General features: G+C 71.4%; 47 protein-coding genes and 2 tRNA genes (2 of these 49 only partly in view). 36 read left to right on the top strand and 13 right to left on the bottom strand.

Going from position 1 to position 57,671, the window contains the following annotated elements:
- A protein-coding gene (pepN, locus tag AB0D94_RS04440) for an aminopeptidase N (RefSeq protein WP_362045288.1) crosses the window boundary here: on the bottom strand, positions 1–1,667 show its 5' portion. 892 nt of this gene lie to the left of the window's left edge; 1,667 of the gene's 2,559 nt are visible here — the first part of the coding sequence; it begins with the start codon at positions 1,665–1,667; its stop codon lies off the left edge, out of view.
- A gap of 138 nt (positions 1,668–1,805) precedes the next feature.
- Here pepN and AB0D94_RS04435 point away from each other — a divergent pair, with 138 nt between their 5' ends.
- Entirely contained in the window at positions 1,806–2,453 is a 648-nt protein-coding gene (locus tag AB0D94_RS04435) for a DsbA family protein (RefSeq protein ID WP_362045284.1), read from the top strand.
- Positions 2,454–2,585: 132 nt separating this feature from the next.
- On the opposite strand, the gene AB0D94_RS04430 is transcribed toward AB0D94_RS04435, so the two are convergent.
- From AB0D94_RS04430 to AB0D94_RS04420, 3 genes are all read right to left on the bottom strand, one after another.
- Positions 2,586–3,242, bottom strand: a complete 657-nt coding sequence (locus tag AB0D94_RS04430; RefSeq protein ID WP_362045280.1) for a superoxide dismutase — start codon at positions 3,240–3,242, stop codon at positions 2,586–2,588.
- A 184-nt stretch (positions 3,243–3,426) separates the two neighbouring features.
- Positions 3,427–4,842, bottom strand: a complete 1,416-nt coding sequence (locus AB0D94_RS04425) for an amino acid permease (RefSeq protein WP_362045277.1) — start codon at positions 4,840–4,842, stop codon at positions 3,427–3,429.
- Positions 4,843–5,004: 162 nt separating this feature from the next.
- Positions 5,005–6,420 carry an amino acid permease gene (locus AB0D94_RS04420; RefSeq protein ID WP_362045274.1) on the bottom strand — a complete coding sequence of 472 codons (1,416 nt, stop codon included), beginning with the start codon at positions 6,418–6,420 and terminating at the stop codon, positions 5,005–5,007.
- 285 nt (positions 6,421–6,705) lie between these two features.
- Here AB0D94_RS04420 and AB0D94_RS04415 point away from each other — a divergent pair, with 285 nt between their 5' ends.
- Positions 6,706–7,290 (top strand): biotin transporter BioY, encoded by a 585-nt coding sequence (locus AB0D94_RS04415; protein WP_362045271.1) that lies wholly within the window; start codon positions 6,706–6,708, stop codon positions 7,288–7,290.
- A gap of 78 nt (positions 7,291–7,368) precedes the next feature.
- On the opposite strand, the gene AB0D94_RS04410 is transcribed toward AB0D94_RS04415, so the two are convergent.
- Entirely contained in the window at positions 7,369–8,805 is a 1,437-nt protein-coding gene (locus tag AB0D94_RS04410; protein ID WP_362045268.1) for an amino acid permease, read from the bottom strand.
- Between the two features lie 218 nt (positions 8,806–9,023).
- Here AB0D94_RS04410 and AB0D94_RS04405 point away from each other — a divergent pair, with 218 nt between their 5' ends.
- Together AB0D94_RS04405 and AB0D94_RS04400 are read left to right on the top strand one after the other, a co-directional pair.
- Positions 9,024–9,509: a ribose-5-phosphate isomerase gene (locus AB0D94_RS04405; RefSeq protein ID WP_362045265.1), complete on the top strand. Its 486-nt coding sequence runs from the start codon at positions 9,024–9,026 to the stop codon at positions 9,507–9,509.
- A gap of 70 nt (positions 9,510–9,579) precedes the next feature.
- Positions 9,580–10,386 carry a DNA-formamidopyrimidine glycosylase family protein gene (locus tag AB0D94_RS04400; protein ID WP_362045262.1) on the top strand — a complete coding sequence of 269 codons (807 nt, stop codon included), beginning with the start codon at positions 9,580–9,582 and terminating at the stop codon, positions 10,384–10,386.
- Between the two features lie 81 nt (positions 10,387–10,467).
- Here AB0D94_RS04400 and AB0D94_RS04395 read toward each other — a convergent pair whose 3' ends face one another.
- On the bottom strand, positions 10,468–11,718 hold the full coding sequence (locus AB0D94_RS04395) for a GNAT family N-acetyltransferase (RefSeq protein WP_362045259.1): 1,251 nt from the start codon (positions 11,716–11,718) through the stop codon (positions 10,468–10,470).
- Positions 11,719–11,835: 117 nt separating this feature from the next.
- On the opposite strand from AB0D94_RS04395, the gene AB0D94_RS04390 reads away from it, so the two are divergent.
- From AB0D94_RS04390 to AB0D94_RS04380, 3 genes are all read left to right on the top strand, one after another.
- The gene (locus tag AB0D94_RS04390) at positions 11,836–12,978 is read left to right on the top strand and encodes a PP2C family protein-serine/threonine phosphatase (protein ID WP_362045256.1); all 1,143 of its coding nucleotides are present in this window, start codon (positions 11,836–11,838) and stop codon (positions 12,976–12,978) included.
- Between the two features lie 185 nt (positions 12,979–13,163).
- Positions 13,164–14,009 carry an ABC transporter ATP-binding protein gene (locus AB0D94_RS04385; protein ID WP_362045253.1) on the top strand — a complete coding sequence of 282 codons (846 nt, stop codon included), beginning with the start codon at positions 13,164–13,166 and terminating at the stop codon, positions 14,007–14,009.
- Positions 14,009–16,711, top strand: a complete 2,703-nt coding sequence (locus AB0D94_RS04380; protein ID WP_362045250.1) for an ABC transporter permease — start codon at positions 14,009–14,011, stop codon at positions 16,709–16,711. Before AB0D94_RS04385 ends, AB0D94_RS04380 begins: the two co-directional genes overlap by 1 nt.
- Positions 16,712–16,870: 159 nt before the next feature.
- On the opposite strand, the gene AB0D94_RS04375 is transcribed toward AB0D94_RS04380, so the two are convergent.
- Positions 16,871–17,455, bottom strand: a complete 585-nt coding sequence (locus tag AB0D94_RS04375; protein WP_362045247.1) for a DUF4232 domain-containing protein — start codon at positions 17,453–17,455, stop codon at positions 16,871–16,873.
- A gap of 151 nt (positions 17,456–17,606) precedes the next feature.
- Here AB0D94_RS04375 and AB0D94_RS04370 point away from each other — a divergent pair, with 151 nt between their 5' ends.
- The 4 genes from AB0D94_RS04370 (at position 17,607) to AB0D94_RS04355 (ending at position 20,503) form a co-directional block, all read left to right on the top strand.
- The gene (locus tag AB0D94_RS04370; protein WP_362045244.1) at positions 17,607–19,010 is read left to right on the top strand and encodes a pyridoxal-dependent decarboxylase; all 1,404 of its coding nucleotides are present in this window, start codon (positions 17,607–17,609) and stop codon (positions 19,008–19,010) included.
- Positions 19,007–19,462 (top strand): HD domain-containing protein, encoded by a 456-nt coding sequence (locus AB0D94_RS04365; RefSeq protein ID WP_362045241.1) that lies wholly within the window; start codon positions 19,007–19,009, stop codon positions 19,460–19,462. Before AB0D94_RS04370 ends, AB0D94_RS04365 begins: the two co-directional genes overlap by 4 nt.
- Before the next feature lie 176 nt (positions 19,463–19,638).
- Positions 19,639–19,833: a hypothetical protein gene (locus tag AB0D94_RS04360; protein ID WP_031145493.1), complete on the top strand. Its 195-nt coding sequence runs from the start codon at positions 19,639–19,641 to the stop codon at positions 19,831–19,833.
- A 61-nt stretch (positions 19,834–19,894) separates the two neighbouring features.
- Entirely contained in the window at positions 19,895–20,503 is a 609-nt protein-coding gene (locus tag AB0D94_RS04355; RefSeq protein WP_362045237.1) for a hypothetical protein, read from the top strand.
- Between the two features lie 58 nt (positions 20,504–20,561).
- Here the strand turns inward: AB0D94_RS04355 and AB0D94_RS04350 are convergent, their stop codons facing one another.
- Positions 20,562–20,753, bottom strand: a complete 192-nt coding sequence (locus tag AB0D94_RS04350) for a DUF1059 domain-containing protein (RefSeq protein WP_362045234.1) — start codon at positions 20,751–20,753, stop codon at positions 20,562–20,564.
- 168 nt (positions 20,754–20,921) lie between these two features.
- Positions 20,922–20,992, bottom strand: a tRNA-Gly gene (locus AB0D94_RS04345).
- A 190-nt stretch (positions 20,993–21,182) separates the two neighbouring features.
- Between AB0D94_RS04345 and AB0D94_RS04340 the strand changes: the two genes are divergently transcribed.
- The 5 genes from AB0D94_RS04340 to clpX all read left to right on the top strand — a co-directional run bounded on the left by AB0D94_RS04340 (position 21,183) and on the right by clpX (position 25,905).
- A tRNA-Pro gene (locus AB0D94_RS04340) sits at positions 21,183–21,259 on the top strand.
- A 188-nt stretch (positions 21,260–21,447) separates the two neighbouring features.
- A complete protein-coding gene (gene tig, locus AB0D94_RS04335; RefSeq protein ID WP_362045230.1) occupies positions 21,448–22,845 on the top strand; it encodes a trigger factor in 1,398 nt (465 codons plus the stop codon).
- 276 nt (positions 22,846–23,121) lie between these two features.
- Entirely contained in the window at positions 23,122–23,739 is a 618-nt protein-coding gene (locus AB0D94_RS04330; protein WP_030026957.1) for an ATP-dependent Clp protease proteolytic subunit, read from the top strand.
- A gap of 54 nt (positions 23,740–23,793) precedes the next feature.
- Entirely contained in the window at positions 23,794–24,465 is a 672-nt protein-coding gene (locus AB0D94_RS04325) for an ATP-dependent Clp protease proteolytic subunit (protein WP_362045227.1), read from the top strand.
- Between the two features lie 153 nt (positions 24,466–24,618).
- Positions 24,619–25,905 (top strand): ATP-dependent Clp protease ATP-binding subunit ClpX, encoded by a 1,287-nt coding sequence (gene clpX / locus AB0D94_RS04320; protein ID WP_031145485.1) that lies wholly within the window; start codon positions 24,619–24,621, stop codon positions 25,903–25,905.
- 85 nt (positions 25,906–25,990) lie between these two features.
- On the opposite strand, the gene AB0D94_RS04315 is transcribed toward clpX, so the two are convergent.
- Positions 25,991–26,923, bottom strand: a complete 933-nt coding sequence (locus tag AB0D94_RS04315; protein ID WP_362045223.1) for a hypothetical protein — start codon at positions 26,921–26,923, stop codon at positions 25,991–25,993.
- Positions 26,924–27,051: 128 nt separating this feature from the next.
- Between AB0D94_RS04315 and AB0D94_RS04310 the strand changes: the two genes are divergently transcribed.
- Complete coding sequence (locus tag AB0D94_RS04310; protein ID WP_362045220.1) at positions 27,052–29,700, top strand: valine--tRNA ligase; 2,649 nt, start codon at positions 27,052–27,054, stop codon at positions 29,698–29,700.
- Here AB0D94_RS04310 and AB0D94_RS04305 read toward each other — a convergent pair.
- A complete protein-coding gene (locus AB0D94_RS04305) occupies positions 29,697–30,218 on the bottom strand; it encodes a vitamin K epoxide reductase family protein (RefSeq protein WP_362045217.1) in 522 nt (173 codons plus the stop codon). The two genes, AB0D94_RS04310 and AB0D94_RS04305, sit on opposite strands and share 4 nt — an antisense overlap.
- A gap of 174 nt (positions 30,219–30,392) precedes the next feature.
- Here AB0D94_RS04305 and AB0D94_RS04300 point away from each other — a divergent pair, with 174 nt between their 5' ends.
- Entirely contained in the window at positions 30,393–31,541 is a 1,149-nt protein-coding gene (locus AB0D94_RS04300; RefSeq protein ID WP_362045214.1) for an ATP-binding protein, read from the top strand.
- 31 nt (positions 31,542–31,572) lie between these two features.
- On the opposite strand, the gene AB0D94_RS04295 is transcribed toward AB0D94_RS04300, so the two are convergent.
- On the bottom strand, positions 31,573–32,622 hold the full coding sequence (locus AB0D94_RS04295; protein WP_362045211.1) for a rod shape-determining protein: 1,050 nt from the start codon (positions 32,620–32,622) through the stop codon (positions 31,573–31,575).
- Between the two features lie 117 nt (positions 32,623–32,739).
- Between AB0D94_RS04295 and AB0D94_RS04290 the strand changes: the two genes are divergently transcribed.
- The 18 genes from AB0D94_RS04290 to galE all read left to right on the top strand — a co-directional run bounded on the left by AB0D94_RS04290 (position 32,740) and on the right by galE (position 57,246).
- Positions 32,740–34,263, top strand: a complete 1,524-nt coding sequence (locus AB0D94_RS04290; protein ID WP_362045208.1) for a folylpolyglutamate synthase/dihydrofolate synthase family protein — start codon at positions 32,740–32,742, stop codon at positions 34,261–34,263.
- 2 nt (positions 34,264–34,265) lie between these two features.
- Positions 34,266–34,622: a DUF4233 domain-containing protein gene (locus tag AB0D94_RS04285; protein ID WP_362045205.1), complete on the top strand. Its 357-nt coding sequence runs from the start codon at positions 34,266–34,268 to the stop codon at positions 34,620–34,622.
- Positions 34,623–34,727: 105 nt separating this feature from the next.
- Positions 34,728–35,138 (top strand): nucleoside-diphosphate kinase, encoded by a 411-nt coding sequence (ndk, locus tag AB0D94_RS04280; protein ID WP_031145468.1) that lies wholly within the window; start codon positions 34,728–34,730, stop codon positions 35,136–35,138.
- A gap of 296 nt (positions 35,139–35,434) precedes the next feature.
- On the top strand, positions 35,435–36,454 hold the full coding sequence (locus tag AB0D94_RS04275) for a rod shape-determining protein (RefSeq protein ID WP_008738981.1): 1,020 nt from the start codon (positions 35,435–35,437) through the stop codon (positions 36,452–36,454).
- A 177-nt stretch (positions 36,455–36,631) separates the two neighbouring features.
- Positions 36,632–37,579: a rod shape-determining protein MreC gene (mreC, locus tag AB0D94_RS04270; RefSeq protein WP_362045202.1), complete on the top strand. Its 948-nt coding sequence runs from the start codon at positions 36,632–36,634 to the stop codon at positions 37,577–37,579.
- 12 nt (positions 37,580–37,591) lie between these two features.
- Positions 37,592–38,308, top strand: coding sequence for a rod shape-determining protein MreD (gene mreD, locus AB0D94_RS04265; RefSeq protein WP_362045199.1), 717 nt, complete (start codon positions 37,592–37,594; stop codon positions 38,306–38,308).
- A gap of 13 nt (positions 38,309–38,321) precedes the next feature.
- Positions 38,322–40,493, top strand: coding sequence for a penicillin-binding protein 2 (gene mrdA / locus AB0D94_RS04260; protein WP_362045196.1), 2,172 nt, complete (start codon positions 38,322–38,324; stop codon positions 40,491–40,493).
- A gap of 15 nt (positions 40,494–40,508) precedes the next feature.
- Entirely contained in the window at positions 40,509–41,708 is a 1,200-nt protein-coding gene (gene rodA / locus AB0D94_RS04255; RefSeq protein ID WP_362045193.1) for a rod shape-determining protein RodA, read from the top strand.
- Positions 41,709–41,756: 48 nt separating this feature from the next.
- A complete protein-coding gene (locus AB0D94_RS04250) occupies positions 41,757–43,313 on the top strand; it encodes a CYTH and CHAD domain-containing protein (RefSeq protein WP_362045190.1) in 1,557 nt (518 codons plus the stop codon).
- 73 nt (positions 43,314–43,386) lie between these two features.
- Positions 43,387–45,312 carry a TIGR03960 family B12-binding radical SAM protein gene (locus tag AB0D94_RS04245; protein ID WP_362045187.1) on the top strand — a complete coding sequence of 642 codons (1,926 nt, stop codon included), beginning with the start codon at positions 43,387–43,389 and terminating at the stop codon, positions 45,310–45,312.
- 122 nt (positions 45,313–45,434) lie between these two features.
- Positions 45,435–46,814, top strand: coding sequence for a hypothetical protein (locus AB0D94_RS04240; RefSeq protein WP_362045184.1), 1,380 nt, complete (start codon positions 45,435–45,437; stop codon positions 46,812–46,814).
- Positions 46,815–46,940: 126 nt separating this feature from the next.
- Positions 46,941–47,720 carry a TIGR03936 family radical SAM-associated protein gene (locus AB0D94_RS04235; protein WP_362045181.1) on the top strand — a complete coding sequence of 260 codons (780 nt, stop codon included), beginning with the start codon at positions 46,941–46,943 and terminating at the stop codon, positions 47,718–47,720.
- A 237-nt stretch (positions 47,721–47,957) separates the two neighbouring features.
- On the top strand, positions 47,958–51,986 hold the full coding sequence (locus AB0D94_RS04230; RefSeq protein ID WP_362045178.1) for an Rne/Rng family ribonuclease: 4,029 nt from the start codon (positions 47,958–47,960) through the stop codon (positions 51,984–51,986).
- A gap of 300 nt (positions 51,987–52,286) precedes the next feature.
- Entirely contained in the window at positions 52,287–52,607 is a 321-nt protein-coding gene (gene rplU, locus AB0D94_RS04225) for a 50S ribosomal protein L21 (protein WP_030384677.1), read from the top strand.
- 13 nt (positions 52,608–52,620) lie between these two features.
- Positions 52,621–52,875: a 50S ribosomal protein L27 gene (rpmA, locus tag AB0D94_RS04220; protein WP_069920265.1), complete on the top strand. Its 255-nt coding sequence runs from the start codon at positions 52,621–52,623 to the stop codon at positions 52,873–52,875.
- 177 nt (positions 52,876–53,052) lie between these two features.
- Positions 53,053–54,498, top strand: a complete 1,446-nt coding sequence (obgE, locus tag AB0D94_RS04215; protein ID WP_362045174.1) for a GTPase ObgE — start codon at positions 53,053–53,055, stop codon at positions 54,496–54,498.
- 51 nt (positions 54,499–54,549) lie between these two features.
- Positions 54,550–56,163, top strand: a complete 1,614-nt coding sequence (locus AB0D94_RS04210; protein WP_362045171.1) for a glycosyltransferase family 2 protein — start codon at positions 54,550–54,552, stop codon at positions 56,161–56,163.
- 69 nt (positions 56,164–56,232) lie between these two features.
- The gene (gene galE, locus AB0D94_RS04205) at positions 56,233–57,246 is read left to right on the top strand and encodes a UDP-glucose 4-epimerase GalE (protein WP_362045168.1); all 1,014 of its coding nucleotides are present in this window, start codon (positions 56,233–56,235) and stop codon (positions 57,244–57,246) included.
- A gap of 98 nt (positions 57,247–57,344) precedes the next feature.
- Here galE and AB0D94_RS04200 read toward each other — a convergent pair whose 3' ends face one another.
- Positions 57,345–57,671, bottom strand: partial view of a glycosyltransferase gene (locus AB0D94_RS04200; protein ID WP_362045165.1) — the 3' end only. Its footprint extends 846 nt past the window's final position; only the last 327 of its 1,173 coding nucleotides appear in the window; its start codon lies off the right edge, out of view; it ends in the stop codon at positions 57,345–57,347.

Here is a 57,671-nt window from a genome sequence, read left to right as displayed (position 1 = left end):
CCCAGGTGGGCCCGCAGCGTGGTGAGCGAGCCCTCGTCGAAGCGGACCTTGCAGTAGGTGAGGTCCTCGTCGTTGACCAGGATCAGGTCGGGCCGCTCCAGGCCCGCCAGCTCCTCGACCACGGTCCGCGCGCCCGCCACGTCCGCCCCGGCCCGCGCGTAGCGGACCAGGGTGCCGTCGGACTCCAGCCGGTACAGGCCGACCGCGACCCGGTGGGGACGGAGCTCGTCGCCCTCCTGGAGCACGGCCAGCTCGGTCACCCGCCCGCCCGCGTCACAGGTGACCACCGGCGTCAGCACGTTCACGCCGGCCGTCTGGAGCCAGGCCCGCGACCACTCGGCCATGTCCCGCCCGGACACCTCGCCGAGCACCGACAGCAGGTCCTCCAGGCGCGTGTTCCCGTAGGCGTGGGCCTTGAAGTACCGCCGCGCGCCGTCCAGGAACGCATCCCGCCCCACGTAGGCGACCAGCTGCTTCAGGACGGAGGCGCCCTTGGCGTAGGTGATCCCGTCGAAGTTCAGCTTCGCGTCCTCCAGGTCACGGATGTCGGCCGTGATCGGGTGCGTGGACGGCAGCTGGTCGGCCCGGTAGGCCCAGGCCTTGCGGTTGTTGGCGAAGGTGACCCACGCCTGGTCGAAGCGGGTGGCCTCGACGAGTCCGAAGGACCCCATGAAGTCGGCGAAGGACTCCTTCAGCCACAGGTCGTCCCACCACTTCATGGTGACCAGGTCGCCGAACCACATGTGCGCCATCTCGTGCAGGATGACGTTCGCGCGCCGCTCGTACGAGGCCTGCGTGACCTTCCCGCGGAAGATGTACTCCTCGCGGAAGGTCACCATCCCCGGGTTCTCCATCGCGCCCAGGTTGTACTCCGGGACGAAGGCCTGGTCGTACTTCCCGAAGGGGTACGGGTAGTCGAAGATCTCGTGGAAGAGGTCGAAGCCCTGCTTGGTGACGAGGAAGACGTCTTCCGCGTCGAAGTGCTTCGCCAGTCCCTTGCGGCACATCGCGCCCAGCGGGATCGTCAGGTCCCCGCGGGTGTAGGAGTCGGTCACGTAGTGGTAGGGGCCGGCCACCACGCACGTGATGTACGTGGAGATCGGCTTCGTCTCGGCGAACCGCCAGACGCCGCCCTCCCGCGACTCCTCCGCGCCGTTGCTCCACACCTGCCAGCCCTCCGGCGCGCTCACCTCGAAGCGGTAGGGCGCCTTCAGGTCGGGCTGCTCGAAGTTCGCGTACACCCGCCGGGCATCCGCCGGTTCGTACTGGGTGTAGAGGTAGACCTCGCCGTCCTCCGGGTCCACGAAGCGGTGCATGCCCTCGCCGGTGCGGCTGTACGCGCAGTTCGCGTCCACCACCAGGACGTTCTCGCCGGCCAGGCCGTCCAGCGCGATGCGGGCGCCGTCGAAGACCTCGGCGGGGTCGAGCGGGCGTCCGTTCAGGGTGACGGCGTTCACCGACGGGGCGATCAGGTCCGCGAAGGTGGCGGAGCCCGGGGTGGTGGCCCGGAAGCGGATGGTCGTCACCGAGCGGAAGGTCCGGGGGCCGTCGGCCGGTTCGGCCTCGTCCACCGCGGACCTCAGGTCGAGGACCACCTCGTACCCGTCGACGGACAGCAGCTCGGCCCGTTCGCGGGCCTCGTCACGGGACAGATTCTCTCCGGGCACGTGCACTCCTTCGTGCGTGATCGTGTTCTACCTGACGAATCCTCGCACGCAGGGAATGCGGGCGCCGGGGGCCTGGTTGGCGACGGGGACGGGACGGCAGGGACGTCCCTTTTCCCGACATGAGGCTTGAGGAGAGACATGACCGACACCCAGGTGCGCGAGAAGACCCCCGTCGACTTCTGGTTCGACCCGCTCTGCCCCTGGGCCTGGATGACGTCCCGCTGGATGGTGGAGGTCGAGAAGGTCCGCGACGTCGAGGTCCGCTGGCACGTGATGAGCCTGGCCGTGCTCAACGAGAACAAGCTGGACGAGCTGCCCGAGCGCTACCGGGAGCTGCTCGGCCCCAAGGGCTGGGCCCCCGTGCGCGTGGTCATAGCGGCCCAGCAGAAGCACGGTGAGGAGATCACCGGCAAGCTCTACACCGCCCTCGGCACCCGCATCCACAACGAGGACAAGGGCCCGACCCGCGAGGTGATCGCCGAGGCGCTGGCCGAGGTCGGCCTGCCGGCCGAGCTGCTCGCGTACGCGGACTCCGAGGAGTACGACGAGGTGCTGCGCGCCTCGCACAACGACGGCATCGAGCGCGTAGGCCAGGAGGTGGGCACCCCGGTGATCTCCGTGCCCGGCGCCGAGGGCGACGAGGTGGCCTTCTTCGGCCCCGTGGTCACCCCGACCCCGCGCGGCGAGGCCGCCGCCCGGCTGTGGGACGGCACCCTGCTGGTCGCCTCGACCCCGGGCTTCTACGAGATCAAGCGCACTCGCACCCAGGGCCCGTCCTTCGAGTAACCCGGAGGTACGCAGCCCGGAGGTACGCAGAAGGCCCCCGCGAGTCACGTCCTCGCGGGGGCCTTCTGGTGGACACGCCCGCCGGTGAAGGTTGAGAAGACGATCACGAGGCGGACGGGTTCGGGGTGCCGATCAGCCCTTGGCCGGGATCAGCAGCGGGGTGTTCGCCTTGGCGTCGGCGTAGCGCTTGGCCACGTCCTGCCAGTTGACGACATTCCACATGGCCTCGATGAAGTCCACCTTCTGGTTCTTGTACTGAAGGTAGAAGGCGTGCTCCCAGGCGTCGAAGACCAGGATCGGCACGGAGGCCTGGCCCACGTTGCCCTGGTGGTCGTAGATCTGCTCGACGATCAGACGGCCGCTGATGGGCTCGTACGCGAGCACGCCCCAGCCGGAGCCCTGCGTCGCGGAGGACGCGAAGGTCAGCTGCTTCTTGAAGGCGGCGAAGGAACCGAAGGACTCGGTGATCGCGGCCGGGAGCTCGCCCAGGCCGTCCTTCTCGTCCGGGACGCCGCCGCCGTCGCCGGTCTTCGGGCTGGCCATGTTGTGCCAGTAGATGCTGTGCAGGATGTGGCCGGAGAGGTGGAACGCGAGGTTCTTCTCCAGGCCGTTCAGCGCGCCCCAGTTCTCCTTGTCGCGCGCCTCCTCCAGCTGTTCCAGCGTGGTGTTGGCGCCAGCGACGTAGGCCGCGTGGTGCTTGTCGTGGTGCAGTTCGATGATCTGCGGGTTGATCACCGGCTCCAGCGCCGCGTAGTCGTAAGGAAGCTCAGGAAGCGTGTAGATGGCCATGCGTGTATCCGGTCCCCTCGGCGTGCCAACTGCTTATTGCAATCAATGCGCAACTGCACGCTAGCAGTAGCTATTCCCCCTCGCATGTAAGGGTCGCCTCTCTTGTCGCGTCCTGCCGAACGCCGGAGGCCGGGCCCATGCGATCGCACGGGCCCGGCCTCCGGGAAGCGGAACTGAGGTGGGGTCAGGCCTTCGCGCCCGCCGCCGCCCGGCGCTGCATGACGTAGCCGGTCACCGCGAGCGCGGCCGTCAGGCCTCCGGTGAAGACGACCTGGACGCGGGTGTCCTCGCCCAGGACCATCAGGACCAGCACCCCGGCCACCCCGGCCAGCGCCACCCAGGTCAGGTACGGGAAGCCCCACATCTTCACGACCAGCTTCTCGGGGGCCTCGCGCTCCAGCCGGCGGCGCAGCACGAACTGCGAGACGGCGATGAAGCCCCAGACGACGAGGATGACTCCGCCGACCATGTTCAGCAGCCAGGCGAACAGGGTGTCCGGGTACCAGTACGAGAGGAGCACGGTGACGAAGCCGAAACCGGAGGAGGCGAGCACCGCGCGGCGCGGGACCCCGCCGGTGACCTTGCCCAGCGCCTTGGGGCCCTGGCCGCGGGAGACCAGGGAGTAGGCCATGCGCGAGGAGCCGTAGATGTTGGCGTTCATGGCGGACAGCAGGGCGATCAGGATGACCACGTTCATGATCTCGCCGGCCGCCGGGATGCCCAGGTGGTCCAGGGTGGCGGCGTAGGGGCCGTCCGCCGTGACCGCCGGGTCGTTCCAGGGCAGCAGGGTGACGATGACCAGCATGGAGCCGACGTAGACGATCGCGATGCGCCACATGGTGGTCTTCACGGCCTTGGCCACGCCCTTGACGGGGTTCTCGGACTCGGCGGCCGCGATGGTCACCGTCTCCAGCCCGCCGTACGCGACGACCGAGGCCAGCAGTCCGACGAGCAGGCCGTCCATCCCGTTGGGCAGGAAGCCGCCGTCGTGCACCAGGTTGGCCGCGCCGGGGGAGGAGGTGCCGGGCAGCAGCCCCATGACGGCCAGTACGCCCAGGCCCAGGAAGAGCCCGATGGCGCCGATCTTCAGGGCGGCGAACCAGAACTCGAACTCGCCGAAGCGCGAGACGGCGCCCAGGTTGGACCCGCAGAAGACGGCCATGAAGACCAGCACCCACATCCAGGAGGGGGTGCCCGGGAACCAGCCGGTCATGATGTGCGCCGCGCCGATCGCCTCGATGGCCACGCCCACGCAGAGCAGGGTCCAGAACATCCAGCCCGCCGTGAAACCGGCCCAGGGGCCGACGGCCCGCTCCGCGTGCACCGAGAAGGAGCCGGAAGCGGGGTTCGCCGCGGACATCTCGCCGAGCATCCGCATCACGAACATCACGAGCAGCCCGGACGCCGCGTAGGCGAGCACGATCGAGGGGCCGGCGGCGGCGATCCCGGCCCCCGAGCCGACGAAGAGCCCGGCGCCGATGACCCCGCCGAGGGCGATCATCGAGAGGTGGCGCTGCTTGAGGCCGTTGCCGAGGGGGGAACCGGCGCCGCCCTGCGGTGGCACCTGCTGCGGGTGGGGGGTGATCGTGCTCTGACTCATGCGGGCCAGTGTCTCCGTCGTCCGATAGTCGGACGTTCTTCGTCCGGTATTCGGACGGACGCTTCACGGATCGTGATCACGCCCCTCCTCGACGTCAAAGGGGTGCCCGGCCGCGACCGCCGGACACCCCCTGACACCTCGGACCGAGTCCGGCCCCGCGGACTACGCCTGGGGCAGCTTCTCGTTCCGGCGGGCCCGCAGCTCGCGCAGGCCCGCCACCGCGAGCACCGCCGCGGCCGCGCCGGAGGACCAGAGCAGCTGGGGCCGCGCGGAGTCGTCGAACAGCATCAGGACGAGCACCGTCGCCATGCCGATCAGCGCCGTCCAGGTGAGGTACGGGAACAGCCACATCGGCAGCGTCAGCCGCTCCGGCATGTCCCGCTCGATGACCCGGCGCAGCTTCAGCTGCGAGACGGCGATCAGGGCCCACACGAAGAGCAGCACGGCGCCGACCGCGTTCAGCATGTAGAGGAAGATCGTGTCCGGCCACAGCAGGTTCAGCACCACCGACACGAAGCCGAAGGCCACCGACGCGAAGACGGCCCGGCGCGGCACCCCGCCGCCCGAGACCTTCAGCAGCGCCTTGGGCGCCTCGCCCCGCTCGGCCAGGGAGAACACCATGCGCGAGGACCCGTACAGGTTCGCGTTGAGCGCCGACAGCAGGGCCACGAACACCACGATGTTCATGATCTGGCCGGCCGCCGGGATGCCGATGGAGTCGAGGACGGCCACGTACGGGCTCTCACCCGGCTCCAGCGAGTCCCACGGCAGCAGGGTCACGATGACCACCATCGAGCCGACGTAGAAGAAGAGGATGCGCCACACCGCGCTGCGCACCGCGCGGGCCACCGAGCGCGCCGGGTCGTCCGACTCGGCGGCCGCGATGGTGACGACCTCCAGGCCGCCGAAGGCGAAGACCACCGCGAGCATGCCGGCGACGACCCCGCCGATGCCCGCCGGGAAGAAGCCGCCCTGGCCCGTCAGGTTGGTCATGCCCACCGGATCCGTGTCCGGGAGCAGACCGAAGACGGCGAGGGTGCCGAGGATCAGGAAGAGCACGATCGCCCCCACCTTCAGCGCGGCGAACCAGAACTCGAACTCGCCGAAGTTCCGCACGGCGGCCAGGTTGGCGACGGTGAAGACCACCATGAACAGCAGCACCCAGACCCACTGGTCGACCGAGGGCACCCAGCCGTTCGCGATCTTCGCGGCGCCGGTCGCCTCCACGGCGAGCACCACGACCAGCAGGAACCAGTACAGCCAGCCCGCCGAGAAACCGGCCCAGCGCCCCAGCGCCTTCTCCGCGTAGACGGAGAACGAACCGGAGGCGGGCATCGCGGCGGACATCTCGCCGAGCGCCCGCATGACCAGCATCGCGAGGACGCCCGCGAGCAGGTAGGAGCAGATGATCGCGGGACCGGCGATGCCGATGCCGGCGCCGGAGCCGACGAAGAGCCCGGCGCCGATCACGCCGCCGAGGCCCAGCATGGTCAGGTGGCGCTGCTTGAGGCTGTGGCTCAGTGGCTCCTCGGGCAGGTCGGAAGTCAGGGGAGAAGCTTCTTGCTGACGGTTGGGCATGAGGGGCGCTCGTACTCTCGTTCGGCCCAGCGGCGGTGGGGGCTCCGTATCAGGATTGGCGGGACCCTACAGTCTCACTGGGCAGCGGCCTTCCGTGCAAAACGGACGTGGTGTCGAATCCTCGCCGTGACGCGGATCACGTCGTCGGGAGTGGGAGTGGGAGTCTTTGTGCGGTCCCCACCAAACCGGGGAGTATGCCTTTGTGCCGGGCGGCGGTGGGGCGGTGGCGGGCCGCGGACTAACGTCGGTGATCGTCCTGTCACCACGATCTTCCGGAGCCCTCCGATGAGCACCGCTTCCGTCTCCTTCCGGCCCGGCGCCGTCCTCGCCGACCTGCTGCCCGCGAGCCGCGTCCGCGACATCGCGCTCGTCGCCGGCGGAGCCGCGCTGACCGGCCTGGCCGCGCAGATCGCGGTGCCCGTCCCCGGCTCCCCGGTCCCGGTCACCGGCCAGACCTTCGCGGCGCTGCTCGTCGGCACCGCCTTCGGCGCCCGCCGCGGCTTCCTCGCGCTGGGCCTGTACGCCCTGCTCGGCTCGGCCGGCGTGCCGTGGTTCGCGAACGGCACCTCCGGTGCGGGCGGCGCCTCCTTCGGCTACGTGCTCGGCATGCTGCTGGCCGCCACCCTCGTCGGCGCCCTCGCGCGGCGCGGCGCCGACCGCTCGGTCCTGCGTACGGCGGGCACGATGGTGCTGGGCTCCGCCGTCATCTACGCGGTGGGCGTGCCGTACCTGATGGCCGCCACCGGGATGTCGCTGGGCGCGGCCGTCGCGGCCGGCCTGGTCCCGTTCCTGATCGGCGACGCGCTCAAGGCCGCGCTGGCCATGGGCGCGCTGCCGGCCGCCTGGAAGCTGGCGGGCCGCCGGGGCTGAACACTCCCCAGATGCGCCGGGGCCCGGCCCGCCTGTGACGGCGGGCCGGGCTCTGGCGTACGGAGGGGGGACCAGGGGTCAGCCCTGGAGCGCCGCCCGCTTGCGGCGGAAGTCCAGCACCACGCCGACGGCCACGACCAGGCCGGCCACCAGGGTGGAGAGGGTGACCACCTCGCGGTTGGCGTCGTCCACGAACATGTAGCCGATCACGAACACGATCAGTGCGGCGGTGGCCCAGGTCAGCCACGGGAAGAGCCACATCTTCACGGTCAGCTTCTCCGGGGCCTCGCGGACCAGGATCCCGCGCATCCGCAGCTGGGTGAAGCAGATCACCAGCCAGACGAAGAGCGCGATGGCACCCGAGGAGTTCAGCAGGAAGTTGAAGACCGTGTCCTTGAAGGCGTAGTTGAAGTAGACGGCCACGAAGCCGAAGACCGTGGAGCCCAGGATCGCGGCCACCGGCACGCCCTTGGCGTTGACCTTGGCGAACGCCTTCGGGGCGTCGCCGCGCTCACCGAGCGAGAAGGCCATGCGGGAGGCGGTGTACAGGCCCGAGTTCAGGCAGGACAGCACGGCGGTCAGGACGATGACCTCCATGATCGTGCCGGCGTGCGCGATGCCGATCGAGTCCAGGGCCGCGACGTACGAGCCCTTCTCGGTGATCGACTTGTCGTTCCACGGGAGCAGGGTCAGCACGATGAAGATCGAGCCCAGGTAGAAGACGCCGATCCGCCAGATGACGGAGTTGGTGGCCTGGGTGACCGCCTTGCGGGGGTTCTCCGACTCGCCGGCCGCCAGCGTGACGATCTCGCTGCCCATGAAGGAGAAGACGACCATCAGCACACCGGTGAGGACGGCGCCGTAGCCGTTGGGGAAGAATCCGCCCGCGTCGGTCAGGTGGGCGAAGCCCGCACCCGGGTTGTCGGAGCCCGGCAGCACGCCGAAGACGGCCAGCATGCCGATGATCACGAACGCGCCGATGGCGACGACCTTGATGCCCGCGAACCAGAACTCGAACTCGCCGTACGAGGCGACCGACCCGAGGTTGGTGAGGGTCAGGACCGCCATCACGATCAGCGCCCAGGCCCACTGCGGGACGGCCGGGATCCAGTTCTCCAGGATGGCGGCACCGGCGGTGGCCTCCACGGCCAGTACAACGACCCAGAAGAACCAGTACAGCCAGCCGATGGAGAAGCCGGCCCAGCGGCCGAGCGCCCGGTCGGCGTACGCGGAGAAGGAGCCCGAGTTCGGGCTGGCGGCGGCCATCTCGCCCAGCATCCGCATCACGAAGACCACCATCGCGCCGACGAGGGCGTAGGAGATCAGGATGGCGGGACCGGCCTTGGCGATACCGCCACCGGAGCCGACGAAGAGGCCGGCGCCGATGACGCCACCGATGGCGATCATGGACAGGTGGCGGTTCTTGAGACCGGCCTTCAGACCGTCGGAGGGCTGACCGTCACCGGGGTTACCAGTGGGGTTGCCTTCCTTCTGAAGGGTCGTCGTGGAGCTCATGGACGGATCCTTAGGTTCTCGGGTTGCGAGCCCCGGCATTCAAACCTGAGATGAACGCAGGACGGAAGACCTCAGTCCGGATCGTTGCGTAAGGACCAACGGCCCGGACCTGTGGCCCCCGTGTCTCATCTGCGTTCTTTGGGTTTACTTGAGCTTTAGAAGTGATTTACGCGACACCCGCTGCGAGTCGCCGGGCCCCCTCGTGCCACACTCGACCCATGCGCGTGTACCTCGGATCCGACCATGCCGGTTATGAGCTCAAGAACCACCTCGTGGACTGGCTCAAGAACAACGGCCACGAGCCCGTCGACTGTGGGCCCCACATCTACGACGCCGTGGACGACTACCCGCCGTTCTGCCTGCGCGCCGCGGAGAAGACCGCCGCGGACCCCGGCAGCCTCGGCATCGTGATCGGCGGCTCCGGCAACGGCGAGCAGATCGCCGCGAACAAGGTCAAGGGGATCCGCGCCGTCCTCGCGTGGAGCGTCCAGACCGCCGAGCTGGGCCGCGAGCACAACAACGCCAACGTGATCTCCGTCGGCGGCCGCATGCACACCCAGGACGAGGTCGTCAGCTTCATCGACGCCTTCCTGAAGACCCCGTACTCCGGCGAGGAGCGCCACACCCGCCGCATCGACATGCTCACCGCCTACGAGCAGACCGGCGAGCTCCCCCCGATCCCGGCCCACCACCCGCAGGGCTGATCCCGCCTTCCGGCCGTGCCGCTCCCTGCGGGGGTGGCACGGCCGTTTTCATTCTTCTCAGGAGTCCGCCGTGCCCGAGGGGCATAAGATCCACCGCCTGGCCCAGGACCACACAGAGCGGTTCGCCGACCGTCCGGTCCGCGTGAGCAGCCCCCAGGGCCGCTTCGCCGAGAGCGCGGCCCTGCTCGACGGGCGCGAACTGGAGAGCGCCGAGGCGCACGGCAAGCACCTCTTCCTGGAGCTGGGCGACGCCTGGATCCACATCCACCTCGGACTCTTCGGCAAGCTCGGCTTCGGCCCCGCCCCGGCTCCGCCCGCGACCGACACGGTCCGGCTGCGCCTGCTGAACGAGGAGCACTACGCCGACCTGCGCGGACCCACCGCCTGCGCGCTGATCGGCGAGGGCGAGAAGAAGTCGATACACGACCGGCTCGGCCCCGACCCGCTGCGGCCGGACGACGACCCCGAACGGGCCTGGAAGCGGATCTCCCGCTCCCGCACCACCGTCGCCGCCCTGCTGATGGACCAGAAGGTCGTCGCGGGCGTCGGCAACGTCTACCGCGCCGAGGTCCTCTTCCGGCACGGCATCGACCCGTACCGGCTCGGCAAGGACCTCACGCGCGGCGAATGGGACGCCATGTGGGAGGACCTGGCCGGACTGATGCGCGAGGGCGTACGGAACAACCGCATCGACACCGTCCGCGACGAGCACCTGCCCGAGGCGATGGGCCGTCCGCCGCGGGTGGACGACCACGGCGGCGAGGTGTACGTCTACAGGAGGGCGAACCTGCCCTGCCACATCTGCGGGGGCGAGATCCGCACCGCCGGTCTCGCCGCCCGCAACCTCTTCTGGTGCCCGGCCTGCCAGAAGCGCTGACGCCCCTGAGGTTCCGTGCCGCCTGCGGGCCGCGCTGACCGCCTCAGCGTCCCGTGCGCGTACGACGCGCCGACGCGCCCCTCAGAACCCGTGCGGGAGCCAAGGGGCCACGTCCCCGGCGAAGGCCCGCGAGGCCTCCGTCAGGGCGCCCGGCCGCAGTTCGCGGACCCGGCCGGCCGCCGCCAGCGAGGTCAGGCTGATCCCGCCCAGGTAGGCCGCGCCCAGCTCCCGTACCGACAGCGCCAGCTCCGCCGGCTCCGCGGTCCGGGTGCACGAGACCTTCCCGGCGCCGTCGCCCGCGCTCGCACCGGCCGTCAGCCGCCACCGCCCCGCGTTCCACGGGCAGAACGCGTCCTCGACCTCCAGGACCACGTCCACCGCGGACCCGTAGGTCCGCGCCTCCAGCGCCGCCGGCAGGTCCACCAGCCGTACGTGGAGCGAGTCGCGCGCCGTCGGCCGCGACCGCCGGACATCGCTGACCAGGTGCAGCAGCGGATCGTCCACCGGCCGCCCGCCCGCCCGCACCGTCCACGTCAGGTCGATGGAGAACAGGTAGCGCCACAGTGCGGCCGTCGCCGCCGGATCCAGCGCGTCGAGGTCCACGACCTCGACCTTCCCGGCCGCACCGGCCGGATCCCAGTCCGGCTTGACCCGGTAGCGGGCGTACCCCGCCACCCCGCCGTCCGCCCGCTCGGCGACCACGCACTTCAGCGGCGAAGCACCCTCCCGGTCCTCGGGCGGATCCATGACCGTCTGCCGCTCCCAGCCGGGCTGCCGGGCCGGCGTCCCCGGCCGCCGCGTGACCAGCTCGGCGTACACCCGCTCGCAGTCGGCCAGCGCCTGCTGCGGGTCGACCAGCCGCAGCCGCACCTCGTCCGTCCCCGGCGGCACTGCGAGCCGTACCCGCGCCGTGTCGACCTCCACGGACAGGGCGTACGTCGCCGTGCCGTAGCCGAAGCGCCCGTAGATCGCCGGATCCGAGGCCGTCAGCACCGCGAGCGGCTCACCGGCCGCCCGGACGTCGTCCAACTGGCGCCGCATCAGAGAACTGAGCACCCCGCGGCGGCGGTGCGTCGGCGCGACGCCCACCATCGTGACCCCGGCGGCGGGCACCACCGCCCCGCCCGGCACCGAGATCCGGAAGCTGAACGCCGAGGCCGAACCCACGCACTCCGCGCCGTCCCAGACGCCCAGGGAACGCTCCGGCTCCGTCAAGGACCGGTACAGCTCCCGCCGCTGAGGGGGCTCGGACACACCACCGAAAGCCAGTTCCAGCTGGTCGAACCAGACATCCCACTCGCCGGACCTCAAAACGCGCATCTCAAGAGCCATGTGGCCATCCTTACCCGGGCATTCCGCCGCGGTCGAAGGGTTTTCCGGAGGCAATGTGCCCAAGGTCCAGGGGTACCCCTGCGCATCCACAGCCAGGATGGATAAGGTCCCGATGCAATGGCCGGAGCACGCGTGGAATCCCTCATGGCCCGGATGCGCATGCTGTCGCACCGGGGGCGCACCGCCCTGCGCAAATCCGCCGTCGACTACTTCCGCGGCGACGGCTCCGACTGGCTCGCCTTCGGCGGTCTGCTGGCCACCGTTCCCGCGATCGCCTTCGGCACGCTCATGCTGCCCGTCTGGTTCTCGCCCTCCGCGCTCGTCCTGCCCATCGTCGCCGGCGGACTGCTGCTGCGCCCCGCCAGCCTCCTGGCCCTGTACGCCGCCTCCGCGACCGCGCTGATCGTCGAGGCCCTCGTCCTCGGCCCGTACACCCAGGGCCCGGCCCGCGTCACCCCCGGCACCGTCCTGGTGGTCGCGGCCTGCGGATTCTTCGGACTGGTCATCGCCCAGTTCCGCAGCCGCGTCGGCGTCCCCTGGCGGCGCGGCGGCACCATGCTCTTCGACCTCCGCGAACGCATCCGGATCCAGAGCAAACTGCCCGCCCTGCCGCGCGGCTGGCACCGCGAGATGGCCCTGCGCCCGGCCGGCGGCCAGTCCTTCTCCGGCGACTTCGTCGTCGCGGCCCGCACCAACGGCGGCCGGACCCTGGAGATCGTCCTGACCGACGTCTCCGGCAAGGGGATGGAAGCGGGCTCCCGTGCCCTGCTGCTGTCCGGGGCCTTCGGCGGCCTGCTCGGCGCCCTGCCCCCGCACGGCTTCCTGCCCGCCGCCAACGGCTACCTGCTCCGCCAGGACTGGGACGAGGGCTTCGCCACCTCCATCCACCTCGTCCTGGACCTGGAGACCGGCGACTACGAACTGCTCTCCGCCGGCCACCTCCCGGCCCTCCAGCTCTCCGCCGGCAGCGGCCGCTGGCAGGAGATGACCGGCGAGGGCCCGCTGCTCGGCGTCTACGACGGCGCCGAGTTCCTCCCCGCCCGCGGGAACCTGCGCCGCGGCGACGTCCTCATGCTCTTCACCGACGGCCTCGTCGAGACGGCCGACCGCGAGATCAGCGAAGGCATCGACCGCCTCACCGGCGAAGCCGACCGCTACGTCGCCTCCGGCTGGGACGGCGCCGCCTGGCACCTGATCGAGAAGGTCGCCAAGGACGTCAACGACGACCGCGCCCTCCTCCTCATCCGCCGCTCACCCTGACCGCCCGGTGCCCGGTGCCCGGTGCCCGGTGCCCGGTGCGCGGCGGCCGGCGGCCGGCGCCCGCACCCGGTGGGGTTTACCCCACCCCGCACCGGCCAGCTCCCGCCATGTCCCACCCGCCTGCCGATCCGTAGCGTCGAAGACACCACAGACGACGACGCACCACGGCACGGAAGGCGGCACACATGGGGCTCCGGCGGAGCAAGCGGCGGCACCGGGAGACCTCGGCCGGACGGGAGGCGGCGGCGCCCGGGTACGACACCACCGCGGCCGTCGAACTGCGCGGCGTCCGCCGCCAGTACGGCCGCGGAGCCGCGGCCGTGCACGCCCTGCGCGGGATCGACCTCAGCCTGCCGCGCGGCAGCTTCACCGCCGTGATGGGCCCCTCCGGCTCCGGCAAGTCCACCTTCCTCCAGTGCGCCGCCGGACTCGACCTGCCCACCGAGGGCTCCGTACGCCTCGGCGGCACCGAGATCACCGGCATGAACGAGAACGAGCTCACCGAACTCCGCCGCAGCCGCCTCGGCTTCGTCTTCCAGGCCTTCAACCTCCTGCCCTCCCTCACCGTCGAGCAGAACGTGCTGCTCCCGGTGCGGCTCGCCGGCGGCCGCGCCGCCTCCCGGGGCCAGGACCGCGCCGCGGACCTGCTCGCCCGGGTCGGCCTGGAGGGCAAGGGCCGCCGCCGGCCCGCCGAACTCTCCGGCGGCCAGCAGCAGCGCGTCGCCATCGCCCGGGCGCTCGTCACCAACCCCGACGTGGTCTTCGCCGACGAACCCACCGGGGCCCTCGACACCACCACCGCGGCCGAGGTCCTCGCGCTCCTGCGCGACGCCGTCGACTCGCTGACCGCCACCGTCGTCATGGTCACCCACGACCCCGTCGCCGCCTCCCACGCCGACCAGGTGCTCTTCCTCGCCGACGGGCTCATCGCGGACCGGCTGCCGCGCAGCTCCGCCGCCACCGTCGCCGCCCGGATGGCCACGCTGACCGCGCGCCCCGCCGCCCCGGTCCACGCGGGAGCGGCCGCCTGATGCCCTTGCGCCCCAACGGCCTGGCCCGCGCGGCCGTTCGCTTCCGGCCCGCCGCGTTCGCCGGGACCTTCATCGCCCTGCTCATGACCGTCGCCATCGTCTCCGCCTGCGGCATCCTGCTCGAAACCGGGCTGCGGGCGCAGGCCCCGCCGACCCGGTACGCCGCCGTCCCCGTCGTCATCGCCGCCGACCAGCAGGTCCACATGAGGTCGGGCAGCGGAGAGGGGGCCTACGAGGTCTCGGCGCCGGTCCCCGAACGCGCCCGCGTCGACGCCGCCCTGCTGGACCGGCTGGCCCCGCTGGGCCGCGCCGTGCCCGACGTGGTGTTCCCGGTGCGCGACGCCACGGGCGCCACGTCCGAGGCCTACGGCTGGGGCTCCACCGCCTTCACCGGTACGGGGCTCAGCGCGGGCCGGGCGCCCGGCGCGGGCGAGGTGGTCCTCGGCGGAGCCGGCGGCGACGGCCGGGTGAGCCTGGAGACCCCCGTCGGGAAACGCGAGTTCCGCGTCGTCGGGCACGCCGAAGGCCAGGGCGTCTGGTTCTCCGACGCCGAGGCCCGCGCCCTGTCCGGCCACCCGGACACGCTCGACGCCATCGCCCTCCTCCCCGCGGCCGCACCGGCATCCGCTGCCGGCTCCGCGGCCGCACCGGCATCCGCTGCCGACTCCGCGGCCGCACCGGCATCCGCTGCTGCACCCGCCGCCGGACCGGCTTCCGCTTCCGCGACCGGCCCGGCCTCCGCGGCCGGCTCCGCGGCCGGGCCGGCATCCGCTGCTGCACCCGCCGCCGGACCGGCTTCCGCCGCCGGGCAGGCTTCCGCTTCCGCGTCCGGACCGGCACCCGCCGCACCCGCCGCCGGACCGGCATCCGCGGCCGCACCCGCACCCGCATCCGCCCCCGCGGCCGGCTCCGGGGAGCGGCTCGCCGCCGCGGCCGAGGCTGCCGTCGCGGGGCGGGCCGAGGTCCTCACCGGGGCGGACCGGGCCATGGACCCGGCGCTGGCCGGGGCGAAGGACCTGCTGACCGCACTCGGCGGCTCCTTCGGCGGCACGGCCACCCTCGTTGCCGTCTTCACCGCCGCCGGGACGGTCGCCCTCTCCGTCGGGCAGCGCTCCCGCGAGTTCGCCCTGCTGCGCGCCGTCGGAGCCACCCCGCGCCAGATCCGCCGCACCGTCGCCACCGAAGCCCTCCTCGTCGCGCCCGCCGCCGGAGCACTCGGCTGCCTCCCCGGGTACGCCCTCGCGTCCTGGTGGTTCGGCCGGCTCAAGGCCAAGGGCGCCGTTCCCGACGCCGTCGAACTCTCCGCCTCCTGGATCCCGCTGGCCGCCGCCGTCGGCATCGGCCTCGCCACCGCCCTGCTCGCCGGCTGGGCCGCCGCCCGCCGGCCCGCCCGCATCCGCCCCGGCCAGGCCCTCGCCGCCGCCGCGGTGGAACGCCTCCGCCCCGGCTGGATCCGTACGCCCCTCGGCCTCGCCGCCCTGGCCGGCGGCGCCGCCTGCGCGGGCCTCGCCGCCACCGGCAGCGGCGCCGACGCCGCCGACGCCTCCCTCGGCGTCGTCATGCTGTTCATGCTGGCCGTGGCCCTGCTCGGCCCGCTGATCGCCCGCGCCTGCGCCGCCGTCCTCGGACTCCCGCTGCGCGTCGGCGGCCCCTCCGCCTCGCTGGCCGCCGCCAACTCCCGTACCCACGCCCGCCGTCTCGCCTCCGCGATCACCCCGATCGTGCTCGCCATGGCCTTCTCCTCGACCCTGGTGTTCCTCCACACCAGCGAGGACCGCGCCGTCCTGCGGCAGCAGGAGACCGGGCTGCTGGCCGACCACATCGTCACGGCGCCGCCCTCCGACGTCGCGAACCGGCCCCTGCCCGCCGGAGTCACCGCCGCCGTCCCCGTCACCCGTACGTCCGTACTCGCCGTCCTCGGCTCCGGCGCCGACCGCTGGATGCAGAGCGCCACCGCCCAGGCCGTCACCGGCTCCGGCGCGGACCTCGCCCAGGTCCAGGACCTCGGCGTCCGCGAAGGCAGCCTCGCCGCCCTGCGCCCCGGCACCGTCGCCGTCGACCGCACCCTCGCCGACTCCGCGAAGGCGGGCCTCGGCGACCGCCTGCACCTGCACCTGCCCGACGGCACCGCGGCCGCCCCCGAGATCGTCGCCGTCTACACCCGCGGCCTCGGCCTCGGCGTGGTCACCCTCCCGGCCGCCGACCTCACCGGCCACATCACCTCTCCCGCCCCCACCGAACTCCTGGTCCGCGGCGGCTCACCCGCCCTCGCGGAGCTCGGCGCGGTGACCGACCGGAAGGGCTGGACCGCCGCCCAGGACCAGGGCCGCGAACTCAACGCCTGGGCCAACACGACCATGGCGGCCGTCCTCGGCGGCTTCGCGGCCGTCGCCGCCGCCAACACGCTGGTGATGACCGTCCTGGACCGCCGCCGCGAACTGCGGATGCTGCGCCTGGTCGGCTCCACCCGCCGCCAAGTGCTCCGCATGCTCCGCTGGGAGGCCCTCCTGATCACCGGCGCGGGCATCACCCTCGGCTCCGCGATCGCCCTGGCCACCCTGTTCCCGCTGACCCGGGCCCTCACGGGCGCGGCCCCGCACATCCCCCCGCTGCTCTACGGCTCCTTCGTGGCCGCGGCGCTCCTCCTGGGCCTCGCCTCCACCACCCTCCCGGCCCGCCGCGCCCTGCGCCCCGCCGGCTAGTGCTGTGGCCGGAAGGTTTGCCGGGTCGCGTCGTCCGGTGCGGTGCATCGCAAGGCGGAGGAGCGCAGCTCGTACTCGACCCTACTCGCGTGGTCCGACAACGCGGCGAGGCGCCGTGCCGGGCGGCGCGGGCCCGCGAAGATCGCCCGGACAACACACCTAGGGCGTGGACTTCCGCCACGGCCCGATCCCCAACTGCCCGGTGTTGCCGAGGTCGACGGGCCGGGTCAGCGGGAGCAGCAGGCGCGGGGCGCCGGGCTTCGGCGTCACCTCCAGCGCCCAGCCCTCGACCGCCGGAGTGGTCACGTCCGTGACGCGGTTTCGCCACACCAGCGTCATCGACGCGGCCTCCCCCGGCTTCAGCTCCACCCGCTCGGGCGGGGCGTCCACGGCCGGGATCTCCGAGGTGATCGGCGCGGAACCGTGCCCGACCGACACCTCCACCGGCCGCCGCTGCTTGTCGAGCAGCCGGACCTCCGGGAAACCCTCCAGCCCGTACGCACCCGTACCGCAGTTGACCAGCTGGTAGCCCTCCACCCGCAGCCCCATCGCGGCGTCCCCGGACGCCTCCAGCAGCCGAACCCCGCCCTCGGGACACGGCTGCTGCGCCACCGTCGGGGGAGCGGTCGGCCCCGGCGCGGACCTCGGCGCGGGCGGCGCGTCGCATCCCGTCAACACCCCCGCGAGCACCCCCGCCGCCACCACGCCCCCGACAACGCCCCGCCCCCACCGCTTCACGATCATTCCGCGACCCTACGCCGCCGCGATCCCTACGCCGCCGCCGCGATCCGTACACCGCCCCCGCGATCCCTACGCCGCCCCCACGGGGCCAGGACCGGCCACCCGGTGCGGATTGGCCCGCCCCCACGGCCCCGCAGGCGCCTACCGTGCCCCCATGGACCGCACGCTCGCCGCAGATCTCGCCCGGCTTCCCGACCTCCTCGACGCCACCCGCCGCGCCGCCGCCGACGCGCTCGCCACGCTGGACGCGCGTCCCGTCGTACCGCCCGCCGGGAAGCCGCACGACCCCGAGCCCCTGCCGGAGCACGGCACCGGCACGGAAGAGGCCCTCGCCGCCTTCCAGGACCGCTGGGCCCCGCGGCTGTCGGCCTCCGCGGGCCCCCGCTACCTCGGCTTCGTCACCGGCGGCGCCACCCCCGCGGCCCTCGCCGGGGACTGGCTCACCGCCGCCCACGACCAGAACTCCAACTCCGCCCTCGACGGCGCCGGCCAGGACCTCGAACGCGAGACCGTCGGCTGGCTCCGCGAGCTCTTCCACCTCTCCGCCGCCCACACCGGCACCTTCGTCAGCGGCGCCACCATGTCCAACACCACCGGACTCGCCATCGCCCGCGAATGGCTCGGCGAACGCCTCGGCGTCTCCCCGGCCCAGGACGGCGCCGCCGCGCTCGGCCCCGTCCGCGTCCTGTCCGGCGCCCCGCACGCCTCCATCGGCAAGGCCCTCTCGGTCCTCGGCCTGGGCCGCCGCTCCCTCGTCCCCGTCCCCACCCTCCCCGGCCGGGAGGCCGTCGACCCCGCGGCCCTGGAACGCGCCCTCGCCGACACCCCCGGCCCCGCCGTCGTCGTCGCCAACGCCGGCACCGTCAACACGGTCGACTTCGACGACCTCCGTGCCGTCGCCGCCCTCAAGGAACGCCACGACTTCTGGCTGCACACGGACGCCGCCTTCGGCGCCTTCGCGGCCCTCTCCCCGGACCACGCCCACCTCGCCGACGGCCTCGACGCCTCCGACTCCCTCTGCGTCGACCTGCACAAATGGCTGAACGTCCCCTACGACAGCGCCGTCCAGTTCACCCGCCGCCGCGACCTCCAGGCCCGCGTGTTCCAGGCTCGTGTCTTTCAGGAGGGCGCCGCCTACCTCGGCCCCCTCGGCGAGCACCCCGACCTGGTCCACCTCACCCCGGAGAACTCCCACCGGCTGCGCGCCCTCGCCGCCTGGTTCACCCTCCGCGCGTACGGCCGCCAGGGCCACCGGGAGATCGTCGAACGCGACATCGCCTGCGCCCGCGCCCTGGGCGAGCGGCTCTCCCGGGACCCCGCCCTCACCCTGCTCGCCCCGGTCCGCCTCAACGTGGTCTGCTTCACCCTCGCCGACGGCCCCACCCCGGCCCGCCTGACCGCCCTGCGCGAGGCCGTGGCCGCCGAGGTCTTCGTCACCCCCACCGTCTACGGGGGAACCCCCGCCCTGCGCGCCGCGTTCTCCAACTGGCGTACCACGCGAGCCGACGTGGACCGGGTCGCGCAGGCCCTCGGCACCGCAGCGAAGGAGATCGCATGACGAGCAGCCCCCTGACGCTCATGGAGGTCGAGTCGATCGCGCGTGCCGCGCACGAGGGCCAGACCGACAAGGCCGGCCGGCCCTACGCGGAGCACCTCGCGGCCGTGGCCGAGGGCGTGCGGCTGCGCGGCGGCACCGCGGACCAGCAGGCCGCGGCCTGGCTGCACGACGCCGTGGAGGACGAGGCGCTCAGCCTGCACTGGCTGGACGCGGCGGCCCTCCCGCAGCCGGTGAAGGACATGGTCCTCGCGGTCACCAAGCGCCCCGGCGAACCGGTCGAGGAGTACGCGGCCCGCATTCTCGCCACGCCGGGCGCCCTCCTGGTCAAGGAGGCCGACCTCGCGCACAACGCCGACCCCGCGCGGCTCGCCGTACTCGACGGCCCCACGCGTGAACGGCTGTCCGCCAAGTACGCCCGTGTCCGCTCCCTCCTCGGCCTCACCGCCCCGTGACCCGGGCCCCGCGCCCGAAATATGCCCAGTGCACCTGCGCTTGGCGGAAACAGAATGATGGCGATACGTCACGGAGCGGATAGCCGAGGCCCGTTGGTGGGAGGATGCTCCATGTGGGGGTGCGCCTGGCCGCACGCCCCGGGCCGACCAGGGGACGACCGAAGGTGTGATCAGTAGTGGCCATTTCGCTGTCAGTGGTGGTTCTGTTGGGGGTCATCCTGGTGGTGCTGATCCGTGGCAACCACATCAAGGCCGGCCCCGCCATCGTCGCCGCCCTCTTCGGGTTCTTCCTGGCGTCCAGCTCCATCGCGGACGACGTGAACCGCTTCCTGAACTCCCTCGCGACGATGATCGCGAACATCAAACTCTAGGCCGCGCACGGCCGGACGACCCGGGCCGGACGATGTCAGTGGCCGGGGTTAGGTTCAGGGCATGAGTTCTTCCTTGAGCGTGTTCCTGATCGACCCGAAGGCTGCGCAGGCACTGGTCGGTTCCGGTGACGACCAGCTCCTCCAGGTCATCCGAGACAGCTTCGGCGACGACCTGAAGCACGACGACGACTGGTTCAGCTCCGAGATCGACGACGGCGCGCCCACCGCGTACGAGGCGCTGCGCACCGTTGTCCACGGCGGCCCCTTCAGCGAGAAGGACGAGCACGCCTTCCAGTACGCCTACGCCTACAAGCGGCTCGTCTCGCTGACCGGCTCCTTCCTCGACAACTCCTCCTTCTCCCCCTACCGGGGCGACTGGCTGTCCATGGTCGACGACGGTCTGCGGGCACTGAACATCACCGCCGTGTCGGTGGAGGAGTTCAGCTACTCCGGCCTGCCCGCCCCGCTGCCGTACGCGTACACGCCGGGCTGCGGTACCTGGACCCCCGAGCAGTGCGCGCAGGCGCTGGAACAGTTCGAGGAGACCAAGCGCCAGGGCCACGCCCCGCCGCTGGACCCCGAGGTGGTCGACGCCGTCATGGACATCGTCGCCTGGCTCCGCCACACCGAGTCCCGCCCCGGCTTCGGCATCATCGGCTTCCGCTCCTAGAACCCACCGCCCCGGGCCCTGCGCGATCGGCGGGACAGACACCCCCAGGCCTTGGACATCAGGCGTGCTGCGGCACCTCGTCCTTCAGCATGGTCCGCAGCATGGCGCGGAACTCCGGGGTGTCGACCTCGCCGTGCACGGACACGGAGTGCTCGGTGGCCGCCCGGACGACTTCCTCTTCCTCGCCCGTGATGGTCAGGGTGCACTTGGCCTCGCTGGGGTAGTCCCGGCAGTCAATGACCTTGCGCATGGTGTGCCTCCCGGATCGGTGGTGCGGCTGCCGGCGTCGCCGCCCGAGCGGTGCCCGGGCGGGAGGGCGGAGGCAGGTGCGTTCAGGGGTCTCCTTCCACGATCCTCCCTGAAACGCATCAGGGCCAGGCGGAGGAAACATCCTCTGACCTGGCCCTGAGCCATCAAGAGCGGGCGACGGGAATCGAACCCGCGTAGCTAGTTTGGAAGACTAGGGCTCTACCATTGAGCTACGCCCGCAACGCGCGCGCCGCAGGTCCGGGGACCGTGGCACGGACAGCATCCTAGCGGGTCGCACCGGGGGATCGCACACCCCTTTTGCGGCCGTGGCGCCGACCTTCCGGGAGCGCCCCGCCGGGAACGGCCGGAGAACTCGTGAAACCCCGCGCATCAGAGGGTCTCCGGGCATGTACCCTACGTGTCGCACCGACGGGGTGTGGCGCAGCTTGGTAGCGCGTCCGCTTTGGGAGCGGAAGGTCGTCGGTTCGAATCCGGCCACCCCGACCACCAGCAGTGTCCCCATTCATGATCTGTCGGGGGTTTCCACAAGATCGCGTTGTGGGCTGATTGCCGCTTGCGGTTACTATGCAAGCTGCGTGCCCGTGTGTCTGATGTACCGGGCCGAAGTCCGCTGAACCGCTGAATCGCAGCGTGACGGCAGAATCCCCAGCAGTCAGCCACAAGGAGACCGAACCGTGAAGAGCGCCGTGGAGACCCTGAACCCGACTCGGGTTCGGCTCACTGTTGAGGTGCCCTTCGAGGAGCTCAAGGACAGCCTCGACGCGGCGTACAAGAAGATCAACCAGCAGGTCACGGTGAAGGGCTTCCGCAAGGGCAAGATCCCGGCCCGCGTCATCGACCAGCGCTTCGGCCGCGGTGCGGTGCTGGAGGAGGCCGTCAACGACGCCCTCCCGAAGTTCTACACCGAGGCCGTCAACGAGGCGGACCTGAACCCGCTGGGCCAGCCCGAGGTCGACATCACGGAGCTGAAGGACGGCGAGCTGCTGGCCTTCACCGCCGAGGTCGACGTCCGCCCCGAGATCGAGATCCCGGACTACTCCGGCATCGAGGTCGAGGTCGACGCGGTCGAGGTCTCCGACGAGGACGTCGAGAAGTCCGTCGAGCAGCTGCGCGGCCGCTTCGCGTCCACCAAGGACGTCGAGCGCGCTGCCGCCGACGGTGACGTCGTCACCCTCGACCTGGAGGCCAAGGTCGACGGCGAGGTGCTGCCCGACGGCGTCGCCTCCGACGTCTCCTACACCATCGGCTCGGGCGAGCTCCTCGACGGCATCGACGAGGCCGTCAAGGGCCTGGAGGCCGGTGGCGAGGCCACCTTCACCTCCCAGCTGAAGGGCGGCTCCGCCGAGGGCAAGGACGCCGAGGTCACCGTCAAGGTCACCAAGGTCTCCGCCAAGGAGCTCCCGGAGCTGGACGACGAGTTCGCGCAGATGGCGAGCGAGTTCGACACCCTCGAGGACCTCAAGGCCGACAGCCGCAAGCGCCTCGAGAACATGAAGCAGTACGACCAGGCCACGCAGGCCCAGGAGCGCGTCCTGGAGAAGCTGCTGGAGCTCGTCGAGGTCCCGATCCCCGAGAAGCTCCTCGCGGACGAGGTCCAGACCCGCAAGCACAACCTGGAGCACCACCAGCTCGGCCAGATGGGTCTGACCATCGAGAAGTACCTGGAGTTCCAGGGCAAGACGGTCGAGGAGTTCGACGCCGAGACCTCCGAGCAGGCGATCAAGGGCATCAAGACCCAGTTCGTCCTCGACGCGCTGGTCAACAAGGAGAAGCTGGGCGTCAACCAGGAGGAGCTCACCGAGCACCTCATGCGCCGCGCCGCTTCCTCCAACATGTCCCCCGACCAGTTCGCCCAGGCGGTCGTCGAGGGTGGCCAGGTCCCGATGCTGGTCGGCGAGGTCGCCCGCGGCAAGGCCCTCGCGGTCGTCGTCGAGGCCGCCAAGGTCACCGACACCAACGGTGACGTCGTCGACCTCTCCGACGAGGACGAGGAGCAGGCCGTCGAGACGGTCGAGGCCGCCGTCGAGGGTGACGCCGACGCCGCCGAGGACAAGGCCGAAGAGGCCAAGTAACACCCCGGGCGCAGCCCACTGAGCAGTGCCCCGAAGGGCCCGGACGCAGCCGCGTCCGGGCCCTTCGGCATGGCCCGCGGCGGGCCCCCGGACCTTGCGCTCCGAGCGAACAGTTCGGGAAGCGGGATGGCGTTGTCCTACCTGCGCGTTAGGGTCCATGAATACGAGGGCACGGGAGTACCCGGACGCCGGCGGACTTGTCCGTACCGGCCGGGCCGCGCCCCAGAACGAGACGCTGAGACGGCACATGGCCGTCGGAGACGAGCAGGTGGATACGTGACGAATCTGAAGCCTTACGCCGCGGGTGAGCCGTCCATCGGTGGCGGCCTCGGCGACCATGTCTACAACCGGCTGCTCGGCGAGCGCATCATCTTCCTCGGCCAGCAGGTAGACGACGACATCGCGAACAAGATCACGGCGCAGCTCCTCCTCCTGGCCGCCGAGCCGGAGAAGGACATCTACCTGTACATCAACAGCCCCGGTGGCTCGGTGACGGCCGGCATGGCCGTCTACGACACCATGCAGTACATCCCCAACGACGTCGTCACGATCGGCATGGGCATGGCGGCCTCCATGGGCCAGTTCCTGCTCACCGGTGGCGCCAAGGGCAAGCGCTTCGCCCTGCCGAACACCGACATCCTGATGCACCAGGGCTCCGCCGGTATCGGCGGCACCGCGTCGGACATCAAGATCCAGGCCCAGTACCTGCTGCGCACCAAGCAGCGGATGGCCGAGATCACCGCGTTCCACTCGGGCCAGACCGTCGAGGCGATCATCCGCGACGGTGACCGCGACCGCTGGTTCACCTCCGAGGAGGCCAAGGACTACGGCCTGATCGACGAGATCATCTCGGCCGCGTCCAACGTTCCGGGCGGCGGCGGCACCGGGGCCTGATCCCGGTACCACCGTCAGTACCCAGCAGCCGACAGCCCGCAGAACGCCACCAGGATGGTGAACACCCAGATGCACATGAACAACCTCTCTCCCGCGAGCGGCCTCTACACCGGCGCTCAGGTGGACAACCGCTACGTCATCCCGCGCTTCGTCGAGCGCACCTCGCAGGGCGTGCGCGAGTACGACCCGTACGCGAAGCTCTTCGAGGAGCGCGTGATCTTCCTCGGTGTGCAGATCGACGACGCCTCCGCCAACGACGTCATGGCGCAGCTGCTGTGCCTGGAGTCGATGGACCCGGACCGCGACATCTCGATCTACATCAACAGCCCCGGCGGCTCCTTCACCGCGCTGACGGCGATCTACGACACGATGCAGTTCGTGAAGCCGGACATCCAGACGGTCTGCATGGGCCAGGCGGCCTCCGCCGCCGCGGTCCTGCTCGCCGCCGGCACCCCCGGCAAGCGCATGGCCCTGCCGAACGCCCGCGTGCTGATCCACCAGCCCTCCGGCGGCACCGGCCGTGAGCAGCTCTCCGACCTGGAGATCGCGGCCAACGAGATCCTGCGCATGCGCGACCAGCTGGAGTCCATGCTGGCCAAGCACTCGACCACCCCGCTGGAGAAGATCCGCGAGGACATCGAGCGCGACAAGATCCTCACTGCCGAGGACGCGCTCGCGTACGGCCTGATCGACCAGATCATCTCCACCCGCAAGAGCTCGGCCTGATCCTTGCCGCCAATTGGCGTGGACACGCCGCCGCATTCGGCGATGTGAACCACGTCAAGGGGGCCCCGCACGGGGCCCCCGGCAAGGTACCGTCGGATATGAGGCACCAGGAGCGCTGAACCAGGCGTCTCCCAGGCGAAGGGGAAGCACCTCGTGGCACGCATCGGTGACGGCGGCGATCTGCTCAAGTGCTCGTTCTGCGGAAAGAGCCAGAAGCAGGTGAAGAAGCTCATCGCAGGACCCGGTGTGTACATCTGCGACGAGTGCATCGACCTCTGCAACGAGATCATCGAAGAGGAGCTCGCGGAGACCTCCGAGGTCCGGTGGGAGGAACTCCCCAAGCCCCGCGAGATCTACGAGTTCCTGGAGAGCTACGTCGTCGGCCAGGAGCCGGCGAAGAAGGCGCTCTCCGTCGCGGTGTACAACCACTACAAGCGGGTCCAGGCCGGCGAGAACGGCGGCGCGCAGGGCCGTGACGACGCGATCGAACTCGCGAAGTCCAACATCCTGCTGCTGGGCCCGACGGGTTCGGGCAAGACCCTCCTCGCGCAGACGCTCGCTCGGATGCTGAACGTCCCGTTCGCCATCGCCGACGCGACGGCGCTGACGGAGGCCGGGTACGTCGGCGAGGACGTCGAGAACATCCTGCTGAAGCTGATCCAGGCCGCCGACTACGACGTCAAGAAGGCCGAGACCGGGATCATCTACATCGACGAGATCGACAAGGTGGCCCGCAAGAGCGAGAACCCGTCGATCACGCGCGACGTATCGGGCGAGGGCGTGCAGCAGGCCCTGCTGAAGATCCTGGAAGGCACGACGGCCTCGGTCCCGCCGCAGGGCGGCCGCAAGCACCCGCACCAGGAGTTCATCCAGATCGACACGACGAACGTGCTCTTCATCGTGGGCGGCGCATTCGCCGGCCTGGAGAAGATCATCGAGTCGCGTGCGGGTGCCAAGGGCATCGGCTTCGGTGCGACGATCCGCTCCAAGCGGGAGATCGAGGCCAGCGACCAGTTCCAGGAGGTCATGCCGGAGGACCTGGTGAAGTTCGGGATGATCCCCGAGTTCATCGGCCGCCTCCCCGTCCTGACCTCCGTGCACAACCTGGACCGCGAGGCCCTGCTCCAGATCCTCGTCGAGCCGCGTAACGCGCTGGTGAAGCAGTACCAGCGGCTGTTCGAACTCGACGGTGTCGAGCTGGACTTCGAGCGGGAAGCGCTCGAAGCGATCGCCGACCAGGCGATCCTCCGCCAGACCGGCGCGCGAGGCCTGCGCGCCATCATGGAGGAGGTCCTGATGTCGGTGATGTACGAGGTCCCGTCCCGCAAGGACGTGGCCCGCGTGGTCATCACCTCGGACGTCGTCCGCTCCAACGTGAACCCGACCCTGGTCCCCCGCATCGTCCCGAAGGACCAGGGCCCGCACGAGAAGTCGGCGTAGCCGGCACGGCAAGCCGCAGCCGTACAGCACGCGAAAGGGGCGCCCCGACCGGGGCGCCCCTTTCGCGTGTGGCCGCAGTGCGCTGTTACTTCTTCACGCGGGCGGTCTTGTAGAGCTTCGCCGCGTAGTCGGAGTTCTGCTCCAGGGTGTAGCCCGTCTTTCCGGCGAGCAGGGAGGCGATGTCCGAGGCGGTGACCACGCCCACGGTGCTGTAGTCGCCCCAGATGCAGATCGGGAGCGTCGCCTCCTTGGGGCCCTTGGTGCTCTGGTCCTTCGAGGTGAACTTGACTTCCTGGCACTTCATGACGGCGCCCTCGAACCCGGCAGGGGTCATCTCCTTGGGGCTGCCGATGAGTTCGGCCTCCGACTTGCCTTCCTTGCTCATGTTCAGTTTCGCCATGGCGAAGTACCCGTCGACCGTCTTCTCGGGGTCCGCGATCTCGCCGTAGAGACCGGAGAAGTTGATGGCCTTGGCCGACATGGGGTTCGTCGGGTCACCCGACTGGTAGTTCATGCCCACCGAGGTGGGGTTCTTGATGCCGGCGGCTTCGGCCTCCGTGCGGTCCTTGTCGGTGATCTCCTTCTGCTGGTACTTCGGGTCCTTCTTGAAGTCGTCGACCGCCTCGGGGGCGACCAGCTTGTAGCCCTTGGTGTCGGCGGACACCGCGCCGCCACTGCCGCCGCCCAGGAAGTACCAGCCGCCGCCTGCGATCAGGGCGACCGCGACCACCGAGGACAGCACGATCAGCCCGGTCTTCGACTTCTTCGGGGGCTGCTGCGGGGGCATGCCGCCGTACGGGGGCTGCTGCTGGTAGCCGTACTGCGGCTGCTGCTGGGGGTAGCCCTGCGGCGGGACACCCGGCTGCTGGGGGTAGCCGTAGCCCGGCTGCTGCGGGGCGGGCTGGCCGTACGGGCCCGGCTGGCCGTACGGGCCGGGCTGCTGCTGCGGCGGCTGCTGGCCGTACGGTCCCGGCTGCTGCGGCTGCTGGCCGTACGGCCCTGGCTGGTTGTAGCTCATCCCGCGTCCCCCAATTGAGGTTGCTTATACGTTCCACACATCCTGACGGAAGCCGACGGCGGGCAGCGCGCCGGGCCCCGGGATTGCCGGTTTCATGACTGGACTGTTACCGCTCTAAACTGTGCCCCGTGACCGAGAACACGCAGACACCCAGTGCCCCCAACTCCGAACTGCCGACCCAGTACGCGCCGGCCGAGGTAGAGGGGAAGCTCTACGAGCGCTGGGTAGAGCGTGGGTACTTCACGGCCGACCCCGCGAGCGAGAAGCCCGCGTACACCATCGTCATTCCGCCGCCGAACGTCACCGGCTCCCTGCACCTGGGGCACGCCTTCCAGCACACGCTCATGGACGCGCTGACCCGCCGCAAGCGGATGCAGGGCTTCGAGTCGCTGTGGCTGCCCGGCATGGACCACGCCGGCATCGCCACCCAGAACAAGGTCGAGCAGCAGCTCGCCGAGGAGGGCAAGTCCCGCCACGACCTGGGCCGCGAGGAGTTCGTCGAGCGCGTCTGGCAGTGGAAGGAAGAGTACGGCGGCAAGATCCTCGGCCAGATGCGCCGCCTCGGAGACGGCGTCGACTGGTCTCGCGAGCGCTTCACCATGGACGAGGGGCTGTCCAAGGCCGTCCAGACGATCTTCAAGAAGCTCTTCGACGACGGGCTCATCTACCGCGCCGAGCGCATCATCAACTGGTGCCCCCGCTGCCTGACGGCCATCTCCGACATCGAGGTGGAGTACCAGGAGGACGCGGGCGAGCTCGTCTCCATCAAGTACGGGGAGGGCGAGGACATCCTCGTCGTCGCCACCACCCGCGCCGAGACGATGCTCGGTGACACGGCCATCGCCGTCCACCCGGACGACGAGCGCTACAAGCACCTGGTCGGCAAGCTCATCAAGCTGCCGCTCACCGACCGGTCCATCCCGGTCGTCGCGGACGCGCACGTCGACCCCGAGTTCGGCACCGGCTGCGTCAAGGTGACCCCGGCGCACGACCCGAACGACTTCGCCATCGGGCAGCGCCACGGCCTGCCCAACATGACGATCATGGACGAGCGCGGTGTGATCACCGTCCACGGGCCGTTCGAGGGCCTCGACCGCTACGAGGCGCGCGACGCGGTCGTCGGCGCCCTGCGCTCGCAGGGCCGCATCGTCGCCGAGAAGCGCCCGTACCTGCACTCCGTCGGGCACTGCTCGCGCTGCCGCACCACCGTCGAGCCGCGCCTGTCCCTCCAGTGGTGGGTCAAGGTCGAGACGCTGGCCAAGGACGCCGGTGACGCGGTCCGCGACGGCCGGGTCGCGATCCACCCCGAGGAGATGTCGAGGCGCTACTTCGACTGGGTCGACAACCTCAACGACTGGTGCATCTCGCGCCAGCTGTGGTGGGGCCACCGCATCCCGGTCTGGTACGGCCCGGACGGCGAGGTCGTCTGCGTCGGACCGGACGACGAGGCGCCGACGGGGGAGGGCTGGGTCCAGGACACCGACGTCCTCGACACCTGGTTCTCGTCCGGCCTGTGGCCGTTCTCCACGCTCGGCTGGCCGGAGAAGACCCCGGACCTGGCGAAGTTCTACTCCACCGACGTCCTGGTCACCGGCCACGACATCATCTTCTTCTGGGTCGCCCGGATGATGATGTTCGGCCTGTACGCCATGGACGGAGAGCCGCCCTTCAAGACGATCGCGCTGACCGGCCTGGTCCGCGACGAGCGCGGCAAGAAGATGTCGAAGTCCTTCGGCAACGTCGTCGACCCGCTGGACTGGATGGACAAGTACGGCTCCGACGCCGTCCGCTTCACCCTGGCCAAGGGCGCCAACCCCGGCACCGACGTCCCGATCGGCGAGGACTGGGTCCAGGCCTCCAGCAAGTTCGCCAACAAGATCTGGAACGCCACGCGCTTCGCGCTGATGAACGGCGCCACGATCGAGGGCGACCTGCCGCCGGTCGAGCAGATGTCGGCGACCGACCGCTGGATCCTGTCCCGCCTGAACAAGACGGTCGCGCAGGTCGACGCGTACTACGAGGACTTCCAGTTCGCCAAGCTCAGCGAGGCGCTCTACCACTTCGCGTGGGACGAGGTCTTCGACTGGTACGTCGAGCTCTCGAAGACGACCTTCTTCGCGGGCGGCGAGCAGGCCAAGGTCTCCGGCCGGGTGCTGGGCGAGGTCATCGACGTCATGCTGCGGCTGCTGCACCCGGTGGTCCCCTTCGTCACCGAGACCCTGTGGACCACCCTCACCGGCCGCGAGTCCCTCGTGATCGCCGAGTGGCCCAAGGCTGTGTTCGTTCCTGGGGCTGACGCCCCGGGCGGGTTCCGCGACGAGGCCGCCGAGGCCGAGGTCGGCAGCGTCCAGGCGGTCGTCACCGAGGTCCGCCGGTTCCGCAAGGAGCAGGGTCTCCAGGACGGCCAGAAGGTCCCGGCCCGCCTGGACCTGGCCGGTACGCCGCTGGCCGCGCACGAGGCCGCCATCCGGCAGCTGCTGCGCCTCCAGCCGGAGGGCGAGGGCTTCAGCGCCACCGCCACCCTGCCGGTGGCCGGCGCCACGGTCGCGCTCGACCTGTCGGGCACCATCGACGTGGCCGCCGAGCGCAAGCGACTCTCCAAGGACCTCGTGGCCGCGGAGAAGGAGAAGCAGCAGGCCGAGGCGAAGCTCGGGAACGAGGCGTTCATCGCCAAGGCCCCCGACAACGTCGTGGACAAGATCAAGGGCCGCCTCGCCAAGGCCGAGGCGGACATCGCCCGGATCCAGGCCCAGCTGGACGGGCTGCCGGCCGCCTAGCGAGCACGTGGCGAACGCAAGGTGAAGGCCCCCGCACCGTCGGTCGATGCGGGGGCCTTCGCCGTATGCCTTCCCCGCGCGGGGGCCGGCATCATCACCGCCCAGACGACCGCGCACCACGGGCACAGCGCGCCGATCACGTACAGGCACTGGCCGATCAGCCACACCGTGAAGGCGAAGCCCGCGGCCGTCGCGGCCCACAGGCCCTGCCACAGCCGGCGCGGGAACACCGCCCCGGCCACCAGGGCCGCGCCCAGTGCCGCGAGCGCGGCGAACCCGGCGATGCCGAGCAGCATGTTGGGGAAGCCCAGCAGGTTGCCCTGCCAGGTGGTCATCACGTCCCCGCAGCTGAGGACCGCGTTCACATTGCAGCCCGGGGTGAACAAGGGGTCCTCCAGGGTGCGGACGCGGTCGTACGTGAGGACGCCGGAGGCCAGCGTGCCGATCAGGCCGCCGATCAGCAGGAGCAGGGCGGTGCCCCGGGTGTGGCGGACGACGCGGGAGTCGTCGGTGCTCATCCTCGCGACGCTACGGATGCCCGCCCGGCCGCGGCAGAGCGGAAGGTCACGGATGCGCAGGGTCGTCCGGCCCCCGGGCGGGGCCCCGTCCGACCTGTCCGGAGTGCCTCATATCACTCTTTATCCGGTGTTGGCGGATCCGATCGCGGGCACCGAGCACGGATGATGGGGAGCATGCACGTCAAGCCCTTCGCCTCGGCGCTCCACTGGGCCGCGGCCACCGGCCGCCGGCTCACCGAGAGCTGGGCCGGCTCACCAAGGGCGCTCGACGTGCTCACCGCCCTCGGCTGCCTCGCGCTGATGGCCCTCGACCTGCCCGGGCTGGCCGCTGCGGACAACTCGCTCAACGGCCCCGCCGCCGCCGTCGTGCTCGCCCTCGGATGCAGCACCCTCCTGGTGCGGCGCCGGATGCCGTGGATCTCGTACCTCGCCGCGCTGCTCTTCATCGGCTGGCTGCACGAGCTCACGCTGGTCCAGTTCGCCCTGTACTCCGTCGGCCGCTACCGCGGGCGCCGGGCCGGGATCCTGGCCACCGTGGGCTACGTGGCCTTCGCGCTGGTCCTGTTCTGCGTACCGGGCTGGCCCGAGTCCCGCGCCGAGACGCTCAGCGGATTCCTCAGCCTCGTCGTGCCCATCGGGGTGCTCGCCGCGGCCGTCGGCATCGCCGCGTACCGGCACGACCTGGTGGGCGAGCTCAACGCCCGGCGGGCCGAGTCCGACGTGCTGCAAGCCGTCCAGCAGGAACGCACCTCGGTCGCCCGTGACGTCCACGACTTCGTCGGGCGGGAGCTGACCCTGCTGACGGTGCGCTCCGAGGTGCTGTCGATGCGGGCGCGCGAGACGGCGTACGCGAAGGACTTCGAGGAGCTGGCCGACACCGCGCGGCGGGCGCACCTGGTGCTCAACGAGATCATCGTGCAGCGCGGGGAGCGGGACTCCACCCCCGGGGTGGACGGGCTGCCGGCGCTCGCGGAGGAGAGCGGCCGGGCCGGTTCGCCCGTACGGCTCGCCCTGGACGCGGACGCGCACGGGCTGTCGCCGCTGCGGCAGGCGGCCGTCTACCGGGTGGTTCAGGAGTGTCTGACCAACGCGGCCAAGCACGCGTCCGGGGAGACCGTCGAGGTGTCGATCGCGGCGGACGGGCCGCAGCTGCGGATCAGCGTCAGCAACGCCCTGCCCGCCCGGACCCCGCACCGCGCCCCCGTCTCGTCGGGCAGCGGCACGGCCAGCATGTCCGAGCGCGTCCGCAGCCTGGGCGGAACCCTGACGGCGCGGCGCACGGAGGACGCGTACGAGGTCGTCGCCACTCTGCCGCTCGGCTGAGGGCTCCTGCGCCCGCCCCGCAGGGCGTGGCTCAGGCCTTCGCGGGGGTCAGGAGGCTGTTCAGGCTGTCGAGGTCCTCCACGCATCTGCCGGAGCCCAGGGCCACGCAGTCCAGCGGGTTGTCCGCCACGAACACCGGGATGCCGGTCGACGAGGCCATCCGCAGGTCCAGGCCGGGGAGCAGCGCACCGCCGCCGGTCAGCACGATGCCGTGCTCCATCACGTCGCCTGACAGCTCCGGCGGGCACTCCTCCAGGGTGGCGCGGACCGCGGCGATGATCGCCTCGATCGGCTCGTCCAGCGCCGCGCGGACGTCCCGGGCGCTCAGGGCCAGCGTCTTCGGCATGCCGCCGACCTTCTCGCGGCCGCGCACGGTGTGCGTACGGGTCTCCAGCTCCGGCCGGTCCGGTACCGGCCAGGCGGAGCCGATGCCGACCTTGACGTCCTCCGCGGTGCGCTCTCCGATCAGCAGCGCGTGCTCCTTGCGCACGTAGTCGATGATCGCCGCGTCCAGCCGGTCCCCGGCGACCCGCAGCGAGCGGGAGGTGACGATGCCGCCCAGCGAGATGACGGCGACCTCGGAGGTGCCGCCGCCGATGTCCACCACCATCGAGCCGCGCGGTTCGGCGACCGGCAGCCCGGCGCCGATCGCGGCCGCCATCGGCTCCTCGATCAGGTGCACGGCCCTGGCGCCGGCCCGGGTGGAGGCGTGGACGATGGCCCGCCGCTCCACGGGGGTGACGCCCGACGGTACGCAGATCACCATCCGGGTGCGGGGGCGGCGGCCGGGGACCGCCTTGCGCACGAAGTGCCGGATCATCTCCTCGGCGGCCTCGTAGTCGCAGATCACGCCGTCCTTCAGGGGGCGGATGGCCGTGATGGAGCCGGGGGTGCGGCCGATGGTCTCCTTCGCCTCCGCGCCGACGGCCAGCGCGGTGGTCGTGCCCGCCTTGACGGCGACCACGGACGGCTCATTGAGGACGATTCCGTGCCCCCGTGCGTAGACGAGGGTGTTGGCGGTCCCCAGGTCTATCCCTATGTCGCGGCTGGAAGCTGTCTTGTTGGTGCTGGCCTGCGGCATTTGGTCCCCTATCTCCTGTCCGCAAGGCTTGCATAACGATCCGGTCGCTCCGGCCGTCTAAGGTCCCGAAACGGCCGGGCCGAAAGTCCTGCGGGTCCCCGTCCGTAGACTGGTCCCGTGAGTGAGCAGCAGCCCGAGAGCCACGATGGCGACTTCGCCGCATCCGACGAGTTCGACCAGATCGTGGCGGAAGAGTCCGACCGCGACCCCGACCTGGCGGTGATCGAGGCCGGCAGCCGCACCCTGCGCGCCCAGGCCGGACCGCCCGAGGGTGACCCGGTACCCGCCCGGCCCGTCGATCCGGAGGTGGCGAAGGCGCTGCTGGAGGTGGAGCAGGAGCTCGCCACCCGCTGGGGCGAGACCAAGCTGGAGCCCTCGGTGACGCGCATCGCGGCGCTGATGGACGTGCTGGGCGACCCGCAGCGCGCGTACCCCTCCGTCCACGTCACGGGCACCAACGGCAAGACCAGTACGGCCCGCATGATCGAGGCCCTGCTGAACGCCTTCGAACTGCGCACCGGCCGCTACACCAGCCCGCACGTGCAGTCGGTGACCGAGCGCATCAGCCTGGACGGGGCGCCGATCAGCGCCGAGCGGTTCGTGGAGACGTACCACGACGTCAAGCCGTACGTGGAGATGGTCGACGCCGCCGAGGAGTACCGGCTGTCGTTCTTCGAGGTCCTCACCGGGATGGCGTACGCGGCCTTCGCGGACGCCCCGGTCGACGCGGCCGTGGTCGAGGTCGGCATGGGCGGCACCTGGGACGCGACCAACGTCATCGACGGCGCGGTCGCGGTGGTCACCCCGATCAGCCTGGACCACACCGACCGGCTCGGCACCACGCCGGGCGAGATCGCCCAGGAGAAGGGCGGCATCATCAAGCAGGGCGCCACCGTGATCCTGGCGCAGCAGCCGGTGGACGCGGCGCAGGTCCTGCTGAAGAAGGCCGTCGAGGTCGATGCGACGGTGGCCCGCGAGGGCATGGAGTTCGGCGTCGTCGCCCGCGAGGTCGCGGTCGGCGGGCAGCAGCTGACGCTGCGCGGCCTGGGCGGGGAGTACGACGGCATCTTCCTTCCGCTGTACGGCGCGCACATGGCGAACAACGCGGCGGTGGCGCTGGCCGCCGTGGAGGCCTTCTTCGGCATCGGCCAGGAAGGCGCGCGGGTCCTGGACGCGGACACCGTACGGAAGGCCTTCGCCTCGGTGACCTCGCCGGGCCGCATGGAGGTCGTGCGGCGCAGTCCGACGGTGGTCCTGGACGCGGCGCACAACCCGGCGGGCGCGGCGGCCGCCGCGGCGGCGGTCACCGAGTCCTTCGGTTTCAGCCGGCTGATCGGTGTCGTGGCCGCGAGCGACGGCAAGGACGTCCGCGGCGTGCTGGAGGCGTTCGAGCCGATCTTCGCCGAGGTCGTGGTGACGGAGAACTCCAGCCACCGGGCGATGACCGCGGACGAGCTGGCGGCCGTCGCGGTCGAGGTCTTCGGGCCGGACCGGGTGCAGGTGGAGCCGCGGCTGGACGACGCCCTGGAGGCGGCGATCACGCTGGCGGAGGAAGAGGCCGAATACGGAGGGGCCGGGGTCCTGGTGACCGGTTCCGTGATCACGGTGGGCGAGGCCCGCCTGCTGCTGAAGAGGGGCTGAGGATGCGCACGCTGTGTGCGAGCACGCTGATCGGTGAGTTCTTCGTGATCGGCTTCGCGGGCCTGGTGGCCATGAAGGACCCGGACCTGTCCCAGGCGCAGGTCTGGGGGGTCTGCGGAGCCGCGATGGTCCTGTCGGTGCTGCTGTGCGGGATGCTGAAGCGGCGCGGGGCGGTCGAGCTGGGCTGGGCGCTGCAGATCGGGCTGGTCCTGAGCGGTTTCGTCCTCCCGACGATGTTCTTCCTCGGTGCGGTCTTCGCGGGCCTGTGGTGGTGCGCGGTGCACTTCGGCCGCAAGACGGACAAGATCCGGGCCGACTGGGAGGCGGCGCAGGAGGAGGCGGCGGCGCCGGCCGCGTAGCGCCCCCGCAGCCGTCCCGCCGCCGCGGGGGAGGCCCGGCGCGGCGGTGTCGTCGCGTCGCGTAGATTCGTCCTACCGCACCCGTATGCCGCAAGGAGCCGCAACATGACCCAGCGCACGCTCGTCCTGCTCAAGCCCGACGCCGTCCGTCGCGGCCTGATCGGCGAGATCATCGGCCGTATCGAGCGGAAGGCCGGCTGGACCGTTCCCGCGCTGGAGCTGCGCACGCTGGACCAGGAGACCCTGGAGGCGCACTACGGCGAGCACAAGGGCAAGCCCTTCTACGAGCCGCTCATGGGCTTCATGTCCAGCGGTCCCGTGGTGGCCCTGGTCGTCGAAGGGGAACGCGTGATCGAGGGCGTCCGCCAGCTGGCCGGACCCACTGACCCGATCGCCGCGGCGCCCGGCTCCATCCGGGGTGACTTCGGCACCATCACCCGGGAGAACCTGATCCACGCCTCGGATTCCGAGGAGTCCGCCGAGCGTGAGCTGAAGCTGTTCTTCCCCGCTCTCTGAACACTCCTCACTGAGGAGACATCAGCCGAATAGCGCTCATGACCTGGGGCGACCGAAGTAATTTCGGTCGCCCTTCGGTATTACCGGGCACGACCGGGAACGCATGTGCAGGACACGACGTCACCACTATGGGGGCGGGTATCCATTCCGGCGGGATCGCCGGAGTCCCGTCGCGCGGTGTTCGTACTCCCGGCACTACGATGGGGCCTCCACCCACACACCCACCTCGCCGACCTGACAGCAGCCGCTATCAACTGGAAGGCCAGACGCTCCTCATGGGGAACAAGGGGAACAACATGTCGTTCATCGGCCGTGACATGGCGATCGACCTCGGGACCGCCAACACGCTGGTGTACGTGAGGGGCCGGGGGATCGTCCTGAACGAGCCGTCCGTGGTCGCCATCAACACGAACACCGGTGGCATCCTGGCGGTCGGCTCCGAGGCGAAGAAGATGATCGGGCGCACGCCCGGCAACATCGTCGCCGTACGGCCCCTCAAGGACGGCGTCATCGCCGACTTCGAGATCACCGAGCGTATGCTCCGGTACTTCATCCTCAAGATCCACAAGCGCCGTTACCTGGCCCGTCCGCGCGTGGTGGTCTGCGTTCCCTCCGGCATCACGGGAGTCGAGCGCCGCGCCGTCATCGAGGCGTCCACGCAGGCCGGCGCCCGCCAGGTGCACATCATCGAGGAGCCCATGGCCGCCGCCATCGGCTCCGGCCTGCCCGTCCACGAGGCCACCGGCAACATGGTCGTGGACATCGGCGGCGGCACCACTGAGGTCGCCGTCATCTCCCTCGGCGGAATCGTCACGGCGCAGTCCATCCGGGTGGCCGGCGACGAGCTCGACAACGCGATCATCCAGCACATCAAGAAGGAGTACTCGCTCCTCCTCGGCGAGCGCACCGCCGAGCAGATCAAGATCACCATCGGGTCGGCGTACGACCTCGACAAGGACGAGCACACCGAGATCCGCGGCCGCGACCTCGTCTCGGGCCTGCCCAAGACGGTCGTCATCTCGGCCGCCGAGGTGCGCAAGGCCATCGAAGAGCCCGTCAACGCCATCGTCGACGCGGTCAAGACCACCCTCGACAAGTGCCCGCCGGAGCTGTCCGGCGACATCATGGACCGCGGCATCGTCCTGACCGGCGGCGGCGCCCTGCTGCGCGGCCTCGACGAGCGGCTGCGCCGGGAGACCGGCATGCCGATCCACATCGCCGAGGACCCGCTCGACTCCGTCGCGCTGGGCTCCGGCAAGTGCGTCGAGGAGTTCGAGGCACTCCAGCAGGTCCTGGACGCGCAGCCCCGTCGCTGACAGACCCCCTCCTGCCGGAGGGCCATGCGGAACACAAGGATCCGCCGTACGGGTGCTACCGGGCCCGTGCGGCGGATCGTTGATATACAGGCAACAGGCCGGTGGGACCACAGCTTCACGTTCCACGGGAGCGGCTCCGCCGCACGAGTCACTACGAGGAAGGCACGGCCGCCGCACGTGAGGGACACACGAGAAAGCCGGCTGCTCCTGGTGCTTCTGATCGCCATCGCGTTCGCATTGATCACGGTGGACATCAGGGCGGGCGAGGAGTCGCCGGTCGACGGTGCCCGGCAGGCCGCCGCAGCGGTCTTCGGCCCCGTCGAGAAGGGCGTGTCGACCGCGGTCGACCCCGTCGCCAACGCCATAGGGGCGGTACGGGACTCCGGTGAGCGCCACAACCGGATCGCCACGCTGGAGCGGGAGAACGCGGCCCTGAAGGCCAAGCTGGGCAGCGAGCACCAGACCCGCAGCCGGATCCACGAGCTCGACGAGATGCTCAAGCGGGCCGGCGCCGGCCAGTACGGCATCAAGGGCGCCGAGGTCATCGCGATAGGAGCGGCCCAGGGCTTCTCCTGGACCGTCACCATCGACGCCGGCAGCAAGGACGGCATCGAGCGCGACATGACCGTCCTCAACGGGGACGGACTCGTCGGACGGGTCAGCACCGTCGGCCCCGACACGGCCACCGTCGTCCTCGCCAACGACCCCGACTTCACCGTCGGCACCCGCCTGGAGAAGACCGGCGAACTCGGCTTCGCCACCGGACAGGGCGACCGCGCGCTGTCCGTGCAGATGCTCAACGGCAAGGCCAAGGTCAGCCCCGGGGACCGGCTCGTCACCTTCGGATCGCGCGGCAACAAGCCCTTCGTACCCGGCGTGCCGATCGGCGAGGTGGTCAAGGTCGATCCCTCGCGCGGCGACCTGACCCGCACCGTCTGGGTGCGCCCGTTCGTCGGATTCTCGCGCCTGGACATCGTCGGCGTCGTGGTGATGCCGCCGCGCGAGGACCCGCGCGACGCCGTCCTGCCCCCCAAGCCCGAGGCCCCCAAGCCCACCCCGACGGTCACCGTCACGGTCACCCCGTCCGGGTCCGCCAGCGTGCCCGGCAAGCCGGCCGACGAGTAGGAGCAGACGCCCATGCGCTTCAACCGGATCCTGCTCTCGGCCACGCTCGTCGTGGTCGCCCTCGTCGTCCAGGTCACCATCCTGGGACGGCTCCAACTGCCCGGCGCCGTGCCCGACCTGGTGCTGCTCACCGTCGTCGCCCTCGCACTCGTGTACGGGCACGTCAGCGGCGCCCTCATCGGCTTCTCCGCCGGACTCCTCACCGACCTGGCCCCGCCCGCGGACCACGCCGCCGGGCGGTACGCGCTGGTTCTCTGCCTCATCGGGTACCTCGTCGGCCTGGTCCGCCCCGACAGCGGAAGGTTCCGCTCCGCCTGGGGCCCGATGCTGACCGTCGTCGGCGCCGCGATCGCCTCCACCCTGCTGTACGCGGGCGTGGGCGCCCTCGTCGGGGACACCGCCGCCCGCCACGTCGGCCTGACCGGGCTGCTGTTCACCGCCACCCTCTACGACCTGCTCCTGGCCCCCTTCACCGTGCCGTTCATCATGGCGCTGGCCCGGCGCGCCGAGAACGACCCGATGGCCGTCGAGGCCGGCGGCGGCCCCACCAACAAGGCCGCCGACGTCTCCTCCGGCTGGCTGGCCGGCGGCACGGGCCTGCGCATCGGCAGCCAGCGCGGCGGCCTGCGCCTGAAGACCGCGCGCGGCCGCGCCAACCGGGCCGTCCGTATAAAGGGCGTCAAGGGTGTGAAGAGCGTCAAGAGCGTGAAGAGCGTCAAGAAACTGTGACCGGGGAGCAAGGGTGACCAACATTCCGGAAACCGGCCGCACCTCCCGGGTGCAGATCCGGCTCGTCATCATCCAGGTGCTCGTCTGCTCGATGCTGCTCACCCTCGCCGGCCGCCTCTGGTACCTCCAGATCCGCGAGGGCCAGGAGTACTACGACGAGGCCAAGAGCAACCACGTCCAGCAGGTCGTCCAGCCCGCCGTCCGCGGCTCGATCCTGGACGCCCGCGGGGTCGCCCTCGCCGACAACGAGACCCGCCTCGTCGTCTCCGCCAGCCGTACCAAGCTGATGAAGATGAAGGACAGGGGCAAGGGCGTCATGACCCGCCTCGCCGCCGTCCTGGACATGAGCCCCAAGGAGGTCATGGACAAGGTCCGCCTCTGCGACTCCCAGACCCCCAAGCCCTGCTGGAACGGCTCCCCGTACCAGCCGATTCCGGTCACCCTCGAAGCCACCACCCAGCAGGCGCTGCAACTGCGCGAACGCCCCGAGGACTTCCCCGGCATCACGGCCGAGCCCACCGCCGTCCGCCGCTACCCGGCCCCCGGCGGGGCCCGCACCGCACAGGTGCTCGGCTACCTCTCCCCGGTCACCGACGAGGAGATCCAGAAGGCCAAGGACACCGACTCCCCGCACCTGCGCTCCGACCAGGTGGGCCGCTCCGGAACGGAACGCACCTACGACAAGGAGCTGCGCGGAAAGGCGGAAGTCACCTCGTACGAGGTCGACAACCTCGGCCGGGTCATGGGCCAGACCAAGTCCGACCCGGGCGTGGCCGGATCCACCCTCGTCACCAGCATCGACGCCCGGGTCCAGGCCGTCGCCGAGTACGAGCTCCAGCAGGCGATGAAGGTCGTCCGGCACGAGACCGACAACATCACCGGCCGCAAGTACGAGGCCGACTCGGGCGCCGTCGTCGTCATGGAGGCCAAGACCGGCCGCGTCGTCGCGATGGCCTCCCAGCCCGACTACGACCCCAACGCCTGGGTCGGCGGCATCTCCGCCAAGGACTACGCCAGGCTCACCAGCAAGAACTCCAACTACCCGCTGCTCAACCGGGCCATCCAGGGCCAGGCCCCCGCGGGCTCCATCTTCAAGGTGGTCTCCGCGAGCGCCGCCGTACGGGCCGGCTATGCCTTCGACAGCAAGTACAACTGCAGCAGCTCCTACAGCCTCGGCGGCCGGAGCTTCGCGAACTTCGAGTCCAAGGGGCACGGCCCCATCACCCTCGGCGACGCCCTCAAGTTCTCCTGCAACACCGTCTTCTACGCCCTCGGGCACAAGGAATGGCAGCGCGACGGCGGCCTCAAGCCCAAGAAGGACGCCCACGACTGGTTCTACCGGACCGCCCGCGAATTCGGCCTCGGCTCCGAGACCGGGATCGACCTGCCGAACGAGGTCACCGGCCGCATCCCCGACCGCGGGTGGAAGAAGAGCTTCTGGGCGGCCAACAAGGACTCCTGGTGCAAGCAGGGCAAGAAGGGCGGCACCTACGTCGAGCAGATCGCGTACGAGAGCTGCCTCGAAGGCAACCAGCTGAAGGCGTTCGACAGCATCAACTTCGCCATCGGCCAGGGCGACGTCCTCGTCACCCCCATCCAGATGGCCACCGCCTACTCGGCCATCAGCAACGGCGGCACCCTCTACAACCCCACGATCGGCAAGGCCGTCATCAGCCCCGACGGCAAGCACGTCGAGATGATCAAGCCCCAGGCCCACGGCAGGCTGCCGATCGACGCCCAGACCGTCAAGGACCTCGACCAGGGCCTGCGCTCCGTCGTCGCGCCCGGCGGCACCGCCGCCTGGCGGTTCATCGGCTGGCCGCTGGACAAGATCCCGATGCGGGCCAAGACCGGCACCGCCCAGGTCTACGGCAAGCAGACCACCTCGTGGCTGGCGACCTACACCGACGACTTCACGATCGTCATGACCATCTCCCAGGGCGGCACCGGCTCCGGGGCCTCCGGCCCCGCCGTCCGCAACATCTACAACGCCATGTACGGCCTCGACATGGAAGGCAAGCAGGACCCGAAGAAGGCCCTGCTGCTCAAGCCGGAGGCGAAACTGCCCAGGATCCACCCCGACGGCTCCATCGACTCCCCCGAGATCCGGCCGTACGTACCGCCGTCCCCGGAGGAGCTCGCGCCGCCCGCGCTCGCCGGGCCGCCCCCCGCACGGCACGACTGAGGACCGAAAACCGACATGCAGACCGCGAACAAGTTCTCCGTCTCCCGGTACGCGCCCGAGCGCGGGGCGATGGCCAAGCTCACCGCCCGCGACTCGGTGGTGCGCCGGCTCGACTGGCCGATCCTCCTCAGCGCGCTGGCGCTGTCCTTCATCGGCGCCCTGCTGGTGTGGTCGGCGACCCGCAACCGCACCCAGCTGAACCAGGGTGACCCGTACTACTTCCTCGCCCGGCACGCCCTGAACACCGGCATCGGCCTCGTGCTGATGATCGGCACCATCTGGCTCGGACACCGCACCCTGCGCGGCGCGGTCCCCTTCCTCTACGGGATCTCGCTGCTGCTCATCATCGCGGTGCTCACCCCGCTCGGCGCCACCATCAACGGCGCCCACGCGTGGATCGTGATCGGCGGCGGATTCTCCCTCCAGCCCTCCGAGTTCGTGAAGATCACGATCATCCTGGTCATGGCGATGCTGCTGGCCACCCGGGTGGACGCCGGAGACCTCACCCACCCGGACCACCGCACCGTGGTCAAGGCACTGTGCCTGGCCGCCGCCCCGATGGGCATCGTCATGCTGATGCCCGACCTCGGCTCGGTCATGGTCATGGTCGTCATCGTGCTCGGCGTGCTGCTGGGCTCGGGCGCGTCCAACCGCTGGGTGCTGGGCCTGATCGGCTCGGGCGCGGGCGGGGCCGTCCTGATATGGCAGCTCGGCGTCCTGGACGAATACCAGATCAACCGCTTCGCGGCCTTCGCCAACCCCTCCCTCGACCCGGCGGGCGTCGGCTACAACACCAACCAGGCGCGCATCGCGATCGGCTCCGGCGGACTGACCGGCTCCGGGCTCTTCAAGGGCTCCCAGACCACCGGCCAGTTCGTGCCCGAGCAGCAGACCGACTTCGTCTTCACGGTGGCGGGGGAGGAGCTCGGCTTCGTCGGCGCCGGGCTGATCCTGGTGCTGCTGGGCATCGTGCTGTGGCGGGCCTGCATGATCGCCCGCGACACCACCGAGCTGTACGGGACGATCGTGTGCGCCGGGATCATCGCCTGGTTCGCGTTCCAGTCCTTCGAGAACATCGGGATGACCCTGGGCATCATGCCGGTCGCCGGGCTCCCGCTGCCCTTCGTGTCCTACGGAGGATCCTCGATGTTCGCGGTGTGGGTGGCCATCGGACTGCTCCAGTCGATCAAGGTGCAGAAGCCGTTGTCGGCCTAATTCCCGTTCACCCTGCCGTCGTGATCCGTTCAGGACTAAGTTCGGTCTATGGCGGACACGAAACGCGAGACCGAGCGGAAATTCGAGTTCACACAGGCTGACAAGAAGCGGGCGAAGCAGACCCGCCACGAGGTGCCGGACCTGACGGGCACGGCCGCGATCGCGGCCGTCTCCGACCAGGGCACCGTCGACCTCGACGCCGTCTACTACGACACCCCCGACCTCCGGCTCGCCGCCGACGGCCTCACCCTGCGGCGCAGAACCGGAGGCAAGGACGAGGGCTGGCACCTGAAACTGCCCGTCTCCCCCGAGGTCCGGGACGAGGTCACGGCCCCCCTCGGCGACACCCTCCCGCGCGCCCTCGCCGTCCTGATCCGCTCCCGCGTCCGCGACGCCGGGCTGGAACCGCAGGTCAGGCTGGTCTCCTCGCGCCGCGTCAGCCACCTGCTCGACGCCGAGGGCGCCCTGCTCGCCGAACTCAGCATCGACGCCGTACGGGCCGAGCGCGGCGAGGCCGCCGTGTCCTGGACCGAGGTCGAAGTGGAACTCGCCGACGGAGCGCAGCCCGCACTGCTCGACGCCGTCGAGAAGACCTTCCGCAAGGCCGGGCTGCGCGTCAGCGACTCCCCCTCGAAGCTCGCCCGGGCCCTCGCCGAGACCGGAGCCACGCCCGAGGCCCGCACCCCGGGCGCCGGCGCGGCCGGGGCCGAAGCCCCCGCCGACGGCACGGCGGGCGCGTACGTCCTGTCGTACCTGCGGGAACAGCGCGACGCCCTGATCGCCCAGGACCCGGCCGTACGACGGAGCCTGCCGGACTCCGTCCACCAGATGCGGGTCGCCACCCGCCGGCTGCGCAGCGCCTTCAAGACCTACCGAAAGGTGCTCGACCGCGCGGTCACCGACCCCGTCGGCGAAGAACTGCGCTGGCTGGCCGCCGAACTCGGCGTGGACCGGGACCAGGAGGTCCTGCTGGAGCGGATCCAGACCCGGCTCGGCGAACTGCCCCGCACCCTGCTCCTCGGACCGGTCCGCGGCCGCCTGCGGGTATGGAACAACAGCCGCCGCTCCGATTCGCGGCGGCGGGCGCTGGCCGCGCTCGACAGCAAGCGCTACCTCGTCCTCCTGGACACCCTCGACGCCCTCCTGGACGCGCCGCCGCTGCTCAAGAACGCGGCCGGCCCCGCGCCGGCGGTCCTGCCCAAGGCCGTACTGCGCGACTACGAACGCCTCGCGGGCCGGGTCGAGGGCGCCCTGGCCCTGACCGCCGGCGAGGAACGGGACCTGGCCCTGCACGAGGCCCGCAAGGCCGCCAAACGCGCCCGGTACGCGGCGGAAGCGGCCACGCCCGCCCTCGGAAAACCGGCGAAACGCATGGCCAAGGCCATGAAGTCGGTCCAGACCCTGCTCGGCGACCACCAGGACAGCGTGGTGGCCCGCGAGGCCCTGCACGGCCTCGCCGTCCAGGCGGCGGGCGCCGGGGAGTCCGCCTTCACCTGGGGCGTCCTCTACGCCCGCGAGGAGGTACAGGCCGAACAGCGCGAACGGGAGCTCCCGGAAGTCTGGGCGGACGCCTCGGATCCGGCACTGCGGGCCGCCCTCGCATGATCATGCGGGTGGGGGGCGCCTGAGCCTCGCGGTACGCTTGAGAGCTGCCCCCTGCCCGCTTCACGAAAGTCGCGTGATGACCGAGTCGGTCTTCCCTCAGCTTGAGGCCCTGCTTCCGCATGTGCAGAAGCCCATCCAGTACGTCGGCGGTGAACTCAACTCCACGGTCAAGAAGTGGGACGAGTGCGACGTCCGCTGGGCGCTGATGTACCCGGACGCATACGAAGTCGGGCTGCCCAACCAGGGCGTCATGATCCTCTACGAGGTGCTCAACGAACGCGCGGGCGTCCTCGCGGAGCGCACCTACAGCGTGTGGCCCGACCTCGAAGAACTGATGCGCGAGCACAAGGTGCCCCAGTTCACCGTGGACAGCCACCGCCCCGTGTCCGCCTTCGACGTGTTCGGCCTGTCCTTCTCCACGGAGCTGGGCTACACGAACATGCTCACCGCGCTGGACCTCGCGGGCATTCCGCTGGAGGCCCGCAACCGCACCGTCGACCACCCGATCGTCCTCGCGGGCGGCCACGCGGCCTTCAACCCCGAGCCGATCGCCGAGTTCATCGACTGCGCGGTCATCGGCGACGGCGAGCAGGCCGTCCTCGACATGACCGAGATCATCCGCGCCTGGAAGGCCGAGGGCAGGCCGGGCGGGCGCGAGGAAGTCCTGCTGCGCCTGGCGAAGACCGGCGGGGTCTACGTACCGGGCTTCTACGACGTCGAGTACCTGGAGGACGGCCGCATCGGCCGTGTCGTCCCGAACCGCTCCGGCGTGCCGTGGCGCGTGTCCAAGCACACCGTCATGGACCTCGACGAGTGGCCGTACCCCAAGCAGCCCCTGGTCCCGCTCGCCGAGACCGTCCACGAGCGGATGTCCGTGGAGATCTTCCGCGGCTGCACCCGCGGCTGCCGTTTCTGCCAGGCCGGCATGATCACGCGCCCCGTGCGGGAGCGAAGCATCACCGGCATCGGCGAAATGGTGGAGAAGGGCCTCAAGGCCACGGGCTTCGAAGAGGTCGGCCTCCTCTCCCTCTCCTCGGCGGACCACACCGAGATCGCCGACATCGCCAAGGGCCTCGCGGACCGCTACTCGGACGACAAGGTGGGCCTGTCCCTGCCGTCGACCCGCGTGGACGCCTTCAACGTGGACCTGGCCAACGAGCTGACCCGCAACGGCCGCCGCTCGGGCCTGACCTTCGCCCCCGAGGGCGGCTCCGAGCGCATGCGCAAGGTCATCAACAAGATGGTCTCGGAAGAGGACCTGATCCGCACCGTCGCCACCGCCTACGGCAACGGCTGGCGCCAGGTGAAGCTGTACTTCATGTGCGGCCTGCCGACCGAGACCGACGAGGACGTCCTCCAGATCGGCGACATGGCGGTCAACGTCATCGCCAAGGGCCGCGAGGTCTCCGGGCAGAACGACATCCGCTGCACGGTGTCGATCGGCGGGTTCGTACCGAAGCCGCATACCCCCTTCCAGTGGGCGCCGCAGCTGTCGGCCGAGGAGACGGACGCGCGGCTGACCAAGCTCCGCGACAAGATCCGCGGTGACAAGAAGTACGGCCGCTCCATCGGCTTCCGCTACCACGACGGCAAGCCCGGCATCGTCGAGGGCCTGCTCTCGCGCGGCGACCGCCGCATCGGCGACGTCATCCGCGCGGTGTACGAATCCGGCGGCCGCTTCGACGGCTGGCGCGAGCACTTCTCGTACGACCGCTGGATGGAGGCCGCGGAGAAGACGCTGCCGGCCTACGGCGTGGACGTCGCCTGGTACACCACCCGCGAGCGGACCTACGAGGAGGTCCTGCCCTGGGACCACCTGGACTCCGGCCTCGACAAGGACTGGCTCTGGGAGGACTGGCAGGACGCCCTCGACGAGACCGAGGTCGAGGACTGCCGCTGGACCCCGTGCTTCGACTGCGGCGTGTGCCCGCAGCTCGACCTCGACATCCAGATCGGCCCGACGGGCAAGAAGCTCCTCCCGCTGTCGGTCGTGAAGTGACCCGCGGCTGAGCCGAGCCCTCGAAGCGCCCCCCGCCGGGAACGGTGGGGGGCGTCTTGCGTCGGACGGCCGATCGCTCTCCCGGTCTTCCGTGCAACGGCGGGGGCCTATCGTGCGTCGTCATGGGCATGGATCTGGAGAAGCGCGGACAGCACGAGCCCGAGCCCCCGCCCGGTGGGCAGGGGTGTGTGTTCGCGATGGTGCGGATTCCGGTGCGGATCCTGGCCGTGCTCATCGTGCTGCCCGTGCGGGTGGTCTGGGACCTGCTCGTCCTCGGGGCGCGCACCGTGCACCGGCGCGCCCTGCGTCCGGCCGGGGGCGCGGTGGCCTGGGTCTGGGGCCGGCTGTACGCGTACGTGCTGACCCCGGTCGGGCACGCACTCGGGTGGCTGGCGCGCGGGACCGGGCTGGTCCTGAAGTGGGCGGCGCTGGCCGTCTTCTACTGGCCCTGGGCCGGGCTGTGGCGGTACGTGCTCGCACCCGCCGGGGCCGCCCTGTGGAGCTGGGTCCTGGTTCCGCTCGGGCAGGGGCTCGCCCTGCTGGGCCGGGGAGCCGCCGTCGCGCTGCAATGGCTGGCCAAGGCGCTGTTCGTGTGGCCGTGGGTGGCGCTGTGGCGCCACCTGGTCGTCCCCGGCGGCGCCGCGCTGTACCGCTACCTGCTGAGGCCGGTGGGCAAGGGGCTCGAATGGGTGGTCCTGGCCGTGTACCGGTACCTGCTCAAGCCGTCCGGCGCCGCCGTCGTCCGGACGGTCGCCGCCGTGTACCGCTACCTGCTCGTGCCGCCGGTCCGGGGCATCGCCTGGCTGGTCCGCGGGCTGTACCGGTACGTGCTCACCCCGGCCGGGCACGCCCTGGTGTGGTTCCTGCCGCGCGCCTTCGCCGCCGTGTTCGTATGGCCGTGGGTGGCGCTGTACCGGTACGTCCTCACCCCCGGCGGGCACGGCATCGTCTGGCTGGCCCGGGGCGCCGGGGCCGTACTCGGATGGCTGGGCAAGGCGCTGTTCGTCTGGCCCTGGGCCGCGCTGTGGCGGTACGCCGTCGTTCCGGCCGCGACCGGCACCTACCGCTACCTGCTGACCCCGCTCGGGCACGGCATCGCCTGGCTCGCCCGGGGCCTGTACCGGTACGTCCTCACGCCCCTCGGGCACTTCGCCGCCGCCACCTGGCGGCTCGCCGGGCGCGTCAGCCGCGCCCTGGGGCGTGGCCTCGTCCGGCTCTGGCGCGGCTGCGTCGCCCGCCCCGCGGCCTGGGTCTACCGCCAGGTGGCCACGCCCGCCGGACATCTGGCCCGCGAGGTGTGGCGTACCTCGCGCACCGTGGCGCGCGAGGTCTGGCACACCGCCCGCGCTGCGGTGCGGGATGCGCGGGCCGGGGTGCGGCAGGCGCTGTTCGGTACTCCTCCCCGGGAACCGGCGAGGTCACAGGCGCGTACTCTGGGTAGTACGACAGCCGTAGGCCAACCGCCCGCCCCCGAGATCTCCCTGCGCAAACAGCAGGTGTGAGCCGGGGGCAGGGCGTGGCCGGCCGGCCCCACAGACCTCAGGGCGACGCGCGAGCCGCGGAGCCCCGCACAAGGAGAAGAACCACTGGGCAAGCGACAGCCCGAAGGCCCGCCTCCCGCACCGGTGGTGCAGCGCATCCGACTGCGCTACACCAAGCGCGGCCGCCTCCGGTTCACCAGCCACCGTGACTTCCAGCGCGCCTTCGAGCGGGCCCTGCGCCGCGCCGAGGTGCCGATGGCGTACTCCGCCGGCTTCACCCCGCACCCCCGCGTCTCGTACGCGAACGCCGCTCCGACCGGGACGGGCAGCGAGGCCGAGTACCTGGAGATCGCCCTCGCCGAGTCCCGTGACCCCGAGAAGCTCCGCGAGCTGCTCGACGAGTCCATGCCGGCCGGCCTCGACATCATCGACGCCGTCGAGGCCCGTACCTCGGGCCTCGCCGACCGGCTGACCGCCTCCGTCTGGGAGCTGCGCCTGGAGGGCGTGGACCCCGCGGACGCCGAGCGCGCCGTGACCGGCTTCCTCGCCGCCGAGACCGTGGAAGTGCAGCGCCGCACCAAGAACGGCATGCGCACCTTCGACACCCGCGGCGCTGTGGTTAGCCTCGAGGCGCTTCCGGCCCCTGCTGATAGGCCGCTGGACAATGCCTGTGCGATACTGCGGCTGGTTGTTCGGCATCTGACACCTGCCGTGCGACCCGACGACGTCCTGTCCGGTCTCCGAGCTGTGGCCGACCTGGCGCCGCCGGTCCCCGCAGCGGTGACCAGGCTGGCGCAGGGGCTCTTCGACGAGGAGTCCGGCACGGTGACCGACCCGCTCGCGCCCGACCGCGAGGCTGACACGGCCGCCCCACCCACGGCCGCCGTAGCCGCCGACGCGAAGGCGCCGGAAGGTCCCGCCGCGTAAGGATCGTCGTCGTCGCGCAGCCCTGGGACTCGGGAGCCACCTGGGTCGGGCCCGCGCATTGACCTGAAGACTTCCGCCAGGCCGTACGGACAACACGTACGGAACCGGCGGCCATGGACTACGAGCTCCCGTGTGGCGAACGCGCCCCGGAGGCCGGTTCCGCGCTCATCGCGCGGAGCCGTGCCGGACCGGATGTCAGCCGCGGCGCCCGGGAGCGTGACGGGAGAACCGCCCGCAATGCTCAACAACGAAAACGACCCCACCACCACCGGTAACGCCGACAGCGGCAGCCCGAGCGACAACCTGCCCCCGCGCCGGCGCCGCCGCGCCGCTTCCCGGCCCGCCGGTCCCCCCGGCGGCACCGCCGCCGAGGCCAGCCCCGTCGCAGCCGCGCCCGAGGCCGCTCCGGCCGCTGCCCCCGCGGAGGAGGCCGCCCCGGCCGCCGCCCCCGCCCGTACCCGCCGCCGCGCGACCCGCGCTGTGGCTGCTCCCGAGGCTCCGGCTGCCGCCGAGGCCGTCGTGGTCGAGGCTCCGGCCGCCGTCGCCGAGGAGCCCGCTGCTCCCGCTCCGCGTGGCCGCCGCCGTGCCACCCGTGCCGTGGCCGCCCCCGAGGCGCCCGTGGCCGAGGCTCCGGCCGCGCCCGTGGCCGAGGAGGAGGCTCCGGCCGCCGCTCCGGCCCCGCGTGCCCGTCGCCGTGCGACCCGCGCCGTGGCTGCTCCCGAGGCTCCGGCTGCCGCCGAGGCCGTCGTGGTCGAGGCCCCGGCCGCCGTCGCCGAGGAGCCCGCTGCTCCCGCCCCGCGTGCCCGTCGCCGTGCCACCCGCGCCGTGACCGCTCCGGCCGCCGAGACCCCTGCCGCCGAGGTCGCCGAGGCGCCCGTGGCCGAGGCTCCGGCCGCGCCCGTGGCCGAGGAGGCGGCTCCGGCCGCTCCGGCCCCGCGTGCCCGCCGCCGTGCCACCCGCGCCGTGACCGCCCCGGCCGCCGAGGCCGCCGCCGCCGAGACCCCCGCCGCGGCGGAGGAGGCCCCCAAGGCCGCCGCCGCACCGGCCCGCGCCGTGACCGTCGCCGACGCCGTGGACTCCCCGAAGCGCGGCGGCCGCCGCCGCGCCACCCGCTCCGGCGCCCCGGCCGCAGCCGCGCAGCCCGCCGCAGAGGCCGAGGCGCCCGCCGCCCCGGCCCGGGCCCGCCGCGCCGCGCGTCCCGCCGTGGCCGTCTTCCAGGCCCCGGTCTTCGCCGAGCCGATGTTCCAGACCCCCGAGACCGCCGCCATGGCCGCCGCTGCCGCCCGCGCGGCCGCTCCGGCCGACGAGGTCGAGGAGGAGGAGACGGAGCTGGAGGCCGAGGCCGTCCAGACCCCCGCCCCGCAGCCGGCCGGCCGTCGCCGCCGCCGCGGCCGTGGTGCCGAGGCCGCGCCGGCCGCCGAGACCGCGCCGGTCTCGCTGCCCGAGGTGCTCGCCGAGGAGGAGCCGGAGGCCGAGGCCGCCGAGTTCGAAGAGGGCGCCGAGTTCGAAGAGGGCGACGAGTCGGGCGAGCGCCCGTCCCGCCGCCGCCGTCGCGGTGGCCGTCGTCGCCGCCGTGGCGAGTCCGCCGACCTCGACGAGGCCGCCGACGAGGAGACCGAGGCCCCGGCCGCCGAGCAGGAGGCCGAGGAGGCCGAGGACGAGGACGACGAGGACGCGGGCGCGCTGGGCTCCAGCTCCAGCCGTCGCCGCCGCCGTCGCCGCCGTCGCAGCGGTGACTCCGCCGCCGAGTCCGCCGAGGCGGGCGAGGAGGACGGCGTACGCACCGTCGTCAAGGTCCGCGAGCCGCGTCCGGCCCGCGAGCGCGTCGAGTCCACCTCCTCCGACGAGGTGCAGTCCATCAAGGGCTCGACCCGTCTGGAGGCCAAGAAGCAGCGCCGCCGCGAGGGCCGCGAGCAGGGCCGCCGCCGCGTCCCGATCATCACGGAGGCCGAGTTCCTGGCCCGCCGTGAGGCCGTCGAGCGCGTCATGGTCGTCCGCCAGGCCGGCGAGCGCACCCAGATCGGCGTCCTCGAGGACAACGTGCTCGTCGAGCACTACGTCAACAAGGAAGAGGCCACCTCGTACGTCGGCAACGTCTACCTGGGCAAGGTCCAGAACGTGCTGCCGTCCATGGAGGCCGCCTTCATCGACATCGGCAAGGGCCGCAACGCGGTCCTGTACGCCGGTGAGGTCAACTTCGAGGCGCTCGGCATGGCCAACGGGCCGCGCCGCATCGAGTCCGCCCTCAAGTCCGGCCAGTCGGTCCTCGTGCAGGTCACCAAGGACCCGATCGGCCACAAGGGCGCCCGCCTGACCAGCCAGGTCTCGCTGCCCGGCCGCTACCTGGTCTACGTGCCCGAGGGCTCGATGACCGGCATCAGCCGCAAGCTGCCCGACACCGAGCGCGCGCGTCTGAAGACCATCCTCAAGAAGATCGTCCCCGAGGACGCGGGCGTCATCGTGCGCACCGCCGCCGAGGGCGCGAGCGAGGACGAGCTGCGCCGCGACGTCGAGCGTCTGCAGGCCCAGTGGGAGGACATCCAGAAGAAGTCCAAGCAGATCTCGACCTCTTCCCCGAGCCTGCTGTACGGCGAGCCGGACATGACCGTCCGCGTCGTGCGCGACATCTTCAACGAGGACTTCTCGAAGGTCATCGTCAGCGGTGACGGCGCGTGGGAGACCATCCACGGCTACGTGAACCACGTGGCCCCGGACCTGTCCGACCGGCTGTCCCGCTGGACCTCCGAGGTGGACGTCTTCGCGACGTACCGGATCGACGAGCAGCTCGCCAAGGCGCTCGACCGCAAGGTGTGGCTGCCCTCGGGCGGCTCGCTTGTGATCGACAAGACCGAGGCGATGATCGTCATCGACGTCAACACCGGCAAGTTCACCGGTCAGGGCGGCAACCTCGAGGAGACCGTCACCAGGAACAACCTGGAGGCGGCCGAGGAGATCGTGCGCCAGCTGCGGCTGCGCGACCTCGGTGGCATCGTCGTGATCGACTTCATCGACATGGTCCTGGAGTCCAACCGCGACCTGGTCCTGCGGCGGATGCTGGAGTGCCTGGGCCGTGACCGTACGAAGCACCAGGTCGCCGAGGTGACCTCGCTGGGCCTGGTCCAGATGACCCGCAAGCGGGTGGGCCAGGGTCTGCTGGAGTCCTTCTCCGAGACCTGTGTCCACTGCAACGGCCGCGGTGTGATCGTGCACATGGAGACGCCGACCGTGGTCGGTGGCGGCGGCAACGGCAAGCGCTCGAAGCGCCGTGGCGGCAAGGCCGAGTTCGACCAGCACGACCACGAGGCCGAGACGGTCGAGGTGGAGTTCGAGACCGAGACCGAGGCCGAGGTGGCCGCCGAGGCCGCCGTGCCGCGGCAGCTGCCCGAGCCGGAGTTCGTCCCGGACGAGGAGCTGTACAGCAGCCCCGCCGAGGCGGAGGCCGCGGCGGGCCTGAGCGGTCGCCGCAACCGCCGCCGCGCCACCCGCAAGGCGACCGCTCCGGCGGGCGCCCCGCGCGGTGCGGCAGCCCAGGCCCAGGCCGCGGCCCCGGCTCCGGCCCCCGTGGTCGAGGTCGAGGCCGAGCCGGTGACCGTGCCCGCGGACACCGTCCTGGAACCGGTCGCCGAGGTCGTCGCCGAGGCGGAGACCGTGGCCGAGGTCGTCGCGGAGCCGGTGGCGGAGGAGGCCCCCAAGGGCCGCACCCGTCGCCGTGCGACCCGTAAGGCCACCGCCCCGGCGGGCGCCCCGGCCCCCGCGGCCGAGGTGGCCCCGGAGCCGGTCGTCGTGCCGGAGCCGGAGCCGGTCGTGGAGCCCGAGCCGGTCGTCGCCGAGCCGGAGCCCGCGCCTGCCGTGGCCGAGGAGGCCCCCGTGGCGGAGGCCGCACCGGCCCGTCCGCGCCGGCGTGCCACCCGTAAGGCCACCGCACCGGCCGGTTCCCCGGCGGGTGCGGCGGAGGCCGCCGTGGTGGTCGTCGAGGCCGTCGTGACCGAGCCGCAGCCGGAGCCGCAGGCCCCGGCCGAGGAGGCTGCCCCGGCCGAGGAGGCCGCCCCGGCCAAGCCGGCCAAGAAGGCCGTCAAGAAGGCCCCGGCCAAGAAGGCGACCGCGGCGAAGAAGGCCACCACCGCCAAGAAGGCGACGGCGGCCAAGAAGACCGTGGCGAAGAAGGCGGCCACGACCAAGAAGACCGTGGCCAAGCGGGCGACGAAGAAGACCGCGGCGGCGGAGCAGCAGACCCCGCCCTCGGTCTCGGCGCCGGCCGAAGCCTGATCCACCGCCTGAAAGCAACACAGCACGGCTGTGGGCCCCGCCGAGAGGCGGGGTCCTGGCCGTGCGGGGCCGGTTTGACCCCCTGGTACCGGCCCCGTAACCTAGACCGTCGGCATGCCTAGACAAATATGTTTAGAGCGAGCCGCGCTCCTGAGCACCTTCCTTCCGCACCGTGCGCGCAAGCGCCGTACGGGAGAGGCCGCTCGTCCAATCCGGATCAGTGCGGTCCTGTCGCAAGACGGGGTCCCGACTGAGCGGCTGGCTTCAGGAGCATCCGTCCCGAGTGAGAGAGAGATCCGCGTGTACGCCATCGTGCGCAGCGGTGGTCGCCAGCACAAGGTTGCTGTCGGCGACATCGTTGAGGTTGACAAGATTTCCACTGCCAAGGTTGGCGACACGGTCGAGCTCTCGACCCTGCTCGTCGTCGACGGCGAAGCCGTGACCAGCGACCCGTGGGTCCTGGCCGGCATCAAGGTCACGGCCGAGATTGTGGACCACCACAAGGGCGCCAAGATCGACATCCTGCGCTACAAGAACAAGACCGGCTACCGCCGTCGCCAGGGTCACCGCCAGCAGTACACGGCGATCAAGGTCACCGGTATCCCCGCGGCTGCGAAGTAAGAGGGACTGAGACATGGCACACAAGAAGGGCGCATCGTCCACTCGGAACGGGCGCGACTCCAATGCCCAGCGGCTCGGCGTGAAGCGCTTCGGCGGTCAGGTCGTTTCCGCTGGTGAGATCCTCGTCCGCCAGCGCGGCACGCACTTCCACCCGGGTGCGGGCGTCGGCCGTGGCGGCGACGACACGCTGTTCGCGCTGCAGGCCGGTGCCGTCGAGTTCGGCACGCACCGTGGCCGCAAGGTCGTCAACATCGTTCCGGCCGCCTGATCCAGCTTCGGCTGATCGAGCGTTCGTAACTTCCCGAGGGCGGATCTCAGCTCTTCCCGGCGCGAGCCGGGAAGAGAGGTCCGCCCTCGGCGCGTTGTCACATAGACACGTTTAATGGGCAGCAAGGCCTGCCACCGGATTTTCCGGACTATTCCCGCTGTATCTGGAGGAACACCCATGACCACCTTCGTGGACCGCGTCGAGCTGCACGTCGCCGCGGGTAACGGGGGCCACGGCTGCGCCTCCGTTCACCGGGAGAAGTTCAAGCCGCTCGGCGGCCCCGACGGCGGTAACGGCGGCCGTGGCGGCGACGTCATCCTGGTGGTGGAGCAGGCGATCACCACCCTGCTGGACTACCACCACAGCCCGCACCGCAAGGCCACCAACGGCAAGCCCGGCGAGGGCGGTAACCGCTCCGGCAAGGACGGCCAGGACCTGGTCCTGCCCGTGCCGGACGGCACCGTCGTCCTCGACAAGGAGGGCAACGTCCTCGCCGACCTCGTCGGCCAGGGCACCACCTACATCGCCGCCGAGGGCGGCCGCGGCGGCCTCGGCAACGCCGCGCTCTCCTCCGCCCGCCGCAAGGCCCCCGGCTTCGCGCTCCTCGGCGTCCCCGGCACCACCGGCGACATCGTCCTGGAGCTCAAGACCGTCGCCGACGTGGCGCTGGTCGGCTTCCCGAGCGCCGGCAAGTCCTCGCTGATCTCGGTGCTCTCCTCCGCCAAGCCGAAGATCGCGGACTACCCCTTCACCACCCTGGTCCCGAACCTGGGCGTGGTCACGGCGGGCTCGACCGTCTACACCATCGCCGACGTCCCGGGCCTGATCCCCGGCGCCAGCCAGGGCCGCGGTCTGGGCCTGGAGTTCCTGCGCCACGTCGAGCGCTGCTCGGTGCTCGTGCACGTGCTGGACACCGCCACCCTGGAGTCCGACCGCGACCCGGTCGCGGACCTCGACGTCATCGAGGAGGAGCTGCGGCTCTACGGCGGCGGCCTGGAGAAGCGGCCGCGCCTCGTCGTCCTGAACAAGGTCGACATCCCGGACGGCCAGGAGCTCGCCGACATGGTCCGCCCGGACCTGGAGGCCCGCGGCTACAAGGTCTTCGAGGTCTCCGCGGTCGCCCGTACGGGCCTCAAGGAGCTCTCGTACTTCCTCGCCGAGGTCATCGCCAAGGCCCGTGCCCGCAAGCCGAAGGAGGAGGCGACCCGCATCGTCATCCGCCCGAAGGCCGTGGACGACGCCGGCTTCACCGTCACCTACGACGAGGTCGAGGACGTCTACAACGTGCGCGGCGAGAAGCCGGAGCGCTGGGTCCGCCAGACCGACTTCAACAACGACGAGGCCGTGGGCTACCTCGCGGACCGGCTGAACCGCCTCGGTGTCGAGGAGGCGCTCAAGAAGGCCGGCGCCCGTGCCGGTGACGGCGTGGCCATCGGCTCCGACGAGAACGCGGTCGTCTTCGACTGGGAGCCGACCGTGATGGCCGGCGCCGAGATGCTGGGCCGCCGCGGCGAGGACCACCGTCTGGACGCCCCGCGTCCGGCCACCACCCGCCGCAAGGACAAGGAAGCCCAGCGCGGGGACTCGGCGCAGAAGGAGTACGACGAGTTCCGTCCGTTCTAGTACCGGACGACCTTGAAGTCTCCTTTACGCAGGTCGCTTAGGATCCTTCGGGTGAGCAGCAAATCCCCCACCGTCTCCGTCGTGGTGATCGCGTACAACGACGCCGGGCTCGTGGGCGAGGCCGTTTCCTCGGCTCTCGCCCAGGGCCCGGTGGTCGCCGAGGTCATCGCGGTGAACGACGCCTCGTCGGACGGCACCGCGCGGGTGCTGGACGAGCTGGCCGCCGCGCACCCCCGCCTGAAGGTCGTGCACCGCACGGAGAACAGCGGCGGGTGCGGCACCCCGCGCAACGACGGGATCGCCGCCGCGAGCGCCCCGTACGTCCTCTTCCTGGACAGCGACGACGTGCTGCCGCCGGGGGCGGCCGACGCGCTGGTGCGGGCCGCCGAGGAGCACGACGCGCCGGTCACCGTCGGCGCGTGCGTACGGCGCGAGCTGCCGCAGGGCCACGACGTGCCCTGGGTGCCCGGTCTCTACACCCCCGGCGACGTGATCGAGCGGCCCGCGGACCGGCCCGAGCTGGTCCGGGACACCCTGTGCGTCAACAAGCTGTACGCGCGCGCCTTCCTGGACGCACATTCCATCCGCTTCCCCGACGGCCGGTTCGTCTACGAGGACTTCGTCTTCACCTCGCGCGTCCTGGCCGCCGCCCCGCGCGTCGCGGTCATCGGTGACCTCGTCTACGTGTGGCACGTGCGCCGCAGCGCCGCCCAGGTGTCGATCTCCCTGGACCGCAAGGACGTCGGGAACTGGCGTTCGCGCATCGAGGCCCACCGCACGGCCTCCCGCACCCTCGCCGCCGCCTCCCCGGAGCTGGGCAGCGCCTGCCAGGTCAAGTTCCTGGACTACGACCTGCGCATGTACCTGCGCGAGATCGGCACCGACCCCGAGTACCAGGCCGCGTGGTGGACGCTCACCCGGGACTACCTGGCCGGCTTCGCCGAGACCGACATCGAGGCCGCGAGCGCCCCGGTCCGCTGGATCGTGCGGCTGCTGCGCGCCACCGACGCGCCCCCCGCCGACCTCCAGCGCCTCACCCGCCTGGCCGCCGAGCCGCCGCGGCTGCTGCCCCCGTACGCCGCCGACGCCGACGGGGTGCCGGTGTGGAGCGAGGCCCTGCCCGTCGAGCTGGAGGGCCTGGCCGGGCTGGAGACGGCCGGGCTGCCCGTGGCCGCCGACGCCGAACCGGCCGGTCCCGGCGTGGTGCGGATCCGGCTGCACGACCTGTACGGGCGCCTCGCGGCGGCCGGTCCGCGCACCGTCCAGCTGCGTTTCCTGCCCCGGGCGGGCGGCGAGCCCGTGCTGGCCCAGCCGGTGGAGCTGCGCCCCGGCGCGGACGGCGGCTGGAGCGCCGAACTGCCCTTCCGCCTCGCGGACCTCGCGGCGAACGGGCGGCGCCAGGGGCTTCGCCGGATGCAGGCGTGGGACGTCAGGCTGGCCGTGGAGTGCGCCGACGGGAGCTCCGTGGTGACCTCGCTGAGCCCCCGCGGGGGGCTGCTTCGCCGCCGCGCCCTGCCGAGCAGCCGGTACGGTGTTCTGCTGTCGCAGCCGTACCGCACGGCCGCCGGCTCGCTGGCCCTGCGGCTGGCGCCCGGCGCCGAGGGTGCGCTGTACCTCGTACGCAACCGTCTTCACCGGGCCCGGGCAGGCCGCAGGCCGGGCTGAGACCGCCATACAGAGAACCCGGACGGGGCCCGCAAGACCCCGTCCGGGGGGACCCTCAGGGAGCTACGCATGACCTTTCTGATCACCGGTGGCGCCGGATACATCGGCGCGCACGTCGTCCGCGCGATGCTGCTCGCAGGGGAGCGGGTCGTCGTCCTCGACGACCTGTCCACGGGCAACGAGGACCGAGTCCCCGAGGGCGTACCGCTGGTGGTCGGCTCGGTCCTGGACCGGCTGATCCTCGACGAGACCATCCGAGAGCACAAGATCACCGGCGTGGTGCACCTCGCGGGCAAGAAGCAGGTCGGCGAGTCCGTCGAGAAGCCGCTCTACTACTACCACGAGAACGTGCAGGGCCTCACGGTCCTGCTGCAGGCCGTGGCCGCCGCGGGCATCCGCAACGTCCTCTTCTCCTCCTCCGCCTCCGTCTACGGCATGCCCGACGTGGACCTGGTCACCGAGGACACCCCGTGCGCGCCGCTGAGCCCGTACGGCGAGACCAAGCTGGCCGGCGAGTGGCTGATCCGCGCCGCCGGCAAGGCGCACGGCATCGCCACTGCTTGCCTGCGCTACTTCAACGTGGCGGGCGCGGCGACCCCCGAGCTTGCCGACACCGGTGTGTTCAACCTGGTCCCGATGGTCTTCGAGCGCTACGACGCGGGCCAGGGCGCCAAGATCTTCGGCAACGACTACCCGACGCCGGACGGCACCTGCATCCGCGACTACATCCACGTCGAGGACCTCGCGGAGGCCCACGTGGCGGCGGCCCGCAAGCTCGCCGAGTGGGCCGCGGCCGGGGACTACAAGGACCTCACCGTCAACATCGGGCGCGGCGAGGGCGTCTCGGTCGCGGAGATGGTCGAGCTCCTGAACACCCACACCGGGCACGACGTCCCGCCGGTGATCGTCCCGCGCCGCGCCGGCGACCCGGCGAAGGTCGTGGCGTCGGCCGACAAGATCACCGCCGAGCTGGGCTGGAAGGCCCGGCACGACGTCCGCGAGATGGTCACCTCCGCGTGGGCCGGCTGGGAAGCCAACAAGGCCGCTCACAAGGACGCGCACAAGGACGTCCACGCGCCCTGACCCTGACCCTCGAGGTGCCTGCGAGAAGGTGCTGCGACGGAGCCGCCCGCCCCGGAACTGTCCGGGGCGGGCGGCTCTCTCTGTTCCTGCGGGCGCGGTCAGCGCTCCAGGAAGGCGAACAGCGCCTCCCAGCGGTCGGTGATCTCGGTGCTGGAGTAACGCTTCACCGAATGGAAGGCGGCGTCCCCGAGCCGGTCGCGCAGCTCACGGTCCGACATCAGCACCCGCAGGTGCCCGGCCAGCTCCATCGTGTTGCCCAGCCGGGCGAGCAGCCCGTCCTCGCCGTGCTCGACGATCTCCCGTACGCCCGGCGCGCAGTCGAAGGCGGCCGCGGGGACGCCCGCCGCCATCGCCTCCAGCAGCGTGATCGGGAAGCCCTCGGCCCGGGAGGCCTGCGCGAAGACCGAGGCCCCGCGCAGTGCGCC

Origin of the sequence: Streptomyces sp. NPDC048255 (assembly GCF_040652415.1) — a bacterium.
Lineage (GTDB): Bacteria > Actinomycetota > Actinomycetes > Streptomycetales > Streptomycetaceae > Streptomyces.
The sequence above is the reverse complement of the archived record's forward strand: the minus strand, read 5'-3'. Positions and strand labels throughout refer to the sequence as shown.

What these genes read in the sequence shown, in the direction of transcription:
- AB0D94_RS04325 (WP_362045227.1), top strand. Translation starts at nt 23,794, where the DNA reads ATGGTGAACACCCAGATGCACATGAACAACCTCTCTCCCGCGAGCGGC.
- rodA (WP_362045193.1), top strand. Translation starts at nt 40,509, where the DNA reads ATGCAGACCGCGAACAAGTTCTCCGTCTCCCGGTACGCGCCCGAGCGC.
- AB0D94_RS04240 (WP_362045184.1), top strand. Translation starts at nt 45,435, where the DNA reads ATGGGCATGGATCTGGAGAAGCGCGGACAGCACGAGCCCGAGCCCCCG.
- AB0D94_RS04395 (WP_362045259.1), bottom strand. Translation starts at nt 11,718, where the DNA reads ATGGCTCTTGAGATGCGCGTTTTGAGGTCCGGCGAGTGGGATGTCTGG.
- AB0D94_RS04365 (WP_362045241.1), top strand. Translation starts at nt 19,007, where the DNA reads ATGACGAGCAGCCCCCTGACGCTCATGGAGGTCGAGTCGATCGCGCGT.
- AB0D94_RS04355 (WP_362045237.1), top strand. Translation starts at nt 19,895, where the DNA reads ATGAGTTCTTCCTTGAGCGTGTTCCTGATCGACCCGAAGGCTGCGCAG.
- AB0D94_RS04295 (WP_362045211.1), bottom strand. Translation starts at nt 32,622, where the DNA reads ATGCCGCAGGCCAGCACCAACAAGACAGCTTCCAGCCGCGACATAGGG.
- AB0D94_RS04315 (WP_362045223.1), bottom strand. Translation starts at nt 26,923, where the DNA reads ATGAGCTACAACCAGCCAGGGCCGTACGGCCAGCAGCCGCAGCAGCCG.
- AB0D94_RS04350 (WP_362045234.1), bottom strand. Translation starts at nt 20,753, where the DNA reads ATGCGCAAGGTCATTGACTGCCGGGACTACCCCAGCGAGGCCAAGTGC.
- AB0D94_RS04250 (WP_362045190.1), top strand. Translation starts at nt 41,757, where the DNA reads ATGGCGGACACGAAACGCGAGACCGAGCGGAAATTCGAGTTCACACAG.
- AB0D94_RS04435 (WP_362045284.1), top strand. Translation starts at nt 1,806, where the DNA reads ATGACCGACACCCAGGTGCGCGAGAAGACCCCCGTCGACTTCTGGTTC.
- AB0D94_RS04390 (WP_362045256.1), top strand. Translation starts at nt 11,836, where the DNA reads ATGGCCGGAGCACGCGTGGAATCCCTCATGGCCCGGATGCGCATGCTG.
- AB0D94_RS04420 (WP_362045274.1), bottom strand. Translation starts at nt 6,420, where the DNA reads ATGCCCAACCGTCAGCAAGAAGCTTCTCCCCTGACTTCCGACCTGCCC.
- AB0D94_RS04285 (WP_362045205.1), top strand. Translation starts at nt 34,266, where the DNA reads ATGCGCACGCTGTGTGCGAGCACGCTGATCGGTGAGTTCTTCGTGATC.
- obgE (WP_362045174.1), top strand. Translation starts at nt 53,053, where the DNA reads ATGACCACCTTCGTGGACCGCGTCGAGCTGCACGTCGCCGCGGGTAAC.
- AB0D94_RS04275 (WP_008738981.1), top strand. Translation starts at nt 35,435, where the DNA reads ATGTCGTTCATCGGCCGTGACATGGCGATCGACCTCGGGACCGCCAAC.
- AB0D94_RS04415 (WP_362045271.1), top strand. Translation starts at nt 6,706, where the DNA reads ATGAGCACCGCTTCCGTCTCCTTCCGGCCCGGCGCCGTCCTCGCCGAC.
- AB0D94_RS04430 (WP_362045280.1), bottom strand. Translation starts at nt 3,242, where the DNA reads ATGGCCATCTACACGCTTCCTGAGCTTCCTTACGACTACGCGGCGCTG.
- mreD (WP_362045199.1), top strand. Translation starts at nt 37,592, where the DNA reads ATGCGCTTCAACCGGATCCTGCTCTCGGCCACGCTCGTCGTGGTCGCC.
- AB0D94_RS04300 (WP_362045214.1), top strand. Translation starts at nt 30,393, where the DNA reads ATGCACGTCAAGCCCTTCGCCTCGGCGCTCCACTGGGCCGCGGCCACC.
- AB0D94_RS04410 (WP_362045268.1), bottom strand. Translation starts at nt 8,805, where the DNA reads ATGAGCTCCACGACGACCCTTCAGAAGGAAGGCAACCCCACTGGTAAC.
- AB0D94_RS04385 (WP_362045253.1), top strand. Translation starts at nt 13,164, where the DNA reads ATGGGGCTCCGGCGGAGCAAGCGGCGGCACCGGGAGACCTCGGCCGGA.
- AB0D94_RS04230 (WP_362045178.1), top strand. Translation starts at nt 47,958, where the DNA reads ATGCTCAACAACGAAAACGACCCCACCACCACCGGTAACGCCGACAGC.
- rpmA (WP_069920265.1), top strand. Translation starts at nt 52,621, where the DNA reads ATGGCACACAAGAAGGGCGCATCGTCCACTCGGAACGGGCGCGACTCC.
- galE (WP_362045168.1), top strand. Translation starts at nt 56,233, where the DNA reads ATGACCTTTCTGATCACCGGTGGCGCCGGATACATCGGCGCGCACGTC.
- AB0D94_RS04405 (WP_362045265.1), top strand. Translation starts at nt 9,024, where the DNA reads ATGCGCGTGTACCTCGGATCCGACCATGCCGGTTATGAGCTCAAGAAC.
- AB0D94_RS04305 (WP_362045217.1), bottom strand. Translation starts at nt 30,218, where the DNA reads ATGAGCACCGACGACTCCCGCGTCGTCCGCCACACCCGGGGCACCGCC.
- AB0D94_RS04380 (WP_362045250.1), top strand. Translation starts at nt 14,009, where the DNA reads ATGCCCTTGCGCCCCAACGGCCTGGCCCGCGCGGCCGTTCGCTTCCGG.
- AB0D94_RS04375 (WP_362045247.1), bottom strand. Translation starts at nt 17,455, where the DNA reads ATGATCGTGAAGCGGTGGGGGCGGGGCGTTGTCGGGGGCGTGGTGGCG.
- ndk (WP_031145468.1), top strand. Translation starts at nt 34,728, where the DNA reads ATGACCCAGCGCACGCTCGTCCTGCTCAAGCCCGACGCCGTCCGTCGC.
- AB0D94_RS04425 (WP_362045277.1), bottom strand. Translation starts at nt 4,842, where the DNA reads ATGAGTCAGAGCACGATCACCCCCCACCCGCAGCAGGTGCCACCGCAG.
- AB0D94_RS04370 (WP_362045244.1), top strand. Translation starts at nt 17,607, where the DNA reads ATGGACCGCACGCTCGCCGCAGATCTCGCCCGGCTTCCCGACCTCCTC.